Source organism: Methylobacterium sp. 17Sr1-1, assembly GCF_003173775.1.
Taxonomy (GTDB): domain Bacteria; phylum Pseudomonadota; class Alphaproteobacteria; order Rhizobiales; family Beijerinckiaceae; genus Methylobacterium.
In genome coordinates this window covers 5,976,416-6,031,873 of record NZ_CP029552.1, presented here as the reverse complement: position 1 = coordinate 6,031,873, position 55,458 = coordinate 5,976,416, and the positions used below count along the sequence as shown (strand labels likewise).

Sequence of the window (55,458 nt, the reverse complement as noted above, 5' to 3'; positions counted from 1 at the left end):
CAGGTGGTGCCAGAAGAAGCGGAACGCGCTCCACCTTGTCCTGGACGTCCTGCGGTTCTGGGCGTGCCTGCGGCACTCCGGGCTCCGCTGCGCGGCCCCGGAATGACGCGGAGCTTCAAGGACAAGCACTGTCGAAAAACTTCGACTTCATTTTCGAAGTGATCGATTCCTAATTCAACGACGTCATCGCCCCCGTCCGCGGCGCCGGCCAGGAGACCGCCGGCAGGTCGATGTTGGGCAGTTCGACGCTTATGGAATCGCCCGGCATCAGTGTCGTGGTGTCGTCGGCCACGATCTCCTGCGCGCTTGTGCCGGTCTGCCGGCTGACGCGGTAGGTCGGCTTCGCCCGCCGGGCCTGGGCGCGGTCGGCGAGGAAGCGCGGGGCGGAGACCTCGGCCTCGAGGATCAGCCGCTCGGCCACCTCCATCCGGGGCTTCAGCTGCTCGAGGGCGCGCTGGGTATCGCGCGCCTCCGCGGTGATCTCGGTGGCGCGCCGGCTGCGCAGGTCGAGGATCGACAGGTCGGCGCGCGAGATCGACTCGCGGGCGCGCAGCAGGTCGGTGGTAGTGCGCAGCTTCTCGCTCTCCATCTGCGCCATCGAGCGGCCGGACGCGATGGTGCGCTGCTGGGTGGCGAGGCCGCGCTCGGCGAGCTGCTCGTTGCTGCGGATCTCGGTGGCGATCAGCTTGATCTGGGTGTCGATGGTGGCGAGTTGGCCGTTCAGCACGTCGATCTGCTGGCGCAGGAAGCGCTTGAGATCCTCGATGGCGTCGACCTGGGTCGCCAGCGCCTTGCGGCGGGCCTCGAAGATCGAGGTCTCGCGGTCGATGAGCGCGAGCAGGCCGGGATCCGGGCGCCCGGCCAGTTCCTTCGGCGGCTCGAACCTCTGTTTGTCGTCGCGCTCGGCGACGAGGCGGGCCAGCCGCAGGGTGAGCTGGTCGCGGTCCTTCTGCAGGCCGGCGAGGTCGCCGCGCGCGGTGATCGCATCGCGCTCCAGGCGCAGGAGCCCGCCATCGGTGACCCGCGGCGGTCCGCCGGCGAGCGCCACCGCCTTCGCCACGGTCAGCCCCGGCCGGAAGGCGTATTCCCCGGGCTTGTCGACGGCGCCGCTGATGTAAAACGGCCGGTAGACGGCGATCTCCACCGCGGTGTCGGGCGGGTCCGCCAGATCCATCCGGTCGCGCAGGCGCCGCGCCACCAGCCGCCCGACCTCCCGGGTCGGCAGGCCGGCCACCGGGATGTCGCCGATGATCGGCAGGGACAGGGTGCCGTCGGCCCCGATGGTGAACTCGTCGTTCAGCGCCGTCCAGGCGAAGATCTCGTCGCGGCTGGCCCGCCACTCGAACACCCGCAGCCGGATGCGGTCGAGCGGCCCGAGGGCGTAGCCGGCGAGGCTCCCCGCGGAATTGCTCGCGGCGGCCGGCGCGGGCGCTGGCAGAGGGGCGGAGATGGCGGGACGCGGCCCGTTCGCCGCGCTCGCGAGCCCGGCCGGCAGGCCTATCGCGCCGAGGAGGAGCCCGCGCCGGAGGGAGGCGGGAAGACGGTGTGCGGCTCGCATGCGGATCAGGCCTTCTCGTCCCAAGGATGTCGGCTGCCGGTGATGTCGTTTACCCGCGAGCCCTCTCCCGGCCGCCGCGCCGCTGGGCTCGTTCCCGTGACTGACGGGAAGCCTCGACCGTCCGGCCGCACGGCGCAGCCTCCCAATAAGCGGTAGAGGCCGCACCTCCCCCGGCGCCTTGCCCCGCCGGCCCCTGTTCACCTTCGCCTCTTTCGATGAAAGATCAGTACCCGAACGAGGTAATCGAAGATGATGCAACGTAGATCCGCGTGATATTGTGGTGAAATTGACCTGAGCTTCGCCTCTCTGCCTATCGTTAATCGCTCGTTAACGGTGGAGACGGCGCATGGCTCATGGAGCACGACCGCAATCCCGCGTGGGCGGTGGTGATGAACTTGGCAGTAAGGGGCTGGCCAGGAGCGGGCTCACCGGTGGTGGAGTGACGGGAAGCGGGCTCGGGGGTACGGTGCCGGCCAGCGGCCTCGCGCTCCTGCTCGCCCCGGGACTGCTGGCGCCCGGAGCTCTGGCATCGGGAACCTTGACGTCGGGAGCTCTGGCCCTCGCGCCGGCGGTCGACGCCGGCAGCGCGGTCGCCGCCCGGATCCGCCCGGCGCCGGCCTTCCGGCCCGGAATGGGCCCGGTCGCCAAGCGCGCCCTCGACGTGGTGGGCGCCGCCCTCGGACTGGTCCTGCTGCTGCCGCTCTTCCTGGTCGTCGCGCTGCTGATCAAGTGCGATTCGCGCGGGCCGGTGCTGTTTCGCCAGAGCCGCATCGGCCTCGGCAACCGGCCGTTCCGAGTGTGGAAGTTCCGCACCATGACCTGCTGCGAAAACGGCAGCGTCGTCCGTCAAGCCAGGCGCGACGACCCGCGGGTGACCCGCGTCGGCCGCGTCCTGCGCCGCACCAGCCTCGACGAATTGCCCCAGCTCGTGAACGTGCTCTTCGGCTCGATGTCCCTGGTCGGGCCGCGGCCGCACGCGGTGGCGCACGACGCGCAGTTCAGCGGCACGGTCGCCCGCTACGCCGAGCGCCACGCGGTGCGCCCGGGCATCACCGGCTGGGCGCAGGTGCGCGGCTGCCGCGGCGAGACGCCGAACGCCGCCGCGATGCAGCGCCGGGTCGATCTCGACCTCGCCTACATCGAGCATTGGTCGCTGCTGCTCGACCTGCTCATCCTCGGGATGACGCTGCGCGAAATCTTCCGCTCGCAGGCCGCCTACTGACCCTCATCCTCATCATGTCCCGGCCGCGCGCCCGCGCGGCCGGGCGAGCAGTCCCGTACCCGAGGATCCCTAGCGCCGATGCCCCTCGTCGATCTTCTCCTCTGCGCCTTGGCGCTCGCCGGCGCGGTGCCGGTCCTGGTTCTCGCAGCGCAGGTCGTGGCCTCGCTGCCGGCCTTACGCCTATCCCCACCGTCCCCGCGCCGGCCGTCCCTGGCGGTGCTGGTCCCGGCCCATGACGAGGCCGCCCAGATCGCCGACACGGTGGCCTCGCTGCGCCCCGGCCTCGCCCCCGGCGACCGCCTGCTGGTGGTGGCCGACAATTGCCGCGACGCCACCGCGGCCGCGGCACGGGAGGCCGGAGCCGAGGTGGTGGAGCGCCACGACCCCGAGCGGCGCGGCAAGGGCTACGCCCTCGATTTCGGCACCCGCCACCTCGCCCGCACCGGCCTGCCCGAGACCCTGGTGGTGGTCGACGCCGATTGCACCCTGGCGCCCGACGCTCTCGACCGGATCGCGCGCCTGAGCGCCGCCCTCGACGGGCCGGTCCAGGCGGCCTACCGCCTCGCACCGCCGCCGCAGGCCTCCTCCTCCTTGCGCCTCGCTACCGTCGCGACGACCGTCAAGCAGATCGGCCGCCCCCTCGGCGGCAGCCGCCTCGGCTGGCCCTGCGGCATCTCCGGCACCGGTTTCGCGGTGCCGACGCGCCTGCTGGCCACGGTCGGGCTGGCCAGCGGGCACCTCGCCGAGGACCTGAAGCTCGGCCTCGACCTGGCGCTCGCCGGCCATCCGCCCCGCTTCTGCCCGGAGGCCGAGGTGACGAGCGCGCTCCCGGCCGGCGCGGCGGCGCGGCGGGCGCAGCAGACCCGCTGGGAGCACGGCCACCTCTCGCTGATCCTGCCCTATGCCGGCGCGCTCCTGCGCGCCGCCCTGCACCGGGGCGACGCCCGGCTCGCCGCGATGGCCCTCGACCTCTGCGTCCTGCCCCTGGTGACCCTCGCGCTCGCGCAAGCCGGACTCGCCGGCCTCGGCCTCGCCTGGTGGGCGGCCGGCGGTGGGGCGGGACCGCTGCTGATCTCCGCCGCCAGCCTCGCCGGCCTCGTCCTCGCCTTCGGCCTCGCGGCCCGGCGCTGGGGCGGCGGCTTCCTGCGCTGGCAGGATCTCGCGGCCCTGCCGCGCCTCGTCGCCGGCAAGGCCGGGATCCTGCGCCGCTTCGCGCTGCAGCGGCAGACGGAATGGGTGCGGACCGAGCGGGTCGGGGAGGGGAAATCGCCGGGGTAGGGGCGCGCGGCCGGGGTGAAAGCCCCGGCGAAATCGGCAGCAGAGCCCGGAAGCGGGCAAAATGTATCCCACCCACACTTTCCTGGCTGCTGCTTTCGCAAGCCCGGATTGACGCGGAGGGTGTGGAAGCCGGCAGAGGCCGATCGAACAGGCTCTCAGCCCGTCGGGCTCCGGGCCGGCGCTCCCGGCGCCGCGACGCCGCCCGCCTCCGCCGCCCGCATCCGCGCCACGTCGAGCACCGCCGCCATCGCGGGCGCGACCGACCGGAAAGTGGTCCCCTCCGCGACGGTGCGGCGCGCGCCGGCGCCGAGGCGGGCGCGGGCGGCGGGATCGTCCCACAGGGTCGCGATGGCGGCAGCAAGCGCCGCGGGGTCCTCGGGCGGCACCAGGAGGCCGTTCTCGCCCTCGCTCACGTAATCCTCGGTCCCGGCCGCCCTCGTCGCCACGACGGGCTTTCCGAGCATCATCGCCTCCAGCACCGTGACCTGGCCGGACGTGAAGGTGGTGTTGCGCAGGGGCACGACGTTGACCCGCGCCCGCCCGCAGAGGTCGTGGCACTCGGCGATGGTCAGGCCGCTGCGCACCGTGACGTTTTGCGGGAGGTCGAGGCCCGCGACGGCGTGGGCGCCGGCGACGATCACGGTGGGCAGGCCGAGCCGGGCGACCGCGGCCACGAGGGTGGCGTAGTCCCGGTTGGCCGAGCCCATGGCGAGCACGAAGGGCGCCGCCTCGTCCTCATGCGTCTCGCGCGGCTCGTCGTGGATCGACAGGGGCACGAACACGAAGCGGTCGCGAGGCAGGGCGAGCCAGTCGGCGTAGAGCGAGATCTCGCGACGGGAATGCACCACGAACACGTCGACCTGCCCCAGGACCATGCGGGCGAGGCGCGCCTGCCAGCCCCCCGGCGTCCGGCCGAGGTTGAAGCACCAGGCGACGAGGGGCACGTCCCGCCGGCCGAGGACGAGCTTGACCAGGGCCGCCGTCACGGCGAGCTGCGGGAAGCCGGTCATCACACCGGCCCGCCCCCGCGGTGCCGCGCGCACGAGGCGCCAGGCGCCCCAAGCATGGCGCAGGTAGTCCGACCATTCCGCCACGCCGGTGACGGCCCGCGAGCGGTCGTGGTCGTAGGTCGCCGGCGCCGTCGCGAACCGGTGGGGACCGCCGACGTGGCGGGGGATCCAGTCGCCGCCCTCGTCCCGCAGAAAGGGCACCGCGAGGATCCACTGCATCGAACCGGCTGGCGTCATGATCGATCCGGGGTCTGCTGGTCGCGGCCGGGTCGCGAGGGGCGGGCCGCGAGAGGGAGGCGCACGGGAGGGGAGCTTAGAGACCGCCCGGGCGGTTCGGAGCGGCCCAATCCGGCGGCCCGTTTCCCGAGAAAGGCGGCGGCCACCCCCGAAAGGCGCAGGTCCGCCGACACCTCCGGCTGAGATCCGGAGCGGCCCCGCGCCCCGAAGGCGACGCTTCGCGCGACGCCCCGGCCGGCTACCCTGCGGCCGGTCCTGCCGGGAGATCCGCGCCGATGCACCGTTCCGCTGCCGCTCTCGTGCTCGTCCTCGCCCTGCTGAGCCCTCCCGCGCAGGCCGACGACCCGTTCCGGGATCCCGTCGCGCAGCCCTTCGCCTCGACGAGCATCTGGAACACGCCGCTCGGCCGGGGGGCGACGTTCCAATCCGGCGACGCGGCCGAGACGGCGCTCCTGCGCAACCAGAATGCCGGCGGGCCGGCGGGCGCCTATGCGTGGATCGGCGGCCACGCCTTCGGGATCTACCGCCAGGCGCCCGACGATCCGGAGCGGACCTGGACCTATCGCGGACGGCCGCCGAGCGTGCCCTGGCCCCATGGCGGGGCCCCGAACGGCGGCCGGTTCACCCTGCGCACCCCGCCCGGCATCGCCTTCCTGGGCGGCACCGACCGGCACGCGGTGCTGATCGACGCGGAGGGCCGCTACGCCTACGAGCTGTGGCTCGGCGCGTTCGACCCGGCCCGCAAGCTCTACTCGGCGCAATACCTGGTGCGCACCGACCTGCGCGGCAGCGGCATCTCGGCGACGCCCGGCGCCACGGAGGGCGTGCGCGCCTTCGGCGGCTCGCTCATCGGCGGGCTGGTGCGGCGGGCCGAGCTCGAGCGGGGCGAGATCCGCCACGCCATCGCGATGGCGGCGAGCACCAGCCAGGCGAGCCCGACCCGCATCGTCTGGCCGGCCTCCTCGACCGACGGGGGCGGGCACAACGCGCATACCGGCACGATCCCGATGGGGGCCCTGTTCGCGATCCCGCCGCAGGTCGATCTCGGCCGCCTCGGGCTGACGACGCCGGAGGGCCGGGCGCTCGCCCGGGCGTTCCAGGAGTTCGGCGGCTACATCACCGACACCGCCGCCCGCACCCTGGTGATCGCCTATCTGGAGGAAGGCTGCACCGAGACGCAGATCAACCACCTGCAATCGGACAAGGACAAGATCCTCTCGGTGCTGGCGATGGTGACCAACAACGACGCCGCCCATCCGGGCGGCCCCGGCGCCCGGGTGGCCCCGCCCCCGCCGCCGCTCAAGGGGGAGTGAGGTCGCCGCGGCGAGGGCCAGATGAATCCCGACAGTCTTCACACCCTCCAGGTCATCCCGGGGCCGCGAAAGCGGAACCTGGGATGACGCCGAGAGACTGTTTGAGTTAACGGACAGTGTCGTCACCCTCCTCGTCGTCCGGTGATCGGCGAAGCCGAGAACCCGGGATGACCCGGAGGGTTCGAGCGCTGTATCGATCAGTCAAACAGGCTCCGGGAGATGTCGGCCAGCGTACCGGATCGATCAAGGCAATCGTCGTAAAAGAAAATCGACGCCGGCCGGCTCGACCGCGTCGGATCAACGAATGACGGATTAGGGCGGGTCATGGCTCGCCCGGGTGGGACCGCGCGGGAGACATTCCCCCGCGCCCCCTGTCCTACAGCTTGAGGTCGGAGCGGGATTCGAAGGCGCGAATCGCCACCTCGGTCCGGTTGGTCGCGCCGACCTTGCGCATGATGTTGCGCACATGCACCTTGACGGTGCTCTCCTTCATGTTGAGCTCGAAGGCGATGATCTTGTTCGCCTTGCCCTTCTGCAACTGCTCCAGCACCGCGGTCTGGCGCGGGGTGAACTGGCTGCGGGGGTCGGCCGCGCCGGCATCCTCGGCCCCGCTCCGGCGCTGCAGCAGGCAGCTCGCCGGCACGAAGACGCCGCCGGCCCGCACCAGCCGCATCGCCTCGATCGCCACCTTCAGGCTGACATTGGTGGGGATGTAGCCGCGGGCGCCCTCGTTGAGCCGCTCCACGATCTCGCCCGGATCCTCGCTGTCGCAGAGCAGGACCAGGCTGGTGTTCGGCCCGATCCGCGAGCGCAGCGCGGCCTCGCGCTGGGCGGCGCCGCGCCCGGCCTCGCGGGGATCGTAGTAGAGCACCACCAGGTCGCCGTCCTGGTGGCCGACCTTCGCCCGCTCCCACTCGTCGATCGACCCGAAGGTCACGACCTCGTGGTCCGGAATCGCTTCGGCGAGGCAGTTGCGCAGGCATTCGCGCACCAGCTGCCGCGGCTCGATGATCGCGATGGCGGGCTTCAGGCCGGGCTCCTCGCCGGGCTCGAACGCCTCCACCACGGTGTCAGTCACTTCGACCAGTCTGCGGCCCCGCGAAGCGAGGCCGTAATCAACGAGAGCGGGCGTCGACATGCTTCACCTCCACCACTGTACGATCGAGCATTATTGTTGGATGCGGTTCTCGGCGTGATGGTCACGGCCCGGCGCGATCATGCCGTGCCACCCCTTGTCCGGAGCCGGATCTGTGGAATCGGCCGGCGTCGCCGGGCCCTCGACTGCATGATCCAGTCGATCCGGCCCCCCGCATCCGCCCGCTCTCCCTGATTTCAGTCCTAACACGGGAATAAAGCAGTTACAATCCTCAACGTGATGATATAGGCCGAATTCCACTGATGATATTAGGCGCCTTGATTGATCGCACGCAAGAGACAATCGTTTGATACACACGCAAGACGTGTATCCGGCGGTCGGACTCGGAACATTATTGACGTTGGAGGATGTGATGCTGACGCGCATAGCTGACCGACGGGACCTCTTTCAGTCACCGGGCGGCTTATACTTTGAGAAAAGAGATCTTTGACGCGCCAGGAACGAGCGTCATGTCGCCAGGCAGCGTCAGTGCGGGCGTTTCTCCAGAGCGAGACCGACCGACGTCAGGGCGTCAGCGGCGACCCGGTTCCCGGGCGCCAGCTTCCAGAACGGTGCGGCCCGCACCAGTCCCGACAGGGATGAGGGCGGAAAGCGGCGTCCGTCCTTCGTCCTCGATCCACCTCATCGCCGCTCCCGTACATCACTTTATGTATAAGATCTGACACTACCGCTCTAAGGCGGCGCGCTCCGTCCGCGCTCAACAATCATCTGAAGGATGTCCAGTCAACCATATCGTTTGATAATTTTTAACGGTAAATGTCGCATCGCGTCGATTCAGTCCAGAAAAGATCAGCGGCGGGCTTGGTGGCCCGCCGCTGATCCGACCCGGCGATGAACCCGAAGCCTCAGGCGCTGAGGGGCAGGGCGGGGCGCCCCGCCAGAGCCTCCGCCAGGGCGCACGCGACGGCATGGACGGTGTCGTCGCCCATGCCGGAATAGAGCGGCAGCAGGATGCAGCGGTCGCGCGCGGCCTCCGAGTGGGGCAAGGGTGCGCGCAATGTCAGGTCGGCATAGGCCGGCTCGAGGTGGATGCACATCACGCCGCGGCGGCTGGCAATGCCGCGGTCGAGCAGACCTTGCATCACGGAAACCTGATCGGCCCCGTCGCTCAGGCGCACGGCGTAGCTCTGCCAGTTCGACCGGGCCCAGTCCGGCTCGGCCGGGACCGCGACGGGCAGACCCGCCAGGGCCTCCGCGTAGAGCCCGGCGAGGCGCCGGCGCTCCGCCACGATGGCGTCGAGCCGCGCGAGCTGCACCCGGCCGATCGCCGCCTGCAGGTCCGTCAATCGGTAGTTGTATCCCGTCGTCGGATAATCTTCGAAGACCACCGCCCGGCTGGCGTGGCGGGCGACGTCCGAGACGCCCATCCCGTGCTGGCGCCAGAGCCGGAACTGGCGGTCGAACGCCGCGTGGCGGGTCGTCAGCATGCCGCCCTCGCCGGTGGTGAGGATCTTGCGCGGATGCATCGAGAAGCAGGCGACGTCCCCGAGCGGCCGGCCGATCCGCTGCCATGCGCCGTCGATCCGGATCTCCGAGCCGATCGCGCAGGCGGCATCCTCGACGAGGTGGATCCCGTGCCGGCGTGCGATTCCGATCAGCCGGGCCATGTCGCAGGGCATGCCGATCTGGTGCACGGCGAGGATCGCCCGGGTTCGCGGCGTGATCGCGGCCTCGGCGAGGTCCGGGTCGATGGTGAGGGTGACGGGGTCGATGTCGACCAGCACCGGCTCGGCCCCGCATTGCCGGATGGCGTTGGCGCAGGCGATGAAGGTGTGGCTGACGGTGATGACCTCGTCGCCGGGCCCGACGCCGGCAGCGAGCAGCGCCAGATGCAGGCCGGTGGTGCAGTTCGAGACCGCGCAGGCATGGGGAGCGCCGACGGCCTGCGCGAACTCGGCCTCGAAGGCGCCGACCTGCGGCCCCTGGGTGAGCCAGCCGGAGCGGATGACGGCGCTCGCCGCCTCGACCTCGGCTTCGCCGAGGCTCGGCTTGATGATCGGGATCACGAGGCGAGCTCCATCACGGGGGCGAGGGTGGAGGCCGCGGGCTTGCTGTTGGCCCGCCACCAGGCGACCAGGGCGTCGAGGCCCTCGTCGAGGCCGATGGCCGCCTGGAAGCCGGTCAGCTCGCGGGCGAGGCGGGTCTCGGCGAGGCGCCGGGGCACCGGGTTGACGCTGCGCTCGGCCTCGTGGACCGGCACCAGGTCCGGCCGGCCCATCACCGCGGCGAGGCGTTGCGCCAGTTCGAGGAGCGAGGTCTCTTCGCAGCGTCCGACATTGAGCGCCACGTCGCTCGCCGGCGAGAGCGCCGCCAGGATGTTGGCCCGGGCGACGTCGCGCACGTCGATGAAGTCCATGGTCTGCAGCCCGTCGCCGAAGATCAGCGGCGGGTCGCCGCGGGCGATCCGCTCCATCCAGCGGATCAAGACTTCGGTGTAGCGCCCGTGCAGGTCCATGCGCGGGCCGTAGACGTTGAAGTAGCGGAGCGCGACGTAGTCGAGCCCGTTCATGTCGTTGTACGAGCGCAGCAGGCCCTCGCCGAAGCTCTTGGCCGCGCCGTAGAGCGTGCGGTTGCCGGAATGCGCCTCGGCCTCCGGGGTCGGGAAGGTCGTCGCCATGCCGTAGACCGAGGCCGAGGAGGCGTAGACCACCTTGCCCACGGCTTCCGCGACGCAGAGTTCGACGAGGCTCGCGGTCGCGTCGACCATCACCTCGATCGCCTCGCGCGGCTCGGCGGCGCAGTGGGTGATGCGGAGCGCCGCCTGGTGGAAGACGGTGTCGCAGCCCGCCACCAGCCCGGCCATCAGGTCGCGGTCGCGGATGTCGCCGATGACGAGTTCGACGGCACCGGAGGCCATGGCGCCGGACAGGTTCTCGGTCCGGCCCCGGATCAGGTTGTCGACCACCACGATCTCGCGGCAGCCGCGCGCCACCAGGAGATCGACGATGTGGGAGCCGATGAAGCCGGCCCCACCGGTGACGAGGACGCGGTTTAGTGCGCGAGACGGCTCACACGGCTTCAGCATAACCATCTCCCAGGCTGTCGGTGAGGGCCGCGACGACGGTCGCGATCTGGCGCTCGGTGATCTCGGGGAAGAGCGGCAGGGACAGCCACTCGCCGGCCAGAGCCTCCGAGACGGGGCAGGGCGTGCCGAGGCGCACGCGATCGGCGTAGGCCGGCTGGTGGTGCACCGCCTTCGGGTAGTGGATGCCGGTGGCGACGCCCATGTCCTGCATCCGGGCCCGCACCGCGTCCCGGTCCGGCACCCGCACGGCGTAGACGTGGTAGACGTGGTCGCGCCCGCCGGCCTTCGGCGCCTTGAGGCCGGCTTGGCCGAGCAGCGCATCGTAGCGCGCGGCGGCCCGCCGCCTCCCTTCCGTCCAGCCGTCGAGGTAACGCAGCTTCACGGCCAGCGCCGCCGCCTGCACGGTGTCGAGGCGGTAGTTGAAGCCCGGGCGGACGTGGTTGTAGCGCCCCTCCTGGCCCCAGTCGCGCAACGAGCGCAGGGCCTTGGCGATGTCGGGATCCTGGGTGGTGATCGCCCCGCCCTCGCCGCAGGCGCCGAGATTCTTGCCCGGGTAGAAGCTGAAGCAGCCGACCGTCCCGAAGGCGCCGGCCCGCGTCCCGCCGCGCTCGGCACCGTGGGCTTGGGCTGCATCCTCCACCACCGTGAGCCCAAAGCGCTCGGCGATCGAACAGATCGCCGCCATGTCGGCGAGGCGCCCGTGCAGGTGCACCGGCACCACCGCGCGGGTGCGGGGCGTGATCGCCGCCGCGAAGGCCGCCGGGTCCATGGTGTAGGTCTGGGGATCGACGTCGACCAGGACGGGCTTGGCGCCGGCATAGAGGATCGCCGCGACGGTGGCGACGAAGGTCATGCCGACGGTGATCACCTCGTCGCCGGGGCGCACCCCGGCGGCGATCAGCCCGAGATGGAGGGCGGCGGTGCCGGTCGACACCGACACGGCCTCGGCGGTCCCGCAATGGGCGGCGAAGTCGCGCTCGAAGGCGGCGACCTGGGGCCCGAGCACGTAGGCGCCGCTGCGGAGCACCGCCAGCACCGCCTCCTCCAGGGGCTCCTGCACGGCCCGGTACTGGGCTTCGAGGTCGAGAAGCGGGATCATCAGGCGGCCCTCAGGGGAGACAGGTCGATCGGATGGCCGCGCTGGGCCAGGGATTGGGAGGCGGCCTCGAGCAGGCGCACCACGCGCAACCCGCTCTCGCCGGAGGTGAGCGGCGCCTCGCCGGTGGTGATGCAGCGGGCGAAGTGCTCGATCTCGGTGACAAGCGCTTCCTTGACCGGAATGTGCGGGGTCCAGACGTCGCCCATGCGGTAGGCCGGCAGGATGCGCCGGATCTCCTCCTGCGAGGGCCGCTCGTCGATCTCGACGCCGCGGTCGTAGACCTTCACCTTCTCGCTCGGCTCCATGTCGTCGAACACGATCATCCGGCGGCTGCCGCCGATCAGGGTGCGGCGGATCTTCACCGGGGCGAGCCAGTTCACGTTGAGATGCGCGGTGACCCCGCCCTCGAGGTAGAGGGTGATGTGGGCGAGGTTCTCCGGGCTGCCCTTGATGTGGCCGGCGCCGGTGGCGGAGATCGCCAGGGTCTCGGCCGGCAGCAGGTAGTCCAGGATGGCGAGGTCGTGGACCGCCAGGTCCCAGATCACGTTCACGTCGTCCTGGAACAGGCCGAAGTTGATCCGCGTCGAGTCGTAGTAGAACAGGTCGCCGGTGACGCCGGTGTCGATCAGCTCGCGGATCTTCTGGACCGCGCCGGTATACACGAAGGTGTGGTCGACCATCAGCGTGAGGCGGCGCTTGGCCGCCTCGGCCACGAGGCGGGCCGCCTCGCGGGAGGTCGGCGTGATCGGCTTCTCGACCAGCACGTGCTTGCCGGCCATGAGGGCGGCGAGCGCGATCTCGTAGTGCAGGCGGGTCGGCGTCGCGATGGCGATCGCGTCGATCTCCGGATCGGCCAGCATGCGCTGCCAGCTCTCGTCGATCGTCACGCCCGGATGGCGGGTGGCGGCCCGGGCTTGCGCGGCCGGCGACGGATCGGCGATCGCCTTCAGGGCCGTGCCGTTCGCCTCCGCGACGCAGCGGGCGATGTTCGGCCCGAAATAGCCGTAACCGATGACTCCGATCCCGATCATGACGCCTCCGCGAGGTTGAGCAGGGAAGTGGGGTGGGAGAGGGGGGCGGATGCGCCCGCCGGCTGAGCGGCTCGGGCGGGCACGCCCGCCACGTGGGCGCCGGGCGGCACGTCGCGGGTGACGACCGAGCCGGGGGCGATCCGGGCGCCCGCGCCGATCGCGAGCCCGCACAGGATCGTGGCGTTGGCGCCGATGACCGCGCCCGCCCCGACCCGGGTCGTCTCGAGCGTCCAGTCCTCCGGCCCCATCAGGGTGCCGGCGGCCGTCACGGCGCGGGGATGGCGGTCGTTGGTGAACATCACGCCGGGACCGACCGTGACGTCGTCCTCGAGGCTCACGCCCTCGCACAGGAAGGCGTTGGCGCCGATCCGGCAGCGCGCCCCGACGGCAGCGCCGCGCTGGATCTCCACGAAGGGCTCGATCCGCGTGCCCGGCCCGACCGTGCAGCCATAGACGTTGACGAGGGCGGGATCGACGAACTCCGCGCTGGCATCGATCCTCGCATTCACGACCGGCATTCCGTCCCCCGTCGCATCCCAGTTCTGGGACGCTAGGCGGCCGGCGCGGCCAAGTAATCGTGCCAATGCGAGGGTACGCGTTACACCCTAATCACCTCGATCGACGTCAGAACGGTCCGGTCATTCTACCGCTTCGGATGTAGAGGCCGGCGGGATGACCAATCCGGCGGGGAGCGACGCCTCGCCGTTTTCCGCTCTGGGCAGGGGATGCCTTCGATTCCGACACTCGTCGGCGAAGGAGCACCGACATGCCGACCTTAGCGGACAAAGCCCCGACCTGCGTGGTCCGGGGCCTGAGCTTCGACGCCCTGGCGACGGCCTTGAACAGGGGCCGGACCACGGTCTTCACCCTCAACATGATGCATCTGCGGCTCCTGGGCCGGGAGCCGGAATTCCGCGAGAGCTACCGCCAGGCCTCGATCGTCACCCTCGACAGCAACCTGCTCAACACCTGCTTCCTGCGCCGCAGGATGACGGTGGCGACCGGCAGCGACCTGGTGCAGCACCTCTCGGCCCGGCGCTCTCTCCGCGACCGCTCGGTCCTGGTGATCGGCAACATCACGGTGGAAGAGGCGTCGGCCGTGATGGCGAGCCGGCGCCTCGACGTCGTGCGCCCGCCCTTCGGCTTCATCCACGACCCGGCGGCGGTGGACGACGTCATCACCCAGGTGCGCGAGGCCGCGCCCGACATGGTGTTCATCGCCGTCGGCGCGCCGCAGAGCGAGATGCTGGCCCTGCGCCTGCGCCGCGCCGGCCTCGCCGAACCGTCGATCCTGTGCTGCGGCGCGGCGTTCGAGTTCGCACTCGGCAAGCAGACCCGCTCGCCGGCCTTCCTGCGCCGCACCGGCCTCGAATGGGCCTGGCGGCTCGCGAGCAATCCGAGGCGGCTGGCCGGCCGCTACGCCTCGGATGCCGGCTTCCTCCTGTCGATGCTGGGCCCGCTGACCCGGCTCGCCCGCTCCGGCGCGCTCAAGGTCGGCGGTCTGCAATTGCAGTTCCGGCAGGAGGCGGGCTTGACGCGCAAGGCCGGGTTCGGGCCGGGGGCGCTCGGGGCGGGGTAGATCGAGGAGCGGCTTCGGCCGATCCAGCCGATCGAGCCCGCACGCCGATCGCCACTTCACCACGTCATCCCGGGTCTCGGCGGAGCCGAGAACCCGGGATCCATAACCGCCGACATCGGAGAACGAGACGGGATCGGTCGCCGCTTCATCCTGCCTCGTCGGCGGCTATGGATTCCGGGTTCCGCTGCGCGGCCCCGGAATGACAGGCCGGGTGTCATGATCGTCGGGACCCGTCGAACAGGCTCTGGAACGCAAAAAGGCCGCCTCGACCCGATCGGGGAGGCGGCCTCGTCTGTTTCGCGCTCTGCGAAATTCTTACTCCGCGGCGGCGGGCTTCTTGGTCTTGCCCTTCTCGGCGCCGCGCTCGGCACGCTCGGCGATGCGGGCCGACTTGCCGCGGCGATCGCGCAGGTAGTACAGCTTGGCGCGACGCACCTTGCCGCGGCGGACCACCTTGATCGAATCGATGTTCGGCGAGTAGATCGGGAAGACGCGCTCGACGCCCTCGCCGTAGGAGATCTTGCGGACGGTGAAGCTCTCGTTGATGCCGCCGCCGGAGCGGGCGATCACGACGCCCTCGTAGGCCTGGACGCGGCTGCGCTCACCTTCCTTCACCTTGACGTTCACGATGACCGTGTCGCCCGGCTCGAAGTCGGGGATCGTCTTGTTGAGCTGAGCGATCTGCTCCTGCTCGAGCTGCTGGATGATGTTCATCGGTCAAACTCCTGCCGTCGCCGCCGCGCCCCGGGATGGGATCCGGCGTCAGGATTTCGGCGTCCTGTTGTGAGTTGCCGGCTCCTTACAGGAACGGCCGCGGCTTGTCGACACGTGCCGGCACGGCATTTTCGCCGCGCAGGATCGGTCGATCCCGGCCGGGGAACCGGACGGCGCGGACCGTGTTGCTTCGGCTCGGCGCGGCGCTGCCCCCCCGGTGCCGGCCGCCCCTCTGGACCCGCACGTCCGAGGACCACACGGAGGACCATCCACCATGCTGATGCGTTGGAAGATCGCCGGTCTCGCTGCCCTGGCGTTCGGCGGCCTCGCGACCGCCCCCGCGAGCGCGGCCCCGGCCGGGCCCGGCCTCGCCGGTCTTCTCGCCCCCGAGGCACCGGTGACGCAGGTCGCGCAGGGCTGCGGCCCCGGCTTCGCCCGCGGGCCCTATGGCGGTTGCCGGCCGATCTACGGCCGCCGCTTCTACGGTCCGCCGCGGGTCTATGGCCGCCGCTGCTTCATCCGCCCGACGCCGTACGGGCCGCGCCGGATCTGCCGGTTCTGATCGGCGACGCGTGACGATCCGGGCGGGGACCACGACGGCTCCCCGCCTCGCTCACCCCGTCGTCGGCCGGAACGCCACCAGGGCCATGTCGTCCCGGCGCGGCTCCGCCCCGCGGTGGACGGCGAGCGCCGCCTCCAGGGCCGCCACCTGCCCGGCGAGGGGCATATCCTGGTGCCGCCCCAAAATCTCCGCGACGCCGCGATGGCCGAGGAGCCGCCGGGACGCCCCGCCCATCTGGTCGCTGACCCCGTCGGTCATGAGGAAGAAGGTCGGGCGGTCGCGCAGCGGGATCTCCACCGCGGCGATCGGCTCCTCCCGCCCGGTGCGCCGGTAGCCGAGCCCATGGCGCCGGCCCTTGATGCGGGTAGTCCCGTTATCGGCCAGCACCGTCAGGGCGAGGCCGGCACCGGCGAAATGCAGGACCCCGGTCGCCCGGTCGACGACGCAGATCCCGCAATCGAGCCCGTCATCCGATCCGTCGGGCGCACTCGTCTCCTGTCGCAGCCGCGCCCGCACCACCCCGTCGAGGGCGGCCAGGATCTCGTCGGGACGGCGCAAGCCCTGATCGTGCAGGATCCGGTCGAGGGCGGTCGCGACGATCAGGGTCAGGAAGGCGCCGGGCACGCCGTGGCCGGTGCAATCGGCCACCACCACGATGCCGTGGCCGTCGATCTCCTCGATCCAGTAATAGTCGCCGCCGACGACGTGCAGCGGCTCCCACAGCACCGCGACCTCCAGGCCCGCCCCGCGCAGGGCGGCGGGCCCCGGCAGCACCGCCTGCTGGATGCGGCGGGCGTAGCCGAGGCTCTCCATCACCAGGCCGTTCGCCTCGGCGAGGCGGGCATGGGTGCGCTCCAGCTCGGCCAGCAGGTGGCGGGCCTCGTCGCCGCTCTTCAGCCCCTCGACCATGCGGTTGAAGGCGGCGGAGATGTCGGCGATCTCGCGGCTCGGCCGCCGGCGACCGGCGAGGTCGACCGTGACCCACCGCTTGTGCTCGACCTCGCCCATGGCAGCGAGGAGCCGGCGCAGGGGCGCCAGCACGTGGCGGCCCACCGCGATCCGCAGGGCGAGGGCGAAGGCCAGGATCAGCGCCAGGCTGGCGCCGAGCACCATCACGAACTGCTTCTCGGCATTGGCCCGCAGGCCCTCCGCCGACAGGACCAGGGTCAGGCTGCCGGCGGGCTGGGCGGCCGGGCCGGGATCGATCTCGGCCGAGACCTGGATGCGCTCGAAGTTGCGCCCCCGCGGCTCCTCGCCGAGCCGCCCGACGGCGCCCCCCGCGGCGTCGCGCAGCAGGGCGAAGCGGAAGGCGGGATCGAGGGCCAGCGCCTGGAGCTGCGAGGCGTGGTCGCCGGTCCAGCCCGGCCGGGCGAGGACCCGGGCGGTCATGTCCGCCATCATCTGGGCGCGCGCGCCCTCCATCCGGATCTGGTCGCCGTAATTGACCCAGGCGATCACCACCTGGGTCGCCAAGACCACGGCGGCGATCACCGGCGACAGGCGCAGGAACAGGGTATGGGCGAGGCCGTCGAGGTTGCGGCCCCGCGCCGCGCCGCGCAGGGCCCCGGGGCGCATCGTGTCGGCGCCGCCGTCCTGCGTCGTCGGCACCTCGGTGAAGCCGAGATCGGCGAGCGCGTCGCCCCGGCGCATCGGCCCGGCGCCACGCAGGGAACCGCCGCGGCGCGGGGCTCCTTCCGCCAGAGGTTCGCTGCTCAAGCCCGAGCCTCCGGGGAGGGGGCCCGCTCGACCCGGTTGCGGCCGCCGTGCTTGGCGGCGTAGAGGGCCGCGTCGGCCCGGCGCATCGCGGCTTCGAGATTGTCCTCCGGTCCGGATGCGGCGAGGCCGATGCTGACCGTGATGCCGATCGGCCCGCCCTCGGTGGCGACCGGGTTCGCCGCGACCGCCGCGCGGATGCGCTCGGCGATCGCCGCCCCGTCCTCCGGTCCGGTCTCGACCAGCAGGATCGCGAATTCCTCGCCCCCGAGCCGCCCGACCGCGTCGAGGGAGCGCAGGGCCGAGCGGCAGGCGACCACGAAGGCGATCAGCGCCGCGTCGCCGGCGGCGTGGCCGTGGCTGTCGTTGACGAGCTTGAACCGGTCGAGGTCGAGCATCAGCAGGCAGGCCTGCTGCCCGGGGCGGCGCGGCCAGTCGCGGGCGCAGACCTCCAGGAAGCGCCGGCGGGCGAGCGCGCCGGTCAGCGGGTCGGTGTCGGCGAGCCGGCGCAGCTCCGCTTCCAGGCGGGCACTGGTCTCGATCTCGCCCGAGAGGGCCTCGTTGAGGGTCTGGAGGTCGCGCTGCTGCTCGGCGAGGCGCTTGTTGGCCTTCTGGAGGTCGGCCTGCATCCGGTCGCTCAGGCGCACCAGCCGGCGCTGCTCGCGGTAGCCCCGGCGATAGGCCTCGGCCAGCACCTTCACCCCGTCCGCCACCGCGGCGAGCTGGGTCAGCATCACCTCGGTCCGGTCGAGGACGGCCTCCTCGTTGTCGAACAGGCTGAACACGTTGGCCGGCGCTCCGGCGCGCTTGCCGCCGTCGCTCCGCTTGCCGGCCCCGTCATGTCCTCCGTCGGGATCGCCCCTGTCGGGATGGCCTCCTGCGGGCTCCGGGGGCGCGTCGCCGTCGGTCGTCGCAATCCGCCCGGTCGTGCGCCCGCCCTGGCCCGCCCTGGTCGTCATGCCGCCGTCTCCTGCACCATCTCGAACCGGGCATGCGAGAAATCTGCCGCGAAATCCTCGCCGGCCTCCGCGATGGTGTCGTCGCCCTCGGCGTAGAGCCAGCGGATCGTCACGTCGCGGCCGGCCTCCGCGGCGTCCTCGAGGGGCATGAACAGGTTCATCAAGGCCTTGGCGCTCGACGAGTTGAAGTACGACAGGGCGACGTCGACGATCAGCGCGCCGCCCTCCTCGTCGAGGCAGGCGCGCAGGGCCTGGAGCAGCGGGCCGTAGAAGGCCGCGGCATCCTCGGGGTAGGATTCGCCGCGCAGGAGCAGGCGCCCGGCGGCGAAGTCGAAATCGACCAGCGGCGAGCGGCTGGTGGCGGGGATCTGGATCCGGTCCATGTCGCGGCGCCTCAGATGAAGGCCTTGAGGCAGAAGAACGCGCGGTCGTCGCCGCGCGCCTGGAAGTCGTACTCGACCGGGGCGCTGGAGCGTCGGGCGATCTCGATCAGCCCGATGCTGCCGCCGAGGCTGCCCTCGTCGGCGGGCTGGCGCAGCCGCTCGCGGTAGTACTTCTTCAGCTCGTCGCCCGACAGGCCGGCGATGTGGTCGAGCCGGGCGCGCAGGGTCGCGACGTGCTCGCCCGGGACCTCGTTGCCGCAGGCGACGAAGAAGCGCCCGTTCTCGATCCCGACCACGATCAGGCCGGCGCTCACCATGCCGCCGCTCGGCGAGCCGTGCGGCACGAGCTTGTCGGCGGAGTAGCGGATGACGTTCTGGGCCTGCTCGACGAAGATCGAGAACACGCGCTTGGACACCGCCGCGTCGGTGTCGCCCTGCTGCATCCGCAGCTTCAGCACCTCGCCGAGGGAGAACAGCACGTTCTCGGACAAGTCGCCGCCGAACGACAGGATGATGCCGTTGCGCCGGGACGCCTCGTGGAACGCCAGGAAGTCAGTTGCGAGCACCGCTCTCTCCTGCCCGGGACGCTGCCGGCCCGAGACCTTCGGCCCGGGCCGCCCGCACATCGGGGTGCGGGCCGCCCGGACGCCATGTTAGCCCACAGAGGCTGACCAGAGTGTTACTGCGCCGGTCAAGGGAAGTCCCGCCCCGCGTCGAAGAAAAAATCGTCGAGTGGTCGTCCGGGCGCGATCTCCGGCCAGGATGCGCTGAAAACACTCGCGATCTGCTTTCCGGTTGTGCAACCGAGGTCGGTACTGCCTCAGGGACACGTCCGGGGCGAAGCGGTCGATCGGGGCGATGGACGGCTTCGGGTCGCGTGCGAAGTCCCGCCCCGGGGATTTTCCCGGCCGCTGATTCGTGCGGGCGGTCTCGAAGCCCGCGCCCGAGTCTCCGCCCCCATCCCCGCCCCTTGCGGCGGGCCGGCCGCGCGGGCAGCATCGCGGCGGCGGAGCGCGTCCGGGCATGGTCGAGATCAAGCGGCGCCGGTCCTTCGAGGCCGGGCATCGGCTCAAGTTCATGGTGCTGGTCGACGAGACGCCGGAATGCGACCGCGCGGTGCATTTCGCCGTGCGCCGGGCGGCGCGGCTCGGGGCCCGGGTGGTGATGCTGGCGGTGGCCGAGCCGCCCGAGACGATGGAGTGGCTCGGCGTCGGCGACGCGATGCGGGCCGAGGCCGAGGCCGAGACGGCCGCGCGCCTGGAAGCGCTCGCGGCGTCGGCGCGCGGGGCGGCGGGCGTCGATCCAGAGATGGTGGTGCGCACCGGCGAGCGCGCCGACGCGATCCTGCGCCAGATCGAGGCCGACGAGGATATCGGCTTCCTGGTGCTCGCCGCCGCCCCCGGCAGCGACGGGCCGGGGCCGCTCGTCACCTCGATCGCCGGGCGCAGCGCCGGCAGCTTCCCGGTGCCGGTGGTGATCGTGCCCGGCGCCCTGAGCGAGGCGGAGATCACGGCGCTCGCCGGATGAGCGTCCTCCATTGAGCTTTCGCCGGTTCGGGTCCACATCTGCCGGCAGGCGCGAGGGGCCCTCGCGAGGAACCCGCGCGCCGTTCCCGGCCGGCCTTGAACCGGCGCAGAGAACTATTCTCGAGGATCACCGATGTTCATCCAGACCGAAGCCACCCCGAACCCCGCCACCCTGAAGTTCCTGCCCGGCAAGGTCGTCTTGTCCGACGGCACCTTCGAGGCACGGGACGAGGGCGCCGCGGCGCGCTCGCCGCTCGCCCGCGCGCTGTTTGGCGTCGAGGGCGTCTCCGGCGTCTATCTCGGCCACGACTTCATCTCGGTGACCAAGGCCGAGGGCGAGCCCGGCTGGCCGCAGGTCAAGCCCGCGGTGCTCGGCGCCATCATGGAGCACTTCATGTCGGGGGCCCCGGTCCTCGAGGCCGGCCACGCCCCGGAGGAGGCGGCCGAGGAGTTCTTCGACGAGGCCGATGCCGACACGGTCGCCACGATCAAGGACCTGCTCGAGACCCGGGTGCGCCCGGCGGTGGCCGGCGACGGCGGCGACATCACCTTCCGGGGGTTTCGCGATGGCGTGGTCTTCCTGGAGATGAAGGGCGCCTGCTCGGGCTGCCCGTCCTCCACCGCCACCCTGCGCCAGGGCGTGCAGAACCTCTTCCGCCACTTCCTGCCGGACGTGCGCGAGGTCCAGGCGGTCTCGTGAGCCGGCACGGCGCCCGAAACGGCGCCGCTTTCCACCGTCGGCGGTTTCCTCGTCCGCGGTGGATGATCTAAAGGCTGAGCCGAACCGGGCCGCCCCGCCTGACGCGGGGCGGTCCTTCTTGTGTTAACCTGTGCGTGCCACGCTGGGATTCCAGCGGCGGGTCGGCGAACGACCCGGCGCGGCCGGCGGCACGGACCCGGCCGTGGCGATCGAACCCGCGGACGGCGAGAGGGCGGAGCCTGACGGTGATGCGGATCCTGGCCATCGACACGGCGCTCGAGCGCTGCGCGGCCTGCATCATGGCGGACGATTCGCCCGAGCCCCTGGCCCAGGAGAGCATGGACCTCGCCCGCGGCCACGCCGAGGCGCTGCTGCCCCTCGTCGAGCGGGTGACGGCCCGGGTCGAGGGCGGGTTCGAGAGCCTGGACCGGGTCGCCGTCACGGTCGGCCCCGGCTCCTATACCGGCCTGCGGGTCGGCCTCTCGGCCGCGCGGGCGGTGGGCCTGGCCTGCGGCATCCCGGTCGTCGGCGTCACCACCCTGTCGGCCCTGCTGGCGCCGCTCCTCGCCGCCGAGGAGGATTACCTTGGCCAGGGCTACCTGCTGGCCGCCGCGATCGACGCCCGCCACGGCCACGTCTACTTCCAGGCCCTGAGCCAGGACGGCGGCATCGCCGTGCCGCCGACCCTGCTGCCGCTGGCCGACGCCGTGCGGCTCCTCGGGCCCGGCCCCGCGGCGCTCGCCGGCTCCGCCGCCCCGGCGCTCGCCGCCGCGGCGACGGGCCAGGGGCAGCGCGCCGTGGTGCCGCAGGGCCACATCGCCCCGCAGATCGCCTGGGTCGCCTCCCTCGGCCTCGTCGCCGACCCGGCCCACGCGCTGGCTCGCCCCCTCTACCTGCGCGGGCCGGACGCCCAGCCGCAGGACCACGCCCGCCTCGCCCGCCGCTGACGGAGACCCCGATGAAGTGGATGCCGTTCCGCTCCCCCCCGACCGCCCATGTCGCGCCCCTGCTCTCGGCCGACCGGGCCGGGGAGCTCGCGGCGCTCCACGCCACCGCCTTCGCGCGGCCCTGGGAGGCGGACGAGTTCGAGCGCATGCTGTGCGAGCGCGGCCACCTCGCCCACGCGCTGATGCTCGGCACGGTGATCGGCGGCTTCGTGCTGTCGCGCCAGGTGCTCGACGAGGCCGAGATCCTCACCATCGTGCTCGGGCCGGCCTCCCGCGGCGCGGGCTTGAGCCGCCAGCTCCTGCGCTCCCACCTCGTCGCCCTGGAGGATGCCGGCGTGCGTCGGGTCCACCTCGAGGTCGACGACGGCAACGCCCCGGCGCTGGCCCTGTACCACCGGCTCAAATTCACCGAGACCGGACGCCGGGCGAGCTACTACGCCCGGCCCGACGGCAGCCGCGCCAACGCGATCATGATGCAGGCGGCGCTGGGGTAGGGGATACGGGGAAGGAACATCCGGGGAGGAGAATGGCGCGGGTGTCTCCTTTCCCCGCGGGCGGGGAAAATGCCTTTTTGGAATGAAGCGCGGGATCCCCTCTCCCGTTTGGGAGAGGGGTAGGGGCGATCGAAGATCGCGCAGGGTGGCTCGGCTTCAGGAAGAATCGCCGAGAGTCGAGCTGCACAGCTCGACGGTTCAGGATCATTGCGGCAGCCGAGCCACCCTCACCCCCGGCCCCTCTCCCACACCTTGCAGCGATACCGGGCAAGCCCGGCATCGCCTGGAGAGGGGAGACGCGCCACTCCTTTTCTCCGGACAGCCCTGCGCCTGCGGGGAGAGGAGAAGTCCCGCGCCATTTCCCATTCACCGGATAGCTCTGCGGGCGACGGCGCCGCCCGGGCGGTGGACAGCGCCCAGCCGGACTTGGTATGCGGCGAGGGCCGCGCGGCCGGAACCGCGCGGCCCGCCAGACGACCCCTTCCCGAGCCGAGCCCCCGCCGTCCGAACCATGACGTACCTCGTCGCCGGCCTGCGGCTCCTCGCCTATGCCCTGACCTTCGCGCTCCTCGCCGGGCCGCACTGGCTGGTCCTGAAGCTCGGGCGCAGCCATCTCGCCGGCCACGCGCCGGCCTGGCTTCACCGGGTCTTCCTGCGCCTGTTCCAGATCCGCATCACCGTCACCGGCACGCCGCCGGCCCCGGGCGAGGCGGCGCTCGTCATCGCCAACCACATCTCCTGGCTCGACATCCCGGTGCTGGGGGCGCTGCGCCCGCTCTCCTTCGTGGCGAAGTCCGAGATCGCCGGCTGGCCGGTGATCGGCACGCTCGCCCGGCTCCAGCGCACGGTGTTCATCGACCGCGCCCGCAAGCGCCACACCGCCGTGGTCAACACCGAGATGAGCCGGCGCCTGCGCGACGGCGAGCTGATCGTGCTGTTCGCCGAGGGCACCACCGGCGACGGCACCCGGCTCCTGCCGTTCCGCACCTCCCTCGTCGGCGCCGCCCGGGCGGCGATCACCGAGGGCGGGCTCGACCGGGTGCGGCTCCAGCCCCTCTGCATCGCCTACACGCGCCGCAACGGCCTGCCGCTGACCCGGGCCGAGCGCCCGGACATCGCCTGGTACGGCGACATGGAGCTCGGCCCCAGCGTCAAGCTGTTCTTCGAACGCGGGCCGATCGACGTCCGGGTGACCTGGGGCGAGCCGATCGCCTTCGCGGCCGGCACCGACCGCAAGGCCGCGACGGCGCTCGCCGAGGCCTCGGTGCGCCGCGCCCTCCAGGAAGCGGTGACCGGCCGGCGGCCGGCGCCCCCACCCGACCCGTTGCCTGCGCCGATCCCGCGCCCCGTGCACGAGGCGCCGCCTATTCTCATTCCGGCCGCGACGGCTTAAATGACGGGAGCGGTCCCCCGGGACCGTCCCCGCCGCATCCGATCATCGTCATCCTCCAGGGCCGGTTCGTTGAAGAAAGCGTTCGTCAAATCCTACGGCTGCCAGATGAACGTCTACGACGCCTCCCGCATGGTCGACCTGCTCGGCCGCGAGGGCTTCGTCGAGACCGGCGCCGTGGAGGAGGCCGACGTCGTCGTCCTCAACACCTGCCACATCCGCGAGAAGGCGGCGGAGAAGGTCTATTCCGAGCTCGGCCGGCTGCGCGTCCTGAAGGGCGAGCGGGCGGAGGCCGGCCGCGACACCACGGTGGTGGTCGCGGGCTGCGTCGCGCAGGCGGAAGGGCGCGAGATCCTGAACCGCGCCCCGGGCGTCGACGTGGTGGTGGGCCCGCAGAGCTACCACCGCCTGCCGCAACTGCTCGCGGCGTCGAAGGACGGCCGCGTCGTCGACACCGAATTCCCGGTCGAGGACAAGTTCGACCACCTGCCGCTGCGCCGCACCCCGGGCGTCTCGGCCTTCCTCACCGTGCAGGAGGGCTGCGACAAGTTCTGCGCCTTCTGCGTCGTGCCCTATACCCGCGGCGCCGAGGTCTCGCGCCCGGTGGACAAGATCGTGGCGGAGGCCGAGCGCCTGGCAGCGGCGGGCGCCCGCGAGCTCACCCTGATCGGCCAGAACGTCAACGCCTATCACGGCGCGGGTCCTGACGGGCGCGACTGGACGCTCGGGGAACTGTTGCACCGCATCGCCGCGATCTCAGGGATTCTGCGCCTGCGCTACACCACCAGCCACCCGCGCGACATGGACGAGGCGCTGATCGCCGCGCATCGCGACCTCCCGGCCCTGATGCCCTACCTGCACCTGCCGGTGCAGTCGGGCTCGGACCGGATCCTGCACGCGATGAACCGCAAGCACGACGGCGACACCTATCGCCGCATCGTCGACCGGGTGCGGGCGGCGCGGCCGGACATCGCGCTCTCCTCCGACTTCATCGTCGGCTTCCCGGGCGAGACCGACGCCGACCACGCCGAGACGATGCGGCTGATCGCCGATATCGGCTTCGCCAGCGCGTTCTCGTTCAAGTACAGCCCCCGCCCCGGCACGCCGGCGGCGGAGAGCGACGACGCGGTGCCTGAAGCCGTCAAGAGCGCCCGGCTCGCCGAGCTGCAGGCGCTGCTGGAGCGCCAGCGCCAGGACTTCAACCACGCCACGATCGGGCGCACCGTGCCGGTGCTGCTGGAGAAGCCGGGGCGGCATCCGGGCCAGGTCGCCGGCAAGTCGCCCTATCTCCAGGCGGTGCAGATCGAGGGCGACGTCTCGGCGATCGGCACCGTGATCCCGGTGCGGATCACCCGGGCCGGCTCGAACAGCCTGTTCGGCGAGGCGATCACCGCAGCTCCGGCACCCGCGACGACGGCCGATGCGGCCGCGACGACGGCCGCCGCGTGAGGAACGACAGGATGGCGACGGGAGAGGCGGGCGGGCGCGGGCCGAGAGGGCGCGACTCCGCGCGCGAACGGGAACTCGCCCCGCGGGCGGTGGCGGGCCTGAGCGAGGCGGCCGAGATCGCCCTCACCTTCGACGACAACCGTCTGGCGAGCCTGGTCTTCGGCCAGTACGACCAGAACGTCGCCCACCTCGAGCGGCGGCTCGGCGTGGTGGCGACCGCGCTCGGCAACCACGTCGTGGTCAAGGGCCCGCCCGATTCGACCGAGCGGGCGCGCCGGGTGCTGGAGCTGCTCTACGCCCGCGTCCGCGACGGGGGCGGAACGCCGCTGACCCTCGGCGACGTCGACGGGGTGATCCAGGAATCCTCGCTCCAGGGCAACCTGTTCTCCCCGGCCGAGGCGCCGGCGGACGGCGAGCGGCCGTCCTTCGACCAGATCGCCACCCGCCGCCGCGGCGGCGTGCGGGCCCGCAACGCGGCGCAGGACGCCTACATCAAGGCCCTGCGCGCCCACGAGCTGGTCTTCGCCGAAGGCCCCGCCGGCACCGGCAAGACCTGGCTCGCCGTCGGCTACGCCGTCTCGCTGCTGGAGCAGGGCCATGCCGAACGGCTGATCCTGTCGCGTCCGGCGGTCGAGGCCGGCGAGCGGCTGGGCTTCCTGCCCGGCGACATGCGCGAGAAGGTCGATCCGTACCTGCGCCCGATCTACGACGCGCTCTACGACTTCATGGAGGCGCGCCACGTCGACCGGGGCCTCCAGACCGGCATGATCGAGATCGCGCCGCTCGCCTTCATGCGCGGCCGCACGCTGACCAACGCGGTGGTGCTCCTCGACGAGGCGCAGAACACCACCTCGATGCAGATGAAGATGTTCCTGACCCGATTGGGCGAGAACTCGCGCATGATCGTCACCGGCGATCCGAGCCAGATCGACCTGCCGCCGGGCCAGAAATCCGGCCTCGTCGAGGCGGTGCGGATCCTCGACGGCGTCGAGGGCATCGGCCGGGTCACCTTCCGGGACGTCGACGTGGTGCGCCACGACCTGGTGCGCCGGATCGTCACGGCCTACGAAGCGGACGCGCACGAGCATCGTGACGAGCCCGCCCAGCGGCCGACGCCGCCGCGCCGGGGACCGCTGCCGTGAGTGACGAGAACGAGATCGATGTGGCGATCGAGGACGAGCGCTGGGAGACCGTCGCGCCCGATCTCGAAGGCTTCGTCGCGAAGGCCGTCGAGGCGGCGCTCGCCATCGTGCCGCCGGGCGGACCGATCGAGATCAGCATCGTGCTGACCGACGATCCCGCGGTGCAGGAGCTGAACCGGACCTGGCGGGGCAAGGACAAGCCGACCAACGTGCTGTCCTTCCCCAACGAGCAGCCGCATGGCGGCGGCCCGCGCCTCCTCGGCGACGTGGTTCTTGCGTATGACACACTCCTGCGCGAGAGTGGCGAGCAGTCCAAGCCCCTCGACCACCACCTCGCCCATCTCGTGGTTCATGGCACGCTGCACCTCCTCGGTCACGACCACGAACTCGGCGACGCCGAGGCCGACGCCATGGAGGCGTTGGAGGTCGCGGCCCTGCGGCGCCTCGGCGTGCCGGACCCGTATGGCGACGCGGTGGTCTAGGCCGCGGACGCCCTCACCCCAGACGCGAGAGACATGAGCAACGATCGAAGTCGCAGCGCCGCCGCGACCGCGCAGGCGATCCCGGAGGACGACAGTCCGGGGCGCGAACCCTGGTATGATCGCCTTCTGAACATCTTTCACCTGAAGCCGCGCGACGCCCAGCGCGACGGCCTCTCGGACGCCCTCGCCGAGATGCAGGCCGGCGACCACCCGGTCTCCGCGGTCGAGCAGGCGATGCTCAAGAACGTGCTGAGCCTCCACCGGGTGCGGGTCGACGACGTCATGATCCCCCGGTCCGACGTGGTGGCGGTCTCGATCGACACCGCGCTCGGCGACCTGCTCAAGGTCTTCCGCGGCGCCGGCCATTCCCGCCTGCCGGTCTACGGCGAGAGCCTGGACGACCCCCGCGGCATGGTCCACATCCGCGACTTCGTCGACTACATGGCGAGCCGGGCCGAGGCGGGCGGCGACCGCCTGCCGGACCTCGCCGAGGTCGACCTCACGGCGACGCTGGCCACCACCCGCATCCTGCGCCCGGTGCTGTTCGTGCCGCCCTCCATGCCGGCGATCGACCTGCTCGCCCGGATGCAGGCGAGCCGCACCCACATGGCCCTCGTCATCGACGAGTACGGCGGCACCGACGGCCTGATCTCGATCGAGGACCTGATCGAGGTCGTGGTCGGCGACATCGAGGACGAGCACGACGTCGCCGAGACCCACCGCGTCCTCAAGGTCGACGGCGAGAGCGAGATCTTCGTCGCCGACGCCCGGGCCAGCCTCGACGACGTCGCCGAGGCGACCGGGGTCGACCTCGCGGCGGCGGTGGGGGAGGCGGCCGAGGAGGTCGACACCCTCGGCGGCCTGATCGTCACCCTCGCCGGCCGGGTCCCGGCCAGGGGCGAGGTCATCGCCGTGCCGGGTGACTTCGAGGTCGAGGTGCTGGATGCCGATCCGCGGCGGATCAAGCGCCTGCGCATGCATCGCGGCCTCGCCCGGCTCGAAGGACCGGAGGCGCCGCTCGCCCTGCCGCCGCCCGGCGGCGAGGCCGTGCGGGCCGATTCCGCGGCCTGATCCCGGCCTCGCCTCGCTCGCGGCCACGCGGGCGGCCGGTTCCGGAGCGGCCATGATGTAGAAACAAGGACCTGAGAGGAACGGGCCGCGCGGTTCCGCTCGGGAGCCGTCCACGAGCCCGCCTTTCATGCACGACACCGATACCGGCGGGGCGGCGCTCGTCCTCCCGGCAGCGCCCATCGGCCTCGCGCCGCTCGCCCACCGCATCGCCCTCACCGCCGGCTGGACCCGCCTCGCCCTGGCCTGGCTCGCCGGCGCCTGCGGGGCGCTCGCGATGCCGCCCTTCGGCTTCCTGCCCGCCCTCTGCATCGCCCTGGTGCCGGCGGTCTGGCTGCTCGACGGGGCGGCCACCGCCTCCTCGCGCCTCGGCCGGCGCGCCGGCACGGCGCTCGCCGCCGGCCTGATCGGCTGGGCCTGGGGCTTCGGCTACCTCACCGCCGGCCTGTGGTGGCTCGGCGCCGCCTTCCTGGTCGAGGCCGACCAGTTCGCCTACCTGATGCCGCTCGGCGTGCTCGGCCTGCCGGCCGTGCTGGGGCTGTTCTACGGCGCGGGCTTTTCCGCCGCCCGCCTCCTGTGGTCGCCGGGGCCGGGCCGGATCGCCGCGCTCGCCTTCGGCGTCGCCGGCGCCGAGTGGCTGCGCGGCCACCTGTTCACCGGCTTTCCCTGGAATACGCTGGGGATGGCGCTGGGCCAGAACCTCTGGCTGATGCAGGCGGCCTCCGTCGTCGGGCTCTACGGGCTCACCGTGCTGGCGGTGCTCTGCGCCGCGGCACCCGCCACCCTCGCCGATGGCGGCGGACAGGCCCGGCGGTGGGGCCCGCCCATGGGCGCGCTCCTCGTCCTCGCGGTCCTGGGCTTCGGCGGCGCGTTGCGCCTGCCGGCCGGGCCGATGCCGGAGGTGCCCGACGTGCGCCTGCGCCTCGTCCAGGCCAACATCCCGCAGGATGCCCGCTTCAACCCGCGCAACCGCGAGGGCATCCTCGAGCGCTACCTCGGCCTCAGCGACAGCGCCACCGCGCCGGACCGGCAGGGCCTCTCCGACGTCACCCACCTGATCTGGCCGGAATCCTCGTTCCCGTTCCTGATCCAGCGCGATCCGCAGGCGCTGCGGCGGATCGGCAGCGCGCTGCCGCCCGGCACGCTGCTCGTCACCGGCGCCGCGCGGGCCGACGAGCCGCTGCCCGGCGAGCGCCTGCACTTCTACAATTCGATCCTGATGATCGGGCAGGACGGCCTCGTCGGCGGGCGCTACGACAAGCTCCACCTCGTGCCGTTCGGCGAGTACCTGCCGGGGCCGGTCGACAGCCTGCTGCGGGCGCTCGGTCTCAAGCAGTTCGTGGCGGTGCCGGGTGGCTTCACCGCCGGCGAGGCGCATGAGCGGCCGCCGCTCGCGGTGCCGGGCCTGCCGCCGGTGGCGCCGTCGATCTGCTACGAGGCGATTTTCCCCGGCGCCGTCGCCTCGCACCGGGAGCGGCCCGGCCTGCTCCTCAACGTCACCAACGACGGCTGGTTCGGCGATACGCCCGGCCCGCGCCAGCACTTCGCGCAGGCGCGCCTGCGCGCGGTCGAGGAAGGGATTCCTCTGGTGCGGGCTGCCAATACGGGGATCAGTGCGGTGGTCGATCCTTACGGTCGGGTGACGGGCATGTTGTCGGTCGGCACCGAAGGCGTTCTCGACCGCAACCTGCCGCGAAACCTTAGGGAAAGCACAGCGTACGTACGATTCGGCGATGTTTTTTTCACCATCATGCTCTTAGGGTGCGGGGTGATGGCCCTGGCGGCGCGCGTCCGGCGCGCGCCCGTCCCGCCCCGCGGAGCGTCGATGTGAAGAAGGCACCCGATCCGGTCGATCGTCATGTCGGGCACCGCGTGCGCGTCCGGCGGCTTCTCGTCGGCGTGAGCCAGGAGAAGCTGGGCGATGCCCTCGGCGTGACGTTCCAGCAGATCCAGAAATACGAGAAGGGGACCAACCGGATCAGCGCCAGCCGGCTGCGCCAGATCGCCGACATGCTCGGCGTGCCGGTGAGCTTCTTCTACGAAGGGGCGCCGCGCCCGGACGGCGGACGCGAGGAGGGGGCGGCCGAGCCCGCCTCCGACCTCGCCGCCAACGACGTGTTCTGGACCAGCCAGGACCTGCAACTGGTGCGCGCCTTCCAGCGCATCACCGACCACCAGGTGCGCCGGCGCATCATCAGCCTGGTCGAGGCGATCGGCGCCGGCACCGCGCCGCCGGACGCCACCGAGTGACGGATCCGGCGGGCCGGGGTTGCAAAGGTTTCGCTGCCCAGCCCGACGCTGCCACGATATGACCCTGCCGAGCGCGTGCACAAGCGCGACGAGCTCGCGCGGATGCGCGACGAACTCGCGCGGATGCGCGACAGGGAGGGACGGTCTTGCGGAGCATCGAACGGGAGCCCGGCGCCGGGGTCGCGCGGCCGGAGCGGGCGGGGGCCGGCTTTTCTCCGGTCCTGATCGGCCTCGGGCTGATGCTGGTCGCCTTCAATCTCCGGCCCGCCCTGTCGAGCGTCGGTCCGCTCCTGCCCGGCATCCGGGCCGAGACCGGCCTGTCCGGCGCCCTCGCCGGGGCGCTGGTGACCCTGCCGGTCCTGTGCCTCGGGGTGTTCGGCCGCCTCGCGCCGCTGCTCGTGCGGCGCATCGGGCCGGATGCGGGGGTGCTGGCGGCCCTGGTGGTGCTGGCGCTCGGCCTCACCTTGCGCGGCCTCGGCGGGGTGCCGCTGCTCTTCCTCGGTTCGGTGGTCGCCGCCGCGGCGATCGGGATCGTCGGGGTGATCCTGCCCGGCATCGTCAAGCGCGACTTTCCCGATCGGGCCGGGCTGATGACCGGCCTCTACACGGCTCTGCTCTGCCTCGGCGCCGCCGCCGGGGCCGGCTTCACCGTACCGGCGCGCCGCGCCCTCGATCTCGGCTGGGACGGGGCGCTGATGCTGTGGGCGGCGCCCGCCCTGGTGGCGGCCGCCGCCTGGCTGCCCTTCGTGCGGGGCCGGCCGCTTCCCTCCGCCTCGGCCGCGCGGCCGAGCGGCCGGCTGTGGCGCGATCCGCTGGCCTGGCAGGTCACCGCCTTCATGGGCCTGCAATCGTCGCTCGCCTACATCGTGTTCGGCTGGCTGCCCGCCGCCCTGGTCGACCGGGGTTTCGACCTCGTGACCGCCGGCCTCGTCGCCTCGGTCTCGGCGCTGGCGCAAGGAGCGCTCGCCCTCGTCGTGCCGACGCTCGCCGCGCGCCGGCCCGACCAGCGCCCCTGGGTGGTGCTGGTGATCAGCCTGCCGCTGGTCGGCTTCACCGGGCTCCTGCTCGGGCCGCTGGCCTTGGCCTGGGGCTTCGCGCTGCTGCTGGGTCTCGGCCTCGGCGGCTGCTTCGGCCTCGCCTTGACGCTGATCGTGCTGCGGGCCGGCGATCCCCGCGCCGCGGCCGAGCTCTCCGCCATGGCGCAGGGCGTCGGCTACTGCTTCGCGGCCCTCGGGCCGTTCCTGGTCGGCATCGTGCACGATCTCAGCGGCGGCTGGGGCTTGCCGGCGGCGCTCTACGCGATCTTGTGCGTCTCGGCGGGAAGTTTCGGGCTGCTCGCCGCGCGGGACCGGACGGTGCGGATCTGAGCGGCGATTCGGACACGCCGAAGAGACGCTTCCGCTTCGCTCGTCCCACCCTCGACCTCATCCTGAGGTGCGGGTGAACGAGCCTCGAAGGAGGTCTCCAGACGCCTCTGATACCAACGGCCTAAGATGCCGACGCATCAACGTCGATCTCGGGCCTGCCCGAGATCGACGAGGCCGTTGTCCCATCTCGAATTTTCGACCCCAAGCCAAAGGTTTGGCGAAAATTCGAGAACGGAAAAGGGGAGACTGGACCGTCCTGTCAGTTGCGCACCAGCGCCTCGAGCACCTTTGCCCCGGGCCGCCCGGTCTGCGGCATGCCGAGGCGGCGCTCGATGTCCTTGATCGCCTCGCGGGTCTTGGCGCCGACCCGGCCGTCGGGCTCGCCGACGTCGTAGCCGCGGGCGGCCAGCGCGCTCTGCAGGCTGCGGCGCTCGGCGCGCGACAGCGGCGGGTCGTCGGTCGGCCAGGCGGTCTGGACGCCGGCCTTGCCGCGCAGGCGGTCGGACAGGACCGCGATGGCGAGGCCGTAGGATTCGGCGGCGTTGTAGGAGTAGATCGCGTCGAAGTTTTTCGTCACCAGAAACGCCGGGCCGTTGGCGCCGGCCGGCGCCAGGATGCCGACCGGCCCCTCGGCCGAGAGCGGCCGTCCGTCGAGCCGGGTGACGCCGAGCGAGGCCCAGTGCGCCACCGGCTTCTTGTTCTTGCGCCCCGCCGCCGAGACGTTGAAGCCGGAGGGCAGCCGCACCTCGTAGCCCCAGGGCTGGCCGTTGTGCCACTTGGCGACGCGCAGGAAATTGGCGGTGGAGCCGACCGCGTCCGGCACCGAATCGACCACGTCACGCCGCCCGTCGCCGTCGAGGTCGACGGCGAGACGGTGATAGGTGGTCGGCATGAACTGGGTCTGGCCGAAGGCGCCGGCCCAGGAGCCGGTCAGGCGCTCGGGCGCGATGTCGCCCTTGGCGATGATCTTCAGGGTGGCGATCAGCTCGGCCCGGAAGAACTCGCGCCGCCGGGTGCCGCCGCAAGCCAGCGTCGCGAGCGACTGGACCAGCGGCATCTTGCCGAGATTCTTGCCGAAATTCGATTCGACGCCCCACACCGCCGCGATGGTGTAGCGGTCGACGCCGTAGCGCGCCTCGGCCTGGGCGAGGGCGCTCGCGTGCTGGCGCATGGCGGCGCGACCGTCATCGACCCGCTCGTCGTCGACGAGGGCGGCCATGTAGTCCCAGATCGGGGTCTTGAACTCGGGCTGGGCCTGGGACAGCTCGATCACCTTGTCGTCGAAGGTGATGCCGGCCGTCGCCGCCTGGAACGCCGCCGGCGACACGCCGGCCGCCGCCGCATCCTGGCCGATCCCGGCGAGGCAGGAGCGGAAATCCGCCAGAGCCGCCTGCGGCAGGCCGATCCCGGCGAGGCAGAGCAGGGTGGCGGCCTTGAGGGTCGCGCGCCGCGTCATGAGCAAGAAGTCTCTCCCGTTTCGCCGATCCAAGCACCGGAATAGGGCGGCATCAGGGTTAAGGAAAACCTGACGTGATCGGCGATCGGAGGGGATTTGCCGCGGCGAACCGCCCTCCGACCTTGCGGGATTACCGGTCGAGCGTAGCCGTACGCGCCCTGACGGCGTCTCGCGCCGTCGGGCTGAACCGGCGATCAGGCCCAGGGCCGCTCGGCGAGCTTCTGCTCGTAGGCGTCGATCGCCGGCGCCTTCTCGAGGGTCAGGCCGATGTCGTCGAGGCCGTTGATGAGGTTGTGCTTGCGGCCCGGATCGATGTCGAAGTGCAGCGTGCCGCCGTCCGGCCCCTTGATGAGCTGGTTCTCGAGGTCGATCGTCAGCGTCGCGTTGGCGCCGCGATTGGCGTCGTCGAGGAGCTTTTCCAGGTCCTCAGGCGCCACCGTGATCAGCAGGATGCCGTTCTTGGCGCTGTTGTTGAAGAAGATGTCGGCGAAGCTGGTCGAGATGATGCAGCGGATGCCGAAATCGGCCAGCGCCCACGGCGCGTGCTCGCGCGACGAGCCGCAGCCGAAATTGTCGCCCGCGACCAGGATCTTGGCGTTGCGGTAGGCCGGCTGGTTGAGGACGAAGTCGGGGTTCTCCGAGCCGTCGTCGCGGTAGCGCATCTCGGAGAAGAGGCCCTTGCCGAGGCCGGTGCGCTTGATCGTCTTCAGGTACTGCTTGGGGATGATGCGGTCGGTGTCGACGTTGACGATCGGCAGCGGCGCCGCGACGCCCTCCAGCACGGTGAACTTTTCCATGGGTCGCTTCGTCCGAGATGCGCGCCGCGCGGGACAAATCCCCGCGCGGCGTCAGTTCGGAGGTGTTCTAGCAACTCGCCGGTGCGGCGGGAAGCGCGAGGCGCGTCAGCGCGAGCGGGTCGCTAGCGCGAGCGGGTCGCTAGCGCGACCCCGACAGCTCCAGCACGTCGTCGAAGGTCCGCAGGCCCGGCCGCGGCGAGTTCACCAGCACCGCCATGTTGCCCGGCGCGTGCTGGTTCTTCCACATCTTGGTGTGGGCCTCCGGGATCTTGTCCCAGGGGAAGAGCTCGCTCATGCAGGGATCGACCCGGCGGTCGATGACGAACTGGTTGGCGGCGGCCGCCTGCTTCAGGTGGGCGAAGTGCGAGCCCTGGATGCGCTTCTGGCGCATCCAGACGTAGCGGGCGTCGAAGGTGATGTTGAAGCCGGTCGTGCCGGCGCAGAACACCACCATGCCGCCGCGCTTCACCACCAGCGCCGAGACCGGGAAGGTCGCCTCGCCCGGGTGCTCGAACACGATGTCGACGTCGTTGCCCTTGCCGGTGATGTCCCAGATCGCCTTGCCGAACTTGCGGGCTTCCTTGGTCCACTCGTTGAACTCGGGCGAGTTGACCTTGGGCAGCTGGCCCCAGCAGTTGAAGTCCTTGCGGTTGATGACGCCCTTGGCGCCTAAGCTCATGACGTAGTCGCGCTTCGACTCGTCGGAGATCACCGCGATGGCGTTGGCGCCGGCCGCGGCGCAGAGCTGCACGCCGAACACGCCGAGGCCGCCCGAGGCGCCCCAGATCAGCACGTTCTGGCCCGGCTTGATCGTGTGCGGCGCGTGACCGAACAGCATCCGGTAGGCGGTGGCGAGCGTCAGCGTGTAGCAGGCGCTCTCCTCCCAGGTCAGGTGCTTGGGCCGGTGCATCAGCTGGCGCGACTGCACCCGGCAGAACTGGCCGAACGAGCCGTCCGGGGTCTCATAGCCCCAGATGCGCTGCGTCGGCGAGAACATCGGGTCGCCGCCGTTGCACTCCTCGTCGTCGCCGTCGTCCTGGTTGCAGTGGACGATGACCTCGTCGCCGACCTTCCAGCGCTTCACCTTGGCGCCGACCGCCCAGACGATGCCCGAGGCATCCGACCCGGCGATGTGGAAATCGGCCTTGTGGACGTCGAACGGCGAGATCGGCTCGCCCAAGCCGGCCCAGACGCCGTTGTAGTTGACGCCGGCGGCCATCACGAGGACGAGCACCTCGTCGTCGCCGATCGACCAGGTCGGCAGCACCTCGATCTGCATCGACTCTTCCGGCGGCCCGTGCCGTTCACGCCGGATCGCCCAAGCGTACATCTTCGACGGGACGTGGCCGAGCGGCGGGATCTCGCCAATCTCGTACAGGTCCTTCAGCCCGGGCCCACCCTTTGCAACCGGTTCCACCGCGGCGCTCGCTGCCATCGCGGACCCCTCCCTTGAAATGATGCACTGCACCGTGGATTCTAGCGTCGTTCCAGGGGGCCTCAATAGCCCTTTTGGCGGCGTGGCCTACTTGTGGGCCTTACGTCAAGAATGACGGTCAAGCCGGGTGTGGCTACCATCCCGGCCCGCTGCGGCCATCCGGACCCGCGGGCGACGGGACAACGAGGGGCGAGGGCGCAAATGGGCGAACCGGACGTCAAGCGGGACAAGCCGTGGATCATCCGCACCTATGCGGGCCACTCGACGGCGGCGGAATCGAACGCGCTCTACCGCGGCAACCTCGCCAAGGGGCAGACCGGTCTCTCGGTCGCCTTCGACCTGCCGACCCAGACCGGCTACGACCCCGACCACGAGCTCGCTCGCGGCGAGGTCGGCAAGGTCGGCGTCTCGATCGCCCATCTCGGCGACATGCGGACCCTGTTCCAGGACATCCCGCTCGCCCAGATGAACACCTCGATGACCATCAACGCCACGGCCCCCTGGCTGCTGGCGTTGTATCTCGCGGTGGCGGAAGAGCAGGGCGCGCCGTTCTCAGCGCTGCAAGGCACGACGCAGAACGACATCATCAAGGAATACCTGTCGCGGGGCACCTACGTCTTCCCGCCGGGTCCTTCGCTGCGGCTCACCAAGGACGTGATCCTGTTCACGACGAGCCAGGTTCCGAAGTGGAACCCGATGAACGTCTGCTCCTACCACCTGCAGGAGGCGGGGGCGACGCCGGTCCAGGAGCTGTCCTACGCGCTGGCCGTCGCCATCGCGGTCCTCGACACGGTGAGGGACGACCCCGCCTTCGACGAGGCGAGCTTCGCCGACGTGGTCGGGCGGATCTCGTTCTTCGTGAACGCGGGCATGCGGTTCGTCACCGAGATCTGCAAGATGCGGGCGTTCTGCGATCTCTGGGACGAGATCACCCGCGACCGCTACGGCATCGACGATCCGCGCAAGCGCATTTTCCGCTACGGCGTGCAGGTGAACTCGCTCGGCCTCACCGAGCAGCAGCCGGAGAACAACGTCCACCGCATCCTGATCGAGATGCTGGCCGTCACGCTGTCGAAGCGGGCACGGGCCCGGGCGGTGCAGCTGCCGGCCTGGAACGAGGCGCTCGGCCTGCCGCGTCCCTGGGACCAGCAATGGTCGATGCGGATGCAGCAGATCCTCGCCTTCGAGACCGACCTGCTCGAATACGACGACATCTTCGACGGCTCGACCGCCATCGACGCCAAGGTCGAGGCGCTGAAGGCCGAGACCCGGGCGGAGCTCGCTCGGATCGGCGGGCTCGGCGGGGCGGTGACGGCGATCGAGACCGGGCTGATGAAGCGGGCGCTCGTCGAATCGAACGCCAAGCGCATCGCCGCGATCGAGCGCGGCGAGCAGGTCGTGGTCGGCGTCAACAAGTTCCAGAACGGCGAGCCCTCGCCCCTCACCGCCGGCGACGGGGCGATCTTCACCGTCTCCGAGACGGTGGAGATGGAGGCGCAGACCCGCATCAAGGCCTGGCGCGCGCAGCGCGATTCGGCGGCGGTCGCGGCGGCGCTCGACGAACTCGAGGCCGCGGCGCGGGAAGGCCGCAACGTGATGCCGGCCTCGATCGCCTGCGCCAAGGCCGGTGTCACCACCGGCGAGTGGGGCGAGCGCCTGCGCCACGTCTTCGGCGAGTACCGCGCCCCCACCGGCGTGACGCCGGAGACAGTCACCTCGGGGGCGGCGGAGGAGGCGCGCCTGCTCATCGCCGATCTCGGCGAGCGCTTAGGCGAGGCGCCGAAGCTCGTCGTCGGCAAGCCCGGCCTCGACGGCCATTCGAACGGCGCCGAGCAGATCGCCTTGCGCGCCCGCGACGTCGGCTTCGACGTGACCTATGACGGCATCCGCCAGACCCCGGCCGAGATCGTCGCCAAGGCGCGCGAGCGCAACGCCCACATCATCGGCCTGTCGATCCTGTCGGGCTCGCACGTGCCGCTGGTGCGCGAGGTGCGGGCTCGCCTGCGCCAGGAAGGCCTCGACCACATCCCGGTCGTCGTCGGCGGCATCATCTCGTCCGAGGACGAGCTGGTGCTGAAGAACATGGGGGTCGCGGCGATCTACACCCCGAAGGACTACGCCCTCGACACGATCATGGTCGGCCTCGCCAAGGTGGTCGAGCGCTCGATCGCCCGGCGCGAGGCGGAAGAGGCGGCGCCGCGGCGGGAAGAGGTGTTCTGAGGGGGCGTTCCGGGGGAGGCGAGTGAGCGCCCTCGGTTTTGACATCCTCCGCGCCATTCCGGGGCCGCGAAAGCGGAGCCCGGAATCCAGGCACTCAGGTTGCTCAGAAAGAGGTGGAGCGCTTGTCGCTTTATCTTGGACCATCCGCGGTTCTGGATTCCGGGCTCCGCTTTCGCGGCCCCGGAATGACCCTGTGAGTTTGAGACTGTTGAGAGAATCGAAAAGGCCCGCCGCCTCGGGAACGAGGCGGCGGGCCTTTTCGATGTCACCGCATCAGAACCGATACGTGAAGTTGCCCTTCACCGCATGGTCCTGCGCCCGCTCGCCGGCCTGGCCGGTATAGGACACGCCGAGGGACGCCGCCGGGGAGAAGGCCCAGTCGATCCCGGCCTGCGCCACCACCGCGTCGCGGTTGATCGGCACGCCGGCGACCAGGAAGCCGGTCTGGCCGGCCCCGAAGGCGAGGAGGGCCTTCGGCACCACGTCGCCATAGGCCCGGCGCCAGCCGACGAGGCCGGTGAGATAAACGGGCAGGTCGGCCGAGAGCCGGGTCGAGCCGCGCACCCCCAAAGTGGTGGCGGCCAGGTCGTTGTCGCGGCCGAGGCCGGAGAGGGCCGCCGGGCCGCCGCGCTCGGCGAAGGCGTCCTGGCCGATGCGGATCGCGGCCGCGCCGACGAAGGGCTCGATCACCGCCGCCCCGAAGGCCAGCCGGTAGCCGACCTCGCCGAAGACCTGTGCGGTGAGGCCGCCGTAGCGGGCGCTCAGGCCCTGGGCGAAGCCGGGGGCCAGGATGCTGCGCCGGAGCGACAGGCTGTTGCCGCCGGCCACGCCGCCGAAGCGGAGAGCCACCGGTCCGAGGGTCGTGCCGGCATAGAGGCCGCCGAAACCGCTCTCGATCACGCCGGAGGCGGCGCGGCCGGTGATGTCGAGGCTGGTATTGGTGTAGCCGCCGGCGACGCCGACGCGCCAGCCGCCGGGCAATCCGCCGAGATCGAGCCGGGTGTCGGCCCCGAGCACGAAGCCGCTGATCTGCCGCGACAGCGAGGCGGCGTTGCCGTCGCTCCGGGTGCGGCCGAAGGCGCCGAAGCCCTGGCCCCAGACGGCGTAAGCGGGCGGCTCGACCAGTTGCGCCGGCACCTGGACCGGCGGCGCGACCCGCCCCGGCAGGTCGGCGGAATAGGCCGCCGGCAGGCTCGGGGTCGAGAGGCCCGGGAACAGGGGAGCGTCCCCGGGATCGCCCCGGCGCAGCCGGTCGAGGATCGCCTCGCGGACGAAGAACGCGGTCTCGAACTGGGCCGTCACCGCGCTGGCATGGACCTCGCCCGACAGGGACGCGAAGGCGCTGCGGGCCGCCCCCGCATCGGTGTTGACCAGCACGGTCTCGTAGAGCGGGTTGCCGAAGCCCAGTCGCTCGATCGCCCCGCCCGTCGCCGCCTGGTTGCGGGTGGCGCCGATCGACGCGAAGGTCGTGGCGTTGCGCCCCAGCGTCAGGCCGATGCTGTTCGGGTCGTAATCGAGGCTCGCCCCGATGAAGGTGTAGCCCGGCGTCACGGCATCGAAGCGGCCGGTGACCCCCTGTCCCGCCGACAGGATGGTGGTGCGCTGGCCGAGCAGCCCGCGCAAGGCTCCGGGGCTCAAGGGCGTGCCCGTCCCCTCGGCCGCGACCGTCACGGTCCCGCCGTCGATCCGCGCCGCACCGGTGGCGCTGATGCGGTCGCTGCGCCCAGACGCCACCTCGACGGCGTAGAGCGAGCCTTGGGCGAAGCTGATGGTGCCGGCGACGTTCAGGGTGCCGATGCTGTTGCCCGGCGCCACCGTGCCGCCCGCGCGGACGTTAAGCCCGCCGAGCGTGCCGGTGCCGCCCAGCGTGCCGCCGGCATTGATGGTGGCGACGGAGGTGATCGAGCCGTTGACGGCCAGCAGGCCGCCATTGACCTCCGTCGCGCCCGTATAGGTGCTGGCGCCGGTGAGGATCAGCGCGCCGTCACCGGCCTTGGTCAGCCCACCTTGATAGATGCGGGTGAGGAAGGCCTGGTCGCGCGCCTCGCGGTAGGTGTATTCGATCTGCTGGTCGGACGTGGCGCCGGCCGGCAGGCCGTTGCTCCAGCCGCGGGCGGCCTTGTCCTGCAGCCAGGTCGCGTGCTCGGCCGAATCCTCCACCTGACGCTGGCGCAAAGCCGCATCTGAGATGTCGTTCGACCAGGTGTCGACCGTGCCGCCGGGCAGGGTGGCGGCGAAGCGGCCGAGGAACTGGCCCGGGCCGTTCATCGCCCGGCCGAGGTCGATCTTGCCCCAGCCGAAGGTCTCGTTCGGCCGGTCGGCCGGGCCGCTGCCGAGATGGGTCGCGGTGGTGAGCAGCACGTCGCGCGCCTGCTCGTTGGTCATGTAGGGAAAGCGCTCCATCACCAGCGCCAGCGCGCCGGTGACGTGGGGCGCCGACATCGAGGTGCCGCTCTTGTTGCCGTATCCGGCCACCCCGGTGGTCGAGGTGACGGTGCTGAAGATGTTGCGGCCGGGCGCGGCGACGCACCAGTACTTGGCCAGCCCGCAGCGGTTGAACGCCGTGCCGTCGTCGATGGTCAGGCCCGAGGCGGCGATCCAGCGCGATTCGAGGTCGGGCTCGAAATAGGGCAGGGCGGCCCGCACCGTCGGGTTGTTCACCCCGGCATTGCCGGCGGCGAAGACCATGATCGTGCCGTATTGCCGGGTGGTCTCCGCCACCGCGTCGAGCCAGTCGGGCCGGCCCTGGAACTTGGCGTAGCCGGCCGCGACCCCGGCGATCGTGTTGTAGTTCTCGGAGGGCGGCGGGCTGCCCCAGGACGAGTTGATCGCCCGCGCGCCGGCGGCCGCCAGGTTGCCGTAGGCGGCCTTGAAGTACGTGTAGTCCTGGTTGGCGCCGTAGATCGACGAATCGGTGGCGTTGGTGTTGGTCGCGAGCAGGGTCGCGCCGAAGGCGACGCCGTGCATGCCGGTGCCGTCGCGCCGCGCCACGATGGTGCCGTCGACATGGGTGCCGTGGTCGTCGTTGGTGCCGCGGATCCAGGTGCCCGGCACCGAGAACGGGCTGCCGGCCGAGAACAGGTCGCTGCGCACGCCGGCGGCGGTCTCGTAGCGGTAGCCGTTCGCCAGGTAGGTGCCCTGGACCGTCAGCGGCGTCACCTGCCCGGCGAATTCCGGATGAGTGGCGAGGAAGCCGGAATCGACCGAGCCGACCACGACGCCGCGGCCGGTGATGCCACGGGCGTAGGCCTGGTCGGCCCGCATCGAGGTCAGGCCCCAATCGGCGAGATATTCCGGCGTCCGCCAGCTCGCGGCGTCGCCGACGCGCCCCGGATCCTGGGTGCCGGCCGACTGCGCCAGAGCGGCGTAAGAGATGGTCGAGCAGAGGAGCGAGATCAGGCCGCGGGCGGCCATCACCTTGCGTCTCGACGCTGACTGGATTTGCATCAAATTGCCTCGATTTGGCCGCGGTCTGTGGCGACTTCTTCTTCAAGGACGACGCGCCTCGGCGCCGACAACGATGCTAGCCGCGAAAAAGCCCGATTGGGGCCGCGAACGTTTCGCAATCGTGTATTTCCCGCGCCCCGTGGCAGAAACGTCACGAAACCGGCCCGCGCCGGAGCCGCGGGCGGGAACCGATACTCCTTGGGGGCATTGAGCCGGGCAGTCCCGTCGCGAGGTGCCGGCATGACCCAGCAGATCCCGATCGGCCCCGATTCGGTCTCCGACGAGCCCGCCGGCCCGGACGGCACACACGGCTTGCGCCCCGACCTCGCCTACCAGCGCCACGTCCTCGTCAACGTCGCGTATCTCGGCGCGCCCGGCGCCGGCGACCGCGGCTGGGTGCTGGTCGATGCCGGGATCATGGGGTCGCGTGGTGCCATCGAAGCGGCCGCGGCGGCGCGGTTCGGCGCAGGGGCCCGGCCGGCGGCAATCGTCCTCACCCACGGCCATTTCGATCATGTCGGGGTGCTGGAGGACCTCGCCGAGGCCTGGGACGTCCCCGTCTGGGCCCATCCCCTGGAGCGCCCCTATCTCGACGGCAGCGCCGCCTATCCGGCCCCGGACCCGAGCGTCGGCGGCGGTCTCGTCGCCCGGCTCTCGCCGCTGTTCCCGACGAAGCCGGTCGATGTCGGCGCACGCCTGCGCCTGCTGCCGGAGGATGGCGGCGTGCCGCCGCTGCCGGGCTGGCGCTGGATTCACACCCCGGGTCATTCCCCCGGCCACGTCTCGCTCTGGCGCGCCGCCGACCGGGCGCTGATCGCCGGCGACGCCTTCGTCACGACGGCGCAGGAATCGGTCTACGCCGTCGCCACCCAGGCGCCCGAGATGCACGGCCCGCCGCGCTACCTCACCACCGACTGGGACGCCGCCCGGCGCTCGGTCGAGGTTCTGGCGCAGCTCGAGCCGGAACTGGCGCTCACCGGCCACGGCCGTCCCCTGCACGGCCCGGGCCTGCGCCAGGCCCTGCACGACCTCGCCCGCGACTTCGCGGCGGTGGCGGTGCCGGAGCAGGGGCGCTACGTCGAGGCGCCGGTGCGCGCCGGCGATCCGGAGGCGACGCGGGCCCCCTGAGCGCCGCTCTCCCCGTTATTCACACCGCCTGCCATATCAGCTGGCGCAGGCACGAACGCAGCTTGACCGGGACGGCCTCGCCGTGGCTTGTTCACGTTATGTTCTAACGTGAGTCGGCGGCGGCCGGCTTCGTGCAGCGGCGAGCCAGATCCATGAGTCACGAGCCGGCGGAACGACGGGACGGGCGGGCGCCCGGCGTCGAGACGATCGCGGTCGCTTATCTCACGGCCGCCGGGGGCGATGCGGGCCTCGCGCTGCGCCGGGCGATCGCCGACGCGCTGGCCGATCTCGGCGAAGCCGAGCGGCGGACGCGCCAGAGGGACCGGCTGATCTCCCGTGGCTACGTGCGGGCGGGGCCAAGCGGGGAGACAAGGTGGCCGTGAGGGCGCCCACCCGAACCTTCCCCCGCAGAGGGGGGAGGGGTTCGGCGTCGCGGTCCACCTGCAACTCTTCGGCTTCCCTCACCCGTCGCGCCGCGTGCGCGCCGGCACATCGAGCACGCCCTCACCAACCCTAAAGCTTCACCACCAGCCGGGACGTCCGCCATGTCGATCCAGACCATCCATCACGACGTCATCCGCTACGACATCCGCCGCGACCGCGCCGGCTGGACGGTCTACGACGTGCGCACCGGCGCCACCGCGGTGATCGACGAGGTGCTGCAGGTCGGCCTCGCCATGGACGAGGCCGACGCCGTGGCGGACGCGCTGAGCACCGAGATCCCGCCGACCCCGTTTCCCGGGATGGCGCCGCGCTATGCCTGGTTCCAGGATCCGGCGCGGCCATGAGCCGTGAGGCTCGAGAGCACTTGAGCCGTCAGGCCCGAAAACCCTCGAACACCATCTGGTCGGCATGCGCCCGCGCGAGCCGCACCTGCGCCTCGGTCCGCACGGTCCAAGTCATCACCGGCATGCGGCCGAGCAGGCGGCAGAGATGGGTCGCGGCGTTCGGCAGGTCGTCGACGCGCCAGGACAGGAAGTCCGGGCGGCTCTCGGAAAAGTGCAGCAGGTGCGCCAGTCCGTGCCGCTGCGCCTCGGTCAGCGAGGCGTAGCCCGGGTCGTCGTGGCGGCTCTCCGCCACGATGCCGCGCGGGATCCCGGGCGCGAGCTCGGCGAGCCCCCCGACGATGGCGGGATCGAACGACTTCAGCGCCACCGGGCCGCCATCGGCGGCAACATGCGCCGCGACGATCTCCGCGGTGCGGCGGGCGAGCGCCAGGTCGCCGTCGAACCGGGTCTTCACCTCGACGACGAGCGGCGTGCGCCCGGCGATGGTCTGCAGGAACTCCGCCAGGGTGGGCACGCGCTCGGCGCTGCCGAGCACCGTCAGCTGCCCGAGAGCGGCGGCGTCGCGCTCGCGCACGAGGCCCTCAGTCCCGGTGAGCCGGCCGAGGCCGGCATCGTGAAAGACCATCGCCTCGCCGTCCCGGCTGAGCTGGACGTCGCACTCGATCGCGTAGCCGCCGGCGATCGCGGCCTCCGCCGCCGCGATGGTGTTCTCGGGGATGCCGGCGTTGCGGTCGTGCAGGCCGCGATGGGCGATCGGGCGGGCGGTCAGCCAGTCGGGGGCGAGGCGGTCGTTCATCGAAGCATTTTCCCGACGAAGTGGACACCGGTTCGTCGCAGACAATGCGACAAACCAAAGATCGAGAACAGCGCCCGGTCGCGGCGCGATCGGGAGCTGTTCTCGTCAGCGAACCTCGAACAGGCCCTCGACCTCGACCACGGCGTCGAGCGGCAGCTCGGCGACGCCGATCGTCGAGCGGGCGTGGCGGCCGCGCTCGCCCAGCACCTGCACCATCAGGTCGGAGGCGCCGTTCATCACGCCCGCCACCGCCGAGAAGCCCGGCGCCGTGTTGATGAAGCCGCCCAGCCGCAAGCAGGCCACCACCGCGTCGTCGAGGTTGCCGGCCGCCGCGCGCAGCTGCGCCAGCACGTTGAGGGCGCAGTGCCGTGCGGCCTCGGCCGCCGCCTCCGGCGAGACCTGGGCCCCGACCTTGCCCTTGTGGGCCGGATCGATCTGGCCCTGGGCGTTGAAGGGCAGCTGGCCAGAGATCACCACCAGGTTGCCGCTGCGCTGGAAGCCGACGTAGTTCGCCACGGGTGCCGCGGCCGGCGGCAGGGTGAGGCCGAGCTCCTTCAGGCGGTCGAGGGTCGCGCTCATCTGTCTGGTCTCCCACCAGGCCCGCCCGGGCGTCGCCGCCGGGCATGTCGGGCCGGTCCGTCGTCCCGCGGCGCCCCCGCCGCGGCGCGGCCGGGACCGGCCGCCCGAGGGTCTGTGCCCGGAAGGAAGTCCCGCCGCAACCCCGGGCGAGGGGACCTTCCGCTGTCATCTCGGCGTCATCTTCAAGGCGCGGCGTTGACACAGCGCGCTCGTTCCATAGTATCCGCGCGCGCCGCCCTTCGAGGCGGCGCTTTGTTTTCCGGTCGACCGACTCACTCGACCGCGACGGAGACGAGATCGTGACCTCCTCGCTGCTGCCGACCTACGCCCGGGCCAAGGTGTCCTTCGAGCGCGGTGAGGGCGCTTGGCTTATCGCCCGAGACGGCTCGCGATACCTCGATTTCGGCGCCGGCATCGCGGTCAACTCGGTCGGCCACGGCCATCCGCACCTCGTCGCCGCGCTGACCGAGCAGGCCCAGAAGGTCTGGCACGTCTCGAATCTCTTCGAGGTGCCGGAGGCCGAGCGGCTGGCGCAGCGGCTCGTCGAGGCGAGCTTCGCCGACGTGGTGTTCTTCGCCAATTCCGGTGCGGAGGCCAACGAGGCCTGCATCAAGATGGCGCGCAAGTACCACGCCGCCGGCGGCCATCCGGAGCGCTACCGGATCGTCACCTTCGAGGGCGCCTTCCACGGCCGCACGCTCGCCACCATCGCGGCCGGCGGCCAGCAGAAGTATATCGACGGCTTCGGCCCGAAGGTCGACGGGTTCGACCAGGTGCCGTTCGGCGACCTGGAGGCCCTGAAGGCCGCGATCACGCCCGAGACCGCCGCCCTGATGATCGAGCCGATCCAGGGCGAGGGCGGCCTGCGCGTCGTCTCGCACGAGTGGCTGCGCACCCTGCGCTCGCTCTGCGACGAGCACGGCCTGATGCTGATCATGGACGAGGTCCAGACCGGCATCGGCCGCACCGGCAAGCTCTTCGCCCACGAATGGTCGGGCGTGACGCCGGACATCCTGTCCTCGGCCAAGGGCATCGGCGGCGGCTTCCCGATGGGCGCCTGCCTCGCCACCAGCGAGGCGGCCCGCGGCATGGTCGTGGGCACCCACGGCACCACCTTCGGCGGCAACCCGCTGGCCATGGCGGTGGGCAACGCCGTGCTCGACATCATCCTGGCCCCCGGCTTCCTGGAGCACGTGCGCCAGACCGGCCTGCTCCTGAAGCAGCGTCTCGCCTCCCTCAAGGACCGCCATCCCGACATCGTCGACGAGATCCGCGGCGAGGGCCTGATGATGGGCCTGCGCCTCGTGGTCACCAACACCGAGTTCGCCGCCGCTGCCCGGGACGAGCACCTGCTGGTGATCCCGGCCGGCGACAACGTCGTGCGCCTGCTGCCGCCGCTGATCATCGGCGAGGCCGAGGTGGGGGCGGCCCTGGACAAGCTGGAGGCGGCCTGCGCCGCCATGGAAACGAGGGGCCGGAGGGCCGCAGAGTGATGAACGCGCCCGTGAAGATCGCGCCGCCGCCCCGGCACTTCCTCGACCTGACCGACTTCTCCGGCCCCGAGCTGCGCACGGTGCTGGACGCCTGCGCCGAGCTGAAGCGGCGCCGGCGCAAGGGCGAGCCGCCGGCCGAACGGCCGCTCGCCGGCAAGTTTCTGGGCATGGTGTTCGACAAGCCCTCGACCCGCACTCGCGTCTCGTTCGACGTGGCGATGCGGGAGCTGGGCGGCGAGACCCTGATGCTCACCGGCCGGGAGATGCAGCTCGGCCGCGGCGAGACCGTCGCCGACACCGCCCGGGTCCTGTCGCGCTACCTCGACGCGATCATGATCCGCATCCTCGATCACGGCATGATGCTGGAACTGGCCGAGTACGCCACGATTCCGGTTATCAACGGCCTGACGAAGGACTCGCATCCCTGCCAGATCATGGCCGACGTGATGACGTTCGAGGAGCATCGCGGGCCGATCAAGGGCCGCACCGTCGCCTGGTCGGGGGATTCCAACAACGTGCTGGCCTCCTGGGCCCACGCCGCGGCCCGGTTCGACTTCAAGCTCAACGTCGCCTGCCCGCCGGAGCTGCCGGTGCCGGAGAGCCTGATCGCCCGTGCCAAGGCGGAGGGCGCGGAACTGAGCATCACCGCCGACCCGTTCGAGGCGGTGGCCGGGGCCGACGCGGTCGTGACCGATTGCTGGGTCTCGATGGGCGACGAGGACGAGGCGCACCGCCACAACCTGCTGATGCCCTACCAGGTCAATAGCCGTCTGATGGGGGCCGCCGCCAAGGACGCGGTGTTCATGCACTGCCTGCCGGCGCATCGCGGCGAGGAGGTCACCGCCGAGGTGATCGACGGGCCGCAATCGGTGGTGTTCGACGAGGCCGAGAACCGGCTCCACGCCCAGAAGGGGATCCTGGCCTGGTGCCTCGGCGCCGTCGCCTGACGAGCCGCAGGACGAAACCGATACCCTCCATCGTCATCCCGGGGCTCGCCGAAGGCGAGAACCCGGGATCCGTAGCCGCCGAGGCTTCAGACGAGGTCGGACCGCGCACCGCCACATCCGGCATCGTCACGGTTATGGATCCCGGGTTCCGCTTTCGCGGCCCCGGGATGACGGGGAGGGCGGCACAGGGCACCGAGACCAGCCAGGCAGGTCCAGAGACACAGGTTCAGAGACTTCGAACCGGGCGATAACCCCTTCGAAAACATCGCTCAGCCTCCCATATATCGGGCACGCCGGTCTCTCGCCGCGGCGTCTCCCGCCCCTCGCTCCGCCGTCTCGCTTCCCCCGGGGACACGCGCGGCGACCCGTGCGGAAGGCGCCCCGCCGGGAGACCTTCTTCCTGCACGAGTGCCGGACCCTCGTCGGACCGGCGGCGGTGAGAGCATGTCCGAGACGCCTTCCCCCTCCCAAAATCCCGACGGCCGCGACGACGCGATCCTGCCCTTCGCGGTCGAGCCCCTCGACGTGCGCGGCCGCGTCGTGCGCCTCGGCCCCTCGGTCGACACGATCCTGCGCCGGCACGGCTATCCCGACACCGTCGCGCGGCTGCTCGGCGAGGCCGCGGCGCTGACCGTGCTGCTCGGCTCCTCGCTCAAGTTCGAGGGCCGGTTCCAGCTCCAGACCAAGTCCGACGGCCCGGTCGAGATGGTGGTGGTGGATTTCGAGGCGCCCGACCGGGTGCGCGCCACCGCCCGCTTCGATGCCGGGCGCGTCGCGGCGGCGGGCCCGCGCGCCGGTACCGCCCAGCTGCTGGGCCACGGCCACCTCGCCATGACCATCGACCAGGGCTCGGCCCAGAGCCGCTACCAGGGCGTGGTGGCGCTCGAGGGCCAGGGCTTCGAGGAGGCGGCGCACCAGTATTTCCGGCAGTCGGAGCAGATCCCGACCCGGGTCCGCCTCGCCGTCGCCGAGCAGGTCGAGGGTGGGGGAGAGGGGCCCGAAAATTCCTGGCGCTCCGGCGGCATGCTGGTGCAGTTCCTGCCGCACTCGCCCGACCGCGCCCGCCTCGCCGACCTGCCGCCCGGCGACCTGCCGGAGGGGCACGCGCTGCTCGACGACAGCCGGCCGCAGGAGGACGATGCCTGGGTCGAGGCCAAGTCGCTGATCGCCACGATCGAGGATCACGAGCTCGTCGATCCCACCGTGTCGAGCGAGCGCCTGCTCTACCGTCTGTTCCACGAGCGCGGCGTGCGGGTGTTCGAGGCGCAAGGGGTGCACGAGGCCTGCCGCTGCTCGCGCGAGCGGGTGATGGGGATGGTGCGCAATTTCTCGCCCGAGGAGCGCCGCGAGATCGTCGGCGAGGACGGCCGCATCGGCATCACCTGCGAGTTCTGCTCGCGGCACTACGACCTCGACCCGGCCGAGGTCGAGGCCGAGATCGCCCGCGATCAAGGACACGGCCAGCCGGGCTGAAACCGGTCCTGCCCTACGGGAAAGCGGGTGCGGGAGGGAACCTTTCGCACCGCAACCGACTCATCATGCGCCCGAGCGTGTCGGGCGCACGAAGTCGGAGCCCACGATGTCTCGCCCCTTCCTCGCCGCCGCGTTCCTCCTCGTCGCCGGCGCCAGCGCCGGCCTGGCGCAGGATGCGAGCGGCCCCAAGAGTGGTCCAACCCCCGTGCCGGGCGCCCCCGCCACCCTCGCCAACGACCTGCGGCCGACCTTCGTCGCGCAGGAGCCGAGCGACCTCATGGCCTCGAAGATGATCGGCCAGAGCATCGTGAACGGCGCCAACGAGACGATCGGCTCGGTGGCCGACATCGTGCTCGGGCCTGACCTGGCCGTGAAGTCCTACGTCGTCGGCGTCGGCGGCTTCCTCGGCCTCGGCACCAAGTACGTCTCGGTCGCCAAGGAGGCGCTGCAGGTCTCCCGCGTCGACGACAAGACGCTGAAGGCAGTGATCAACACCGACAAGGACCAGCTGCGGGCCGCGCCGGAATACGTCTATCTCGGTCAGCAGCCCGCCAAGACGGACGCGGCCAAGACGGATGCCCAGAAGTCGGACGTCCCGGCCGCCACCGGCACCACCACGACCCAGCCGGCGCAGCAGTAAAGCCCGAGCTTGGCGGGACGGCACCGTGCATGGCACGCTGCCGTCCGGTTCACGACCGGACACCTCCCGCCATGCCGCTCGACCTCTATCTCGGCTTCGTCGCCGCGACCCTCGTCCTGATCCTGATCCCGGGACCGAACGTCGCCCTCATCGTTGCCAACAGCGTCGCCCATGGCAGCCGCTACGGCCTCGTCACCGTGGCGAGCGTCGGGGCGGCGCTCACCGTGCAGCTGGCGCTGACGGTCGCCGGCCTCTCGGCGATGCTGGCCGTGATGGCGACCTGGTTCGAGGTGCTGCGCTGGCTCGGCGTCGCCTATCTCGCCTGGCTCGCCTTCCGCGCCTGGCGGGCGCCTGCGACCGACCTCGCCCAGACCGCCCCGGAACCCCGGGCCGTCCGGGCCATCGCCCTGCGCGGCTTCCTGGTGGCGCTGACCAACCCGAAGACGCTGCTGTTCTTCGGCGCCTTCCTGCCGCAATTCGTCAGCCGCGACGCCGCACCGTTCGGGCAGCTGGTGCTGCTCGCCGCGACCTTCCTGGTGCTCGCGGTCGCCGGCGACGCGGTCTGGGCGGTGCTGGCGGGACGGGCGCGGGTCGTGCTGGCGAAAGGCCGGTGGCGCAACCGGCTGACCGGCGGACTGCTGCTCGGTGCGGGTTTGGGGCTGGCCCTGGCCCGGAAGCCGTGAGGCCGAAACAATGGTCGCTGACATCAAAAGTAGAGCGCGTCCCCCTCTCCCGTTTGGGAGAGGGGTCAGGGGATCGAAGATCCCGCGTGAGGGTGGCTCGGTTTCCGCAATGCCCCTGAACCGTAGAGCCGCGCAGCTCGACTTGGGTGTCTTATTCTGAACCCGAGCCACCCTGCGCGATCTTCGATCGCCCCTACCCCTCTCCCACACGGGAGAGGGGATCCCGCGATCAACATTTACAACGCAGTGTATTTCGAGGATCGGGAACGGCGCGTCACACTGGGCTCCACCCCGCCGCGCAATCCCGCACCAGCTGGCGCAGAAAGACTTCCCCCGCCTCCAGGGCCGCGAGCGTGATGTACTCGTCGGGCTGGTGCGCCTGGTCGATCGAGCCCGGGCCGCAGACCACGGTCGGCAGGCCGGCGAGCTGGAAGCGGCCGGCCTCGGTGGCGTAGGGCACCGTGATGGTGTGGTTGCGGCCGGCGAGCCGCAGGGCCAGGCGCTCGGCCGGGGAGCCGGGCTCGGGAGCCAGCCCCGGCACCGCCGCATCCTCCTCGGTCTCGATATGGCCGTAGGCGCCGAAGCGGTTGAGCCGCTCGCGGGTCACCCGCTCCACCTCGGTCGCGAACAGGTCCGGGATCTCGTCGCGGGGCAGGTCCGGCAGGCCGCGGAACTCCCACTGGAACTCGCAGGATTTCGGCAGGATGTTGCGGGCGGTGCCGCCGCCGATCACCCCGACATGGACCGTGGTGTAGCCCGGATCGAACCGGCCGCCGGCATCGCCCCGCGCCGCCATCTGGTCGGCGATGCGGTTCAAGCCCGCCACCAGCTCGGCCGCTGCCATCACGGCGTTGGCGCCCAGCGCCGGCTTCGAGGAATGCGCCTCGTGGCCGTGGACGGTAGTGCGGTAGGTGTAGATGCTCTTGTGGGCGTCGGCGACGTCGAGGTCGGTCGGCTCGCCGACGATCACCGCGCCGGGCCGCGGCAGATCCTTGCCGAAACGGGCGATCACGTCGGCGACGCCGAGGCAGGTCAGCTCCTCGTCGTAGGAGAGCAGGATGTGGATCGGCGTCTTGAGGTCGGCCGCCAGCATCTCCGGCACCAGGGCGAGGCAGAGCGCGTCGAAGCCCTTCATGTCGACGGCGCCGCGGCCATAGGCTTTGCCGTCGGCGACGCGCAGGGTGTAGGGGTCGCTGGTCCAGGATTGCCCGGCCACCGGCACCACGTCGGTGTGGCCCGACAGCACCACGCCGCCGTCCCGCATCGGCCCGACCGTGGCGAAGAGGGCCGCCTTGTCGCCGGCCTCGTTGGGGGCGACGACGTAGGGCACGCCCCAGGCGTCGAGGTAGTCGCGGACCCACGCGATCAGCGGCAGGTTCGACTTCTGGCTCTCGGTGTCGAAGGAGACCAGCCGGGCGAGGAGTTCGAGCGGGGTCAGGCGGGGGCCGGTCTGGGTCATCGGGGCGGGCGGTCTCACAGGGGGAAAGCTCAGGTCTTAGCCCAAGCCCGCCGCCCCCGACAGCCGCGCCGGCGCAAGGACCCCCGGACGCCGGAGCACGGCTGGACGTTAGTGCATCACCCGGCGCACATGCGGCGAGTCGAGCGAGAAGGCGGGGATCGCCGCCTCGAAGCTGCGGCCGTCCGGGGTCGCCATGGTGTAGGTGCCCTCCATCGTGCCGTCCGGCGTCGTGAGGGGGCATCCGCTGGTGTAGCTGAACGATTCGCCGGGCCCGAGCACCGGCTGCTTGCCGACCACGCCGGCGCCGCGCACCTCCTGCATCTCGCCGCGACCGTCGACGATGCGCCAGTGGCGGGAGCGCAGCTGCACCTGCTCGCTGCCGTTGTTGGTGATCTCCACCGTATAGGCGAAGAAGTAGCGTCCGCTGTCGGGCGAGGATTCCTCCTCGACGAAGCGCGGCTGCACGGACACGCTGATGCCGCGGGTCTCTGCCTTGTACATCAGGGAACCTCCGCTGGCGGCCCGCGGGCAAGCGCGACGGCCGACGGGGGTCGTGGTACGTCCGGCCTTCCGGATCGTCAATCACCGGCGACCAGGGTCGGTAATCCTGCACGAGGCGCGCCCATCCCCACCATGAGGTTTCTTCGCTCGTCCACAACCCTCGCGGGGCTTCTCGCCGCCACAGGCCTGGCGGCCCGCGCCGACAAGGCCGCCCTCGTCCTGCTCGCCCTCTGGTGCGGGCTGGCGCTCGTCGCGGCGCGGCGCGAGGGGGCGGGGGAGACGCCCTGGATCCGCCTCGCCCTTTCCCTCGCGCTCGCCTGGCGGGCGCCCGGCGGGCCGGCGGCGGCCCTCGTCGCGAGCCTGCTCCTCGAGATCGCGGTGGCGCGGCTGACCGAGCACGCCGCCGCCCGGACCGGGACCGCGCTCCCCGGCCCCGACCTGCACTCGCTGATCCTCGCCGGCGGGCCGGGGGCCGACCTCGTCGCCGCCCTCGGCTTCGCCGCCCTGATCCAGTGGCCGGAGACGCTGCCGCTGGTCGCTAGTGCGCTCGCCGGCCTCACCGCCATGGGGGCAATCGCCCGGGCGAGCCTCGCGGCCGCGGTGGTCCGCGGTGTCCGCGACGAGGCGTGAGGCTCTTCACCTCGTCGAAACCCTGGCCTACGACAATACGCTATCGCGGATGGACGGGTCATGGTGAAGCTCGAGGACGGGATTCAATCGGCGGAGGCCATCGCGGCGCTCGCCGGCGCCGGGGTGATCCGGCCAGCCAGCCCCTTCGCGGACGACCAGATCCAGCCGGCGAGCCTCGACCTGCGGCTGGGCGCCCGGGCCTGGCGGGTGCGCGCGAGCTTCCTGCCGGGGCGCACCCGCGACGTCGCCGCCTGCCTCGCCAAGCTGAAGCTGCACGAGATCGACCTGCGCCAGGGCGCGGTGCTGGAGACCGGCTGCGTCTACATCGCCGAGTTGCAGGAGGGCCTGGCCCTGCCGCCGGACCTCGCTGCCAGCGCGAACCCCAAAAGCTCGACCGGGCGCATCGACGTGTTCACCCGGGTCATCACCGACCAGGCGCGGGAATTCGACATGGTCGAGGCCGGCTATGCCGGCCCGCTCTTCGCCGAGATCTCGCCGCGGACCTTCCCGGTGCTGGTGCGCACCGGCTCGCGGCTGTCGCAGCTGCGCTTCCGCCGCGGCGCGGTGCGCCTCGACGACGCCGCGCTCGCCCGCCTGCATGCGGCGACGCCGCTGGTCGATGCCGCCGATCCCTCGTTCCAGGGCGGAGTCGCGGTCTCGGTCGACCTCTCGGGCTTCGACGGGCTGATCGGCTACCGCGCCAAGCGCCATACCGGCCTCGTCGACGTCGACCGGCCCCGCACCTACCCGGCCTCCGAGTTCTGGGAGCCCCTGCGGACCGACGGCTCCGGCACCCTGATCCTCGATCCGGGCCAGTTCTACATCCTGGCCTCGAAGGAGTCGGTGCAGGTGCCGCCGGACTTCGCCGCCGAGATGGTGCCGTTCGATCCGCTCGTCGGCGAGTTCCGGGTCCATTACGCGGGCTTCTTCGATCCCGGCTTCGGCCATGCCGAGGCCGGCGGCACCGGCGCCCGCGCGGTGCTGGAGGTGCGCTCCCGCGACGTGCCGTTCATGCTGGAGGACGGCCAGATCGTCGGCCGCCTCGTCTACGAGCGCATGGCCCAGCGCCCGGCCGCCCTCTACGGGAGCGCGGCCGGCTCGAACTACCAGGCGCAAGGGCTGAAGCTCTCGAAGCACTTCGTGTGACGAGCGCGGTCGGATCGTGCTCGAAAACGGCTGTTGGTTCAGAACCCAAGCCTCCGGCGAGGAACGCCAGAGCCGAGAGCACGATCACCCCCCGATGAGCGACATCGACGCGACGCCGGGCCACCTGCTCCGCCGCCTGCGCCGGATCGCGACGGCTTGGTTCGCCGAGGAATGTGCCACCTTCGGGCTGACCTCGGTCCAGTACGCCGCGCTGACGGCGATCCGCGAGAATCCCGGGGTCGACGCGACCCGGCCGGCCTCCCTCATCGCCTTCGACCGCTCGACCCTCGGCAGCGTGCTGGAGCGGCTGGCGGCGAAGGGCTGGGTCCTGCGCAGCCCGAGCCCGCGAGACAAGGTCGCCGTCCGGTGCCCAGGCGCTGCGCGACGTGGAGCCGGCGGTGGCCCGCGTCCCGCAGCGGCTCCTGGCGCCCCTCGATCCCGGGGCGCGGGCCGGGATGGTCCGGCTGCTGGCGCAGCTCGTCGGCCTTCGTCGGCATGTCGGGGGTGACGGCGCGGAACGGAATTCCGCGGGCTGTCGGCAACTCGACGACAGGCGAACCGCGAGCTTCTCCTCGCCCCGCAGGACTGTCCGGGGAAAACCCCTTTTAGAATTAGGCGCGTCTCCCCTCTCCCACGCGGGAGGGGGAGACGCGCCATATCATTGTGTCCGGACAGGGCCGCTCTAACCCACGGATAGAGGAGAAACCTGGGCCTCTATCGTCCCTCGGGGTACGAACCGGCGGACCCGCGCCGTTCCTCACGCCGCCTTCACCTGCCCGAGGAAGCGCGTCACCTCGTGCCGCAGCATCTCCGACTGCCGCGACAGCTCCTGCGCGGCATCCAGGACCTGGGACGCGGCGGCGCTGGTCTGGCCGGCGCCGTCGCGGACTCCGGCGATGTTGCCGGTGACCTGCTCGGTGCCGCGGGCCGCCTGCTGCACGTTGCGGGTGATCTCCTGCACCGCGCTGCCCTGCTCCTCCATCGCCGCCGCGATGGTGGCGGCGTAGGTCGACAGGTCCTCGATCACCTTGGCGATCTGGCGGATGTCGGTCACGGTCTCGCGGGTCGCGTCCTGGATCTCGCCGATCCGGGCGCCGATCTCGTCGGTGGCCTTGCCGGTCTGGCCGGCGAGCTCCTTGACCTCCGCCGCCACCACCGCGAAGCCGCGGCCCGCCGCGCCCGCGCGCGCCGCCTCGATCGTGGCGTTGAGCGCGAGCAGGTTGGTCTGGCTGGCGATGCTCGACACGGTGGCGACGAAGTCGCCGATCCGCTCCGCCGTCCCGGCGAGGCGCTGCACCGTCGCGTTGGTGCGCGCCGCGTCCTCCACGGCGCGGGCGGCGATACGGGACGACTGGGCGACCTGCTGGGCGATCTCCTGGATCGAGGCGGTCATCTCCTCGCTCGCCGCCGCGACCGTCTGGACGTTGGAGGAGGTCTGCGAGGCGGCGCCCGCCACCGTGACGGTCTGGCGGGTCGTCTCCTCGGCCACGCCCGTCATGGCGCGCGCGGTCGCCTCCATCTCGGTGGCGGCACCGGCGAGGCCGGCGGTGAGGCCCGACACGGTCCGCTCGAAGTCCCGCGCCAGGTCGTCGACGAGGCGGGCGCGGCGCATCCGGGCCTCGTCCTCGGCAGCCTGGGCGGCGGCGAGCCGCTCCGCCTCGATGGCGTTCCGGCGAAACACCTCGACGGCCTGCGCCATGGCGCCGACCTCGTCGCCGCGCTCGAGGCCGGCGACCACGATCGTCTTGTCGCCCTGCGCCAGCCGCTGCATCAGCGCCGCCATCGCCCGCAGCGGCAAGGCGAGGGTGCGCGAGACCATGAGGGCCATCACGGCGGCGATCAGCAGGCTCGCGGCGACCCCGGCCAGGTTCAGCAGGTCGGCGAGCTGGAAGGTGCGCGCCTGCGCGCGGCCGCGCTCGTCCATCAGCGCGCGCTCGACGGCCCGGAACTCGGACGCCGTCTCGCGCAGGGCGTCCATCGCCGCCTTGCCGACTCCCTTGACGGCAATGGTGCGGGCCTGGTCGCGGGTCGCCGCATCGCCCATCAGGGCGACCTCCTTCTCGGCAACATCCTGCATCCAATGCTTCGCATGCCGGTCGAGCGTGTCGAGGCGGGCCTGCTGCGCCGGGTTGTCGGCTGTCAGGCGCTTGGCCTCGGTGATGGCGGCCCGATAGGTCTGCTGCCCC

The 55,458-nt window shown here is 71.7% G+C and carries 51 protein-coding genes (1 of these 51 running past the window's edge); 29 read left to right on the top strand and 22 right to left on the bottom strand.

Translation table 11 applies throughout. The features are described from left to right. Positions 1-169: 169 nt before the first annotated feature. Positions 170-1,558 (bottom strand): polysaccharide biosynthesis/export family protein, encoded by a 1,389-nt coding sequence (locus tag DK412_RS27510; RefSeq protein ID WP_109974574.1) that lies wholly within the window; start codon positions 1,556-1,558, stop codon positions 170-172. A 538-nt stretch (positions 1,559-2,096) separates the two neighbouring features. Between DK412_RS27510 and DK412_RS27505 the strand changes: the two genes are divergently transcribed. Further along, positions 2,097-2,780, top strand: a complete 684-nt coding sequence (locus DK412_RS27505; RefSeq protein WP_245447323.1) for an exopolysaccharide biosynthesis polyprenyl glycosylphosphotransferase — start codon at positions 2,097-2,099, stop codon at positions 2,778-2,780. Between the two features lie 78 nt (positions 2,781-2,858). After that, the gene (locus tag DK412_RS27500; protein ID WP_109974572.1) at positions 2,859-4,058 is read left to right on the top strand and encodes a glycosyltransferase family 2 protein; all 1,200 of its coding nucleotides are present in this window, start codon (positions 2,859-2,861) and stop codon (positions 4,056-4,058) included. A gap of 155 nt (positions 4,059-4,213) precedes the next feature. On the opposite strand, the gene DK412_RS27495 is transcribed toward DK412_RS27500, so the two are convergent. Continuing rightward, a complete protein-coding gene (locus DK412_RS27495) occupies positions 4,214-5,305 on the bottom strand; it encodes a glycosyltransferase (RefSeq protein ID WP_162596320.1) in 1,092 nt (363 codons plus the stop codon). 275 nt (positions 5,306-5,580) lie between these two features. Between DK412_RS27495 and DK412_RS27490 the strand changes: the two genes are divergently transcribed. Next, positions 5,581-6,618 (top strand): hypothetical protein, encoded by a 1,038-nt coding sequence (locus tag DK412_RS27490; protein ID WP_109974570.1) that lies wholly within the window; start codon positions 5,581-5,583, stop codon positions 6,616-6,618. 376 nt (positions 6,619-6,994) lie between these two features. On the opposite strand, the gene DK412_RS27485 is transcribed toward DK412_RS27490, so the two are convergent. From DK412_RS27485 to DK412_RS27460, 6 genes are all read right to left on the bottom strand, one after another. Then, positions 6,995-7,696, bottom strand: coding sequence for a response regulator transcription factor (locus DK412_RS27485; protein WP_204165453.1), 702 nt, complete (start codon positions 7,694-7,696; stop codon positions 6,995-6,997). Between the two features lie 923 nt (positions 7,697-8,619). Continuing rightward, the gene (locus DK412_RS27480; RefSeq protein ID WP_109974568.1) at positions 8,620-9,780 is read right to left on the bottom strand and encodes a DegT/DnrJ/EryC1/StrS family aminotransferase; all 1,161 of its coding nucleotides are present in this window, start codon (positions 9,778-9,780) and stop codon (positions 8,620-8,622) included. Beyond that, on the bottom strand, positions 9,777-10,799 hold the full coding sequence (locus DK412_RS27475; RefSeq protein ID WP_204165452.1) for an NAD-dependent epimerase/dehydratase family protein: 1,023 nt from the start codon (positions 10,797-10,799) through the stop codon (positions 9,777-9,779). Before DK412_RS27475 ends, DK412_RS27480 begins: the two co-directional genes overlap by 4 nt. Further along, the gene (locus DK412_RS27470; protein ID WP_109974567.1) at positions 10,783-11,898 is read right to left on the bottom strand and encodes a DegT/DnrJ/EryC1/StrS family aminotransferase; all 1,116 of its coding nucleotides are present in this window, start codon (positions 11,896-11,898) and stop codon (positions 10,783-10,785) included. The genes DK412_RS27475 and DK412_RS27470 overlap by 17 nt, the downstream gene beginning before the upstream one ends. Next, the gene (locus DK412_RS27465) at positions 11,898-12,929 is read right to left on the bottom strand and encodes a Gfo/Idh/MocA family oxidoreductase (protein WP_109974566.1); all 1,032 of its coding nucleotides are present in this window, start codon (positions 12,927-12,929) and stop codon (positions 11,898-11,900) included. The genes DK412_RS27470 and DK412_RS27465 overlap by 1 nt, the downstream gene beginning before the upstream one ends. Continuing rightward, a complete protein-coding gene (locus DK412_RS27460) occupies positions 12,926-13,447 on the bottom strand; it encodes an acyltransferase (protein ID WP_109974565.1) in 522 nt (173 codons plus the stop codon). The genes DK412_RS27465 and DK412_RS27460 overlap by 4 nt, the downstream gene beginning before the upstream one ends. Before the next feature lie 248 nt (positions 13,448-13,695). Between DK412_RS27460 and DK412_RS27455 the strand changes: the two genes are divergently transcribed. Continuing rightward, positions 13,696-14,508, top strand: coding sequence for a WecB/TagA/CpsF family glycosyltransferase (locus tag DK412_RS27455; RefSeq protein WP_109974564.1), 813 nt, complete (start codon positions 13,696-13,698; stop codon positions 14,506-14,508). A gap of 315 nt (positions 14,509-14,823) precedes the next feature. Here the strand turns inward: DK412_RS27455 and rplS are convergent, their stop codons facing one another. Beyond that, a complete protein-coding gene (gene rplS, locus DK412_RS27450) occupies positions 14,824-15,222 on the bottom strand; it encodes a 50S ribosomal protein L19 (RefSeq protein WP_093567864.1) in 399 nt (132 codons plus the stop codon). Between the two features lie 274 nt (positions 15,223-15,496). Here rplS and DK412_RS27445 point away from each other — a divergent pair, with 274 nt between their 5' ends. Beyond that, on the top strand, positions 15,497-15,784 hold the full coding sequence (locus DK412_RS27445) for a hypothetical protein (RefSeq protein WP_348629353.1): 288 nt from the start codon (positions 15,497-15,499) through the stop codon (positions 15,782-15,784). Between the two features lie 51 nt (positions 15,785-15,835). Here the strand turns inward: DK412_RS27445 and DK412_RS27440 are convergent, their stop codons facing one another. The 4 genes from DK412_RS27440 to DK412_RS27425 are packed head-to-tail and all read right to left on the bottom strand — an operon-like array spanning position 15,836 to position 19,405. Next, a complete protein-coding gene (locus tag DK412_RS27440; protein ID WP_245447322.1) occupies positions 15,836-17,500 on the bottom strand; it encodes a SpoIIE family protein phosphatase in 1,665 nt (554 codons plus the stop codon). Then, a complete protein-coding gene (locus tag DK412_RS27435; RefSeq protein ID WP_109974562.1) occupies positions 17,497-18,456 on the bottom strand; it encodes a GGDEF domain-containing protein in 960 nt (319 codons plus the stop codon). The genes DK412_RS27440 and DK412_RS27435 overlap by 4 nt, the downstream gene beginning before the upstream one ends. Continuing rightward, positions 18,453-18,839: a DUF1987 domain-containing protein gene (locus tag DK412_RS27430; RefSeq protein WP_093567866.1), complete on the bottom strand. Its 387-nt coding sequence runs from the start codon at positions 18,837-18,839 to the stop codon at positions 18,453-18,455. Before DK412_RS27430 ends, DK412_RS27435 begins: the two co-directional genes overlap by 4 nt. An 11-nt stretch (positions 18,840-18,850) precedes the next feature. Continuing rightward, positions 18,851-19,405: a SiaB family protein kinase gene (locus tag DK412_RS27425; RefSeq protein ID WP_109974561.1), complete on the bottom strand. Its 555-nt coding sequence runs from the start codon at positions 19,403-19,405 to the stop codon at positions 18,851-18,853. A 457-nt stretch (positions 19,406-19,862) separates the two neighbouring features. Between DK412_RS27425 and DK412_RS27420 the strand changes: the two genes are divergently transcribed. From DK412_RS27420 to DK412_RS27365, 12 genes are all read left to right on the top strand, one after another. Next, positions 19,863-20,366, top strand: coding sequence for a universal stress protein (locus DK412_RS27420; RefSeq protein WP_109974560.1), 504 nt, complete (start codon positions 19,863-19,865; stop codon positions 20,364-20,366). 132 nt (positions 20,367-20,498) lie between these two features. After that, on the top strand, positions 20,499-21,065 hold the full coding sequence (locus DK412_RS27415; RefSeq protein WP_093567869.1) for a NifU family protein: 567 nt from the start codon (positions 20,499-20,501) through the stop codon (positions 21,063-21,065). A gap of 248 nt (positions 21,066-21,313) precedes the next feature. Beyond that, positions 21,314-22,012 (top strand): tRNA (adenosine(37)-N6)-threonylcarbamoyltransferase complex dimerization subunit type 1 TsaB, encoded by a 699-nt coding sequence (gene tsaB / locus DK412_RS27410; RefSeq protein ID WP_093567870.1) that lies wholly within the window; start codon positions 21,314-21,316, stop codon positions 22,010-22,012. An 11-nt stretch (positions 22,013-22,023) separates the two neighbouring features. Beyond that, complete coding sequence (locus DK412_RS27405; RefSeq protein WP_109974559.1) at positions 22,024-22,506, top strand: GNAT family N-acetyltransferase; 483 nt, start codon at positions 22,024-22,026, stop codon at positions 22,504-22,506. Between the two features lie 511 nt (positions 22,507-23,017). After that, complete coding sequence (locus DK412_RS27400) at positions 23,018-23,899, top strand: lysophospholipid acyltransferase family protein (protein WP_109974558.1); 882 nt, start codon at positions 23,018-23,020, stop codon at positions 23,897-23,899. A gap of 69 nt (positions 23,900-23,968) precedes the next feature. Continuing rightward, positions 23,969-25,345: a tRNA (N6-isopentenyl adenosine(37)-C2)-methylthiotransferase MiaB gene (miaB, locus tag DK412_RS27395; protein ID WP_109974557.1), complete on the top strand. Its 1,377-nt coding sequence runs from the start codon at positions 23,969-23,971 to the stop codon at positions 25,343-25,345. 11 nt (positions 25,346-25,356) lie between these two features. Further along, positions 25,357-26,487: a PhoH family protein gene (locus DK412_RS27390; protein ID WP_109974556.1), complete on the top strand. Its 1,131-nt coding sequence runs from the start codon at positions 25,357-25,359 to the stop codon at positions 26,485-26,487. Then, entirely contained in the window at positions 26,484-26,969 is a 486-nt protein-coding gene (gene ybeY / locus DK412_RS27385) for an rRNA maturation RNase YbeY (protein ID WP_109974555.1), read from the top strand. The genes DK412_RS27390 and ybeY overlap by 4 nt, the downstream gene beginning before the upstream one ends. Positions 26,970-27,002: 33 nt before the next feature. Continuing rightward, a complete protein-coding gene (locus DK412_RS27380) occupies positions 27,003-28,040 on the top strand; it encodes a hemolysin family protein (RefSeq protein WP_109974554.1) in 1,038 nt (345 codons plus the stop codon). A gap of 127 nt (positions 28,041-28,167) precedes the next feature. Next, complete coding sequence (lnt, locus tag DK412_RS27375) at positions 28,168-29,868, top strand: apolipoprotein N-acyltransferase (RefSeq protein WP_109974553.1); 1,701 nt, start codon at positions 28,168-28,170, stop codon at positions 29,866-29,868. Further along, positions 29,865-30,287 (top strand): helix-turn-helix transcriptional regulator, encoded by a 423-nt coding sequence (locus tag DK412_RS27370; protein ID WP_109974552.1) that lies wholly within the window; start codon positions 29,865-29,867, stop codon positions 30,285-30,287. The genes lnt and DK412_RS27370 overlap by 4 nt, the downstream gene beginning before the upstream one ends. Positions 30,288-30,433: 146 nt before the next feature. Then, a complete protein-coding gene (locus tag DK412_RS27365; protein WP_245447321.1) occupies positions 30,434-31,654 on the top strand; it encodes an MFS transporter in 1,221 nt (406 codons plus the stop codon). 259 nt (positions 31,655-31,913) lie between these two features. On the opposite strand, the gene DK412_RS27360 is transcribed toward DK412_RS27365, so the two are convergent. The 3 genes from DK412_RS27360 to ccrA all read right to left on the bottom strand — a co-directional run bounded on the left by DK412_RS27360 (position 31,914) and on the right by ccrA (position 35,342). Next, on the bottom strand, positions 31,914-33,110 hold the full coding sequence (locus DK412_RS27360; protein ID WP_109974551.1) for a lytic murein transglycosylase: 1,197 nt from the start codon (positions 33,108-33,110) through the stop codon (positions 31,914-31,916). Between the two features lie 194 nt (positions 33,111-33,304). Continuing rightward, positions 33,305-33,907, bottom strand: coding sequence for a 3-isopropylmalate dehydratase small subunit (leuD, locus tag DK412_RS27355; RefSeq protein ID WP_109974550.1), 603 nt, complete (start codon positions 33,905-33,907; stop codon positions 33,305-33,307). 139 nt (positions 33,908-34,046) lie between these two features. Continuing rightward, positions 34,047-35,342 carry a crotonyl-CoA carboxylase/reductase gene (gene ccrA / locus DK412_RS27350; RefSeq protein WP_109974549.1) on the bottom strand — a complete coding sequence of 432 codons (1,296 nt, stop codon included), beginning with the start codon at positions 35,340-35,342 and terminating at the stop codon, positions 34,047-34,049. A gap of 201 nt (positions 35,343-35,543) precedes the next feature. Between ccrA and DK412_RS27345 the strand changes: the two genes are divergently transcribed. Then, the gene (locus DK412_RS27345; RefSeq protein ID WP_109974548.1) at positions 35,544-37,562 is read left to right on the top strand and encodes a protein meaA; all 2,019 of its coding nucleotides are present in this window, start codon (positions 35,544-35,546) and stop codon (positions 37,560-37,562) included. A gap of 273 nt (positions 37,563-37,835) precedes the next feature. On the opposite strand, the gene DK412_RS27340 is transcribed toward DK412_RS27345, so the two are convergent. Continuing rightward, entirely contained in the window at positions 37,836-41,009 is a 3,174-nt protein-coding gene (locus tag DK412_RS27340; protein ID WP_109974547.1) for an autotransporter serine protease, read from the bottom strand. Positions 41,010-41,249: 240 nt separating this feature from the next. Between DK412_RS27340 and DK412_RS27335 the strand changes: the two genes are divergently transcribed. The 3 genes from DK412_RS27335 to DK412_RS27325 all read left to right on the top strand — a co-directional run bounded on the left by DK412_RS27335 (position 41,250) and on the right by DK412_RS27325 (position 42,925). Then, entirely contained in the window at positions 41,250-42,137 is an 888-nt protein-coding gene (locus DK412_RS27335) for an MBL fold metallo-hydrolase (RefSeq protein ID WP_109974546.1), read from the top strand. Positions 42,138-42,289: 152 nt separating this feature from the next. Next, positions 42,290-42,520: a hypothetical protein gene (locus tag DK412_RS27330; protein WP_109974545.1), complete on the top strand. Its 231-nt coding sequence runs from the start codon at positions 42,290-42,292 to the stop codon at positions 42,518-42,520. A gap of 162 nt (positions 42,521-42,682) precedes the next feature. After that, entirely contained in the window at positions 42,683-42,925 is a 243-nt protein-coding gene (locus tag DK412_RS27325; protein WP_109974544.1) for a hypothetical protein, read from the top strand. A gap of 28 nt (positions 42,926-42,953) precedes the next feature. Here DK412_RS27325 and DK412_RS27320 read toward each other — a convergent pair whose 3' ends face one another. Beyond that, the gene (locus tag DK412_RS27320; protein WP_109974543.1) at positions 42,954-43,721 is read right to left on the bottom strand and encodes a glycerophosphodiester phosphodiesterase family protein; all 768 of its coding nucleotides are present in this window, start codon (positions 43,719-43,721) and stop codon (positions 42,954-42,956) included. A gap of 105 nt (positions 43,722-43,826) precedes the next feature. After that, positions 43,827-44,300: a RidA family protein gene (locus tag DK412_RS27315; RefSeq protein ID WP_109974542.1), complete on the bottom strand. Its 474-nt coding sequence runs from the start codon at positions 44,298-44,300 to the stop codon at positions 43,827-43,829. A 299-nt stretch (positions 44,301-44,599) separates the two neighbouring features. Between DK412_RS27315 and DK412_RS27310 the strand changes: the two genes are divergently transcribed. From DK412_RS27310 to DK412_RS27290, 5 genes are all read left to right on the top strand, one after another. Continuing rightward, a complete protein-coding gene (locus DK412_RS27310) occupies positions 44,600-45,793 on the top strand; it encodes an aspartate aminotransferase family protein (RefSeq protein ID WP_109974541.1) in 1,194 nt (397 codons plus the stop codon). Next, the gene (argF, locus tag DK412_RS27305) at positions 45,793-46,740 is read left to right on the top strand and encodes an ornithine carbamoyltransferase (protein ID WP_109974540.1); all 948 of its coding nucleotides are present in this window, start codon (positions 45,793-45,795) and stop codon (positions 46,738-46,740) included. The genes DK412_RS27310 and argF overlap by 1 nt, the downstream gene beginning before the upstream one ends. Positions 46,741-47,184: 444 nt before the next feature. After that, positions 47,185-48,213, top strand: a complete 1,029-nt coding sequence (locus tag DK412_RS27300; RefSeq protein ID WP_109974539.1) for an Hsp33 family molecular chaperone — start codon at positions 47,185-47,187, stop codon at positions 48,211-48,213. Positions 48,214-48,319: 106 nt separating this feature from the next. Continuing rightward, the gene (locus DK412_RS27295; RefSeq protein WP_109974538.1) at positions 48,320-48,853 is read left to right on the top strand and encodes a PRC-barrel domain-containing protein; all 534 of its coding nucleotides are present in this window, start codon (positions 48,320-48,322) and stop codon (positions 48,851-48,853) included. Between the two features lie 71 nt (positions 48,854-48,924). Then, positions 48,925-49,536 (top strand): LysE family translocator, encoded by a 612-nt coding sequence (locus tag DK412_RS27290; RefSeq protein WP_109974537.1) that lies wholly within the window; start codon positions 48,925-48,927, stop codon positions 49,534-49,536. A 274-nt stretch (positions 49,537-49,810) separates the two neighbouring features. On the opposite strand, the gene argE is transcribed toward DK412_RS27290, so the two are convergent. Together argE and apaG are read right to left on the bottom strand one after the other, a co-directional pair. Further along, complete coding sequence (argE, locus tag DK412_RS27285; protein WP_109974536.1) at positions 49,811-50,995, bottom strand: acetylornithine deacetylase; 1,185 nt, start codon at positions 50,993-50,995, stop codon at positions 49,811-49,813. A gap of 108 nt (positions 50,996-51,103) precedes the next feature. Further along, complete coding sequence (apaG, locus tag DK412_RS27280; RefSeq protein WP_093567895.1) at positions 51,104-51,496, bottom strand: Co2+/Mg2+ efflux protein ApaG; 393 nt, start codon at positions 51,494-51,496, stop codon at positions 51,104-51,106. Between the two features lie 132 nt (positions 51,497-51,628). Between apaG and DK412_RS27275 the strand changes: the two genes are divergently transcribed. The 3 genes from DK412_RS27275 to DK412_RS27265 all read left to right on the top strand — a co-directional run bounded on the left by DK412_RS27275 (position 51,629) and on the right by DK412_RS27265 (position 53,780). After that, complete coding sequence (locus DK412_RS27275) at positions 51,629-52,126, top strand: hypothetical protein (protein WP_109974535.1); 498 nt, start codon at positions 51,629-51,631, stop codon at positions 52,124-52,126. 60 nt (positions 52,127-52,186) lie between these two features. After that, positions 52,187-53,272, top strand: a complete 1,086-nt coding sequence (locus DK412_RS27270) for a 2'-deoxycytidine 5'-triphosphate deaminase (RefSeq protein WP_109974534.1) — start codon at positions 52,187-52,189, stop codon at positions 53,270-53,272. 94 nt (positions 53,273-53,366) lie between these two features. Next, positions 53,367-53,780, top strand: coding sequence for a MarR family transcriptional regulator (locus tag DK412_RS27265; RefSeq protein ID WP_245447320.1), 414 nt, complete (start codon positions 53,367-53,369; stop codon positions 53,778-53,780). Between the two features lie 249 nt (positions 53,781-54,029). Here DK412_RS27265 and DK412_RS27260 read toward each other — a convergent pair whose 3' ends face one another. After that, positions 54,030-55,458 carry the 3' portion of a CHASE3 domain-containing protein gene (locus DK412_RS27260; protein WP_109974533.1) on the bottom strand. Its footprint extends 257 nt past the window's final position, so 1,429 of the gene's 1,686 nt are visible here — the last part of the coding sequence; the start codon falls outside the window, past its right edge; its stop codon occupies positions 54,030-54,032.

What these genes read in the sequence shown, in the direction of transcription:
- DK412_RS27415 (WP_093567869.1), top strand. Translation starts at nt 20,499, where the DNA reads ATGTTCATCCAGACCGAAGCCACCCCGAACCCCGCCACCCTGAAGTTC.
- DK412_RS27290 (WP_109974537.1), top strand. Translation starts at nt 48,925, where the DNA reads ATGCCGCTCGACCTCTATCTCGGCTTCGTCGCCGCGACCCTCGTCCTG.
- DK412_RS27455 (WP_109974564.1), top strand. Translation starts at nt 13,696, where the DNA reads ATGCCGACCTTAGCGGACAAAGCCCCGACCTGCGTGGTCCGGGGCCTG.
- argE (WP_109974536.1), bottom strand. Translation starts at nt 50,995, where the DNA reads ATGACCCAGACCGGCCCCCGCCTGACCCCGCTCGAACTCCTCGCCCGG.
- DK412_RS27360 (WP_109974551.1), bottom strand. Translation starts at nt 33,110, where the DNA reads ATGACGCGGCGCGCGACCCTCAAGGCCGCCACCCTGCTCTGCCTCGCC.
- DK412_RS27405 (WP_109974559.1), top strand. Translation starts at nt 22,024, where the DNA reads ATGAAGTGGATGCCGTTCCGCTCCCCCCCGACCGCCCATGTCGCGCCC.
- DK412_RS27475 (WP_204165452.1), bottom strand. Translation starts at nt 10,799, where the DNA reads ATGCTGAAGCCGTGTGAGCCGTCTCGCGCACTAAACCGCGTCCTCGTC.
- DK412_RS27315 (WP_109974542.1), bottom strand. Translation starts at nt 44,300, where the DNA reads ATGAGCGCGACCCTCGACCGCCTGAAGGAGCTCGGCCTCACCCTGCCG.
- ccrA (WP_109974549.1), bottom strand. Translation starts at nt 35,342, where the DNA reads ATGGCAGCGAGCGCCGCGGTGGAACCGGTTGCAAAGGGTGGGCCCGGG.
- leuD (WP_109974550.1), bottom strand. Translation starts at nt 33,907, where the DNA reads ATGGAAAAGTTCACCGTGCTGGAGGGCGTCGCGGCGCCGCTGCCGATC.
- DK412_RS27495 (WP_162596320.1), bottom strand. Translation starts at nt 5,305, where the DNA reads ATGACGCCAGCCGGTTCGATGCAGTGGATCCTCGCGGTGCCCTTTCTG.
- DK412_RS27335 (WP_109974546.1), top strand. Translation starts at nt 41,250, where the DNA reads ATGACCCAGCAGATCCCGATCGGCCCCGATTCGGTCTCCGACGAGCCC.
- DK412_RS27330 (WP_109974545.1), top strand. Translation starts at nt 42,290, where the DNA reads ATGAGTCACGAGCCGGCGGAACGACGGGACGGGCGGGCGCCCGGCGTC.
- DK412_RS27510 (WP_109974574.1), bottom strand. Translation starts at nt 1,558, where the DNA reads ATGCGAGCCGCACACCGTCTTCCCGCCTCCCTCCGGCGCGGGCTCCTC.
- DK412_RS27390 (WP_109974556.1), top strand. Translation starts at nt 25,357, where the DNA reads ATGGCGACGGGAGAGGCGGGCGGGCGCGGGCCGAGAGGGCGCGACTCC.
- tsaB (WP_093567870.1), top strand. Translation starts at nt 21,314, where the DNA reads ATGCGGATCCTGGCCATCGACACGGCGCTCGAGCGCTGCGCGGCCTGC.
- DK412_RS27445 (WP_348629353.1), top strand. Translation starts at nt 15,497, where the DNA reads ATGCTGATGCGTTGGAAGATCGCCGGTCTCGCTGCCCTGGCGTTCGGC.
- DK412_RS27295 (WP_109974538.1), top strand. Translation starts at nt 48,320, where the DNA reads ATGTCTCGCCCCTTCCTCGCCGCCGCGTTCCTCCTCGTCGCCGGCGCC.
- DK412_RS27460 (WP_109974565.1), bottom strand. Translation starts at nt 13,447, where the DNA reads ATGCCGGTCGTGAATGCGAGGATCGATGCCAGCGCGGAGTTCGTCGAT.
- DK412_RS27470 (WP_109974567.1), bottom strand. Translation starts at nt 11,898, where the DNA reads ATGATCCCGCTTCTCGACCTCGAAGCCCAGTACCGGGCCGTGCAGGAG.
- DK412_RS27420 (WP_109974560.1), top strand. Translation starts at nt 19,863, where the DNA reads ATGGTCGAGATCAAGCGGCGCCGGTCCTTCGAGGCCGGGCATCGGCTC.
- DK412_RS27490 (WP_109974570.1), top strand. Translation starts at nt 5,581, where the DNA reads ATGCACCGTTCCGCTGCCGCTCTCGTGCTCGTCCTCGCCCTGCTGAGC.
- DK412_RS27345 (WP_109974548.1), top strand. Translation starts at nt 35,544, where the DNA reads ATGGGCGAACCGGACGTCAAGCGGGACAAGCCGTGGATCATCCGCACC.
- DK412_RS27265 (WP_245447320.1), top strand. Translation starts at nt 53,367, where the DNA reads ATGAGCGACATCGACGCGACGCCGGGCCACCTGCTCCGCCGCCTGCGC.
- DK412_RS27275 (WP_109974535.1), top strand. Translation starts at nt 51,629, where the DNA reads ATGAGGTTTCTTCGCTCGTCCACAACCCTCGCGGGGCTTCTCGCCGCC.
- DK412_RS27320 (WP_109974543.1), bottom strand. Translation starts at nt 43,721, where the DNA reads ATGAACGACCGCCTCGCCCCCGACTGGCTGACCGCCCGCCCGATCGCC.
- DK412_RS27340 (WP_109974547.1), bottom strand. Translation starts at nt 41,009, where the DNA reads ATGCAAATCCAGTCAGCGTCGAGACGCAAGGTGATGGCCGCCCGCGGC.
- argF (WP_109974540.1), top strand. Translation starts at nt 45,793, where the DNA reads ATGAACGCGCCCGTGAAGATCGCGCCGCCGCCCCGGCACTTCCTCGAC.
- DK412_RS27270 (WP_109974534.1), top strand. Translation starts at nt 52,187, where the DNA reads ATGGTGAAGCTCGAGGACGGGATTCAATCGGCGGAGGCCATCGCGGCG.
- DK412_RS27380 (WP_109974554.1), top strand. Translation starts at nt 27,003, where the DNA reads ATGAGCAACGATCGAAGTCGCAGCGCCGCCGCGACCGCGCAGGCGATC.
- rplS (WP_093567864.1), bottom strand. Translation starts at nt 15,222, where the DNA reads ATGAACATCATCCAGCAGCTCGAGCAGGAGCAGATCGCTCAGCTCAAC.
- DK412_RS27430 (WP_093567866.1), bottom strand. Translation starts at nt 18,839, where the DNA reads ATGGACCGGATCCAGATCCCCGCCACCAGCCGCTCGCCGCTGGTCGAT.
- DK412_RS27465 (WP_109974566.1), bottom strand. Translation starts at nt 12,929, where the DNA reads ATGATCGGGATCGGAGTCATCGGTTACGGCTATTTCGGGCCGAACATC.
- DK412_RS27435 (WP_109974562.1), bottom strand. Translation starts at nt 18,456, where the DNA reads ATGACGACCAGGGCGGGCCAGGGCGGGCGCACGACCGGGCGGATTGCG.
- lnt (WP_109974553.1), top strand. Translation starts at nt 28,168, where the DNA reads ATGCACGACACCGATACCGGCGGGGCGGCGCTCGTCCTCCCGGCAGCG.
- DK412_RS27400 (WP_109974558.1), top strand. Translation starts at nt 23,018, where the DNA reads ATGACGTACCTCGTCGCCGGCCTGCGGCTCCTCGCCTATGCCCTGACC.
- DK412_RS27300 (WP_109974539.1), top strand. Translation starts at nt 47,185, where the DNA reads ATGTCCGAGACGCCTTCCCCCTCCCAAAATCCCGACGGCCGCGACGAC.
- DK412_RS27325 (WP_109974544.1), top strand. Translation starts at nt 42,683, where the DNA reads ATGTCGATCCAGACCATCCATCACGACGTCATCCGCTACGACATCCGC.
- apaG (WP_093567895.1), bottom strand. Translation starts at nt 51,496, where the DNA reads ATGTACAAGGCAGAGACCCGCGGCATCAGCGTGTCCGTGCAGCCGCGC.
- DK412_RS27500 (WP_109974572.1), top strand. Translation starts at nt 2,859, where the DNA reads ATGCCCCTCGTCGATCTTCTCCTCTGCGCCTTGGCGCTCGCCGGCGCG.